The organism is Paenibacillus sp. B01, from assembly GCF_009649995.1.
GTDB lineage: Bacteria > Bacillota > Bacilli > Paenibacillales > Paenibacillaceae > Paenibacillus_O > Paenibacillus_O pasadenensis.
Genome location: NZ_CP045802.1, coordinates 2,433,703 through 2,491,373, shown reverse-complemented (window position 1 = coordinate 2,491,373; position 57,671 = coordinate 2,433,703). Strand labels below are relative to the sequence as shown.

46 protein-coding genes (2 of these 46 only partly in view) are annotated in these 57,671 nt (G+C 65.8%); 10 read left to right on the top strand and 36 right to left on the bottom strand.

The window, feature by feature from the left end; translation table 11 throughout:
- On the top strand, positions 1–380 hold the 3' portion of the coding sequence (locus GE073_RS10630; protein ID WP_028599637.1) for a spore germination protein GerPE. It extends 217 nt beyond the left edge of the window; 380 of the gene's 597 nt are visible here — the last part of the coding sequence; the start codon falls outside the window, past its left edge; it ends in the stop codon at positions 378–380.
- Positions 381–402: 22 nt separating this feature from the next.
- On the top strand, positions 403–519 hold the full coding sequence (locus tag GE073_RS10625) for a sporulation protein YjcZ (RefSeq protein ID WP_084137414.1): 117 nt from the start codon (positions 403–405) through the stop codon (positions 517–519).
- Positions 520–1,077: 558 nt separating this feature from the next.
- On the opposite strand, the gene GE073_RS10620 is transcribed toward GE073_RS10625, so the two are convergent.
- The 12 genes from GE073_RS10620 to GE073_RS10565 form a co-directional block, all read right to left on the bottom strand.
- Positions 1,078–3,036: a glycoside hydrolase family 15 protein gene (locus GE073_RS10620; protein ID WP_153783445.1), complete on the bottom strand. Its 1,959-nt coding sequence runs from the start codon at positions 3,034–3,036 to the stop codon at positions 1,078–1,080.
- Complete coding sequence (glgA, locus tag GE073_RS10615) at positions 3,018–4,481, bottom strand: glycogen synthase GlgA (protein WP_153783444.1); 1,464 nt, start codon at positions 4,479–4,481, stop codon at positions 3,018–3,020. Before glgA ends, GE073_RS10620 begins: the two co-directional genes overlap by 19 nt.
- Before the next feature lie 152 nt (positions 4,482–4,633).
- Positions 4,634–5,746, bottom strand: a complete 1,113-nt coding sequence (gene glgD / locus GE073_RS10610) for a glucose-1-phosphate adenylyltransferase subunit GlgD (protein ID WP_101808998.1) — start codon at positions 5,744–5,746, stop codon at positions 4,634–4,636.
- On the bottom strand, positions 5,743–6,909 hold the full coding sequence (locus tag GE073_RS10605) for a glucose-1-phosphate adenylyltransferase (RefSeq protein WP_153783443.1): 1,167 nt from the start codon (positions 6,907–6,909) through the stop codon (positions 5,743–5,745). Before GE073_RS10605 ends, glgD begins: the two co-directional genes overlap by 4 nt.
- A 17-nt stretch (positions 6,910–6,926) precedes the next feature.
- On the bottom strand, positions 6,927–8,969 hold the full coding sequence (gene glgB, locus GE073_RS10600) for a 1,4-alpha-glucan branching protein GlgB (RefSeq protein WP_153783442.1): 2,043 nt from the start codon (positions 8,967–8,969) through the stop codon (positions 6,927–6,929).
- A gap of 906 nt (positions 8,970–9,875) precedes the next feature.
- Positions 9,876–10,553: a transcriptional regulator gene (locus tag GE073_RS10595; protein WP_153783441.1), complete on the bottom strand. Its 678-nt coding sequence runs from the start codon at positions 10,551–10,553 to the stop codon at positions 9,876–9,878.
- 219 nt (positions 10,554–10,772) lie between these two features.
- Positions 10,773–11,258 (bottom strand): disulfide oxidoreductase, encoded by a 486-nt coding sequence (locus GE073_RS10590; protein ID WP_153783440.1) that lies wholly within the window; start codon positions 11,256–11,258, stop codon positions 10,773–10,775.
- Between the two features lie 114 nt (positions 11,259–11,372).
- Positions 11,373–12,077, bottom strand: a complete 705-nt coding sequence (locus GE073_RS10585) for a DsbA family protein (protein WP_028599630.1) — start codon at positions 12,075–12,077, stop codon at positions 11,373–11,375.
- Positions 12,078–12,242: 165 nt separating this feature from the next.
- The gene (locus GE073_RS10580) at positions 12,243–14,618 is read right to left on the bottom strand and encodes an alpha/beta hydrolase (protein ID WP_153783439.1); all 2,376 of its coding nucleotides are present in this window, start codon (positions 14,616–14,618) and stop codon (positions 12,243–12,245) included.
- Positions 14,619–14,883: 265 nt separating this feature from the next.
- On the bottom strand, positions 14,884–16,386 hold the full coding sequence (locus GE073_RS10575; RefSeq protein WP_153783438.1) for an alpha-glucosidase/alpha-galactosidase: 1,503 nt from the start codon (positions 16,384–16,386) through the stop codon (positions 14,884–14,886).
- A gap of 90 nt (positions 16,387–16,476) precedes the next feature.
- Entirely contained in the window at positions 16,477–17,415 is a 939-nt protein-coding gene (locus tag GE073_RS10570; protein WP_194843346.1) for an AraC family transcriptional regulator, read from the bottom strand.
- On the bottom strand, positions 17,390–17,971 hold the full coding sequence (locus tag GE073_RS10565; protein ID WP_228551426.1) for a GNAT family N-acetyltransferase: 582 nt from the start codon (positions 17,969–17,971) through the stop codon (positions 17,390–17,392). The genes GE073_RS10570 and GE073_RS10565 overlap by 26 nt, the downstream gene beginning before the upstream one ends.
- A 123-nt stretch (positions 17,972–18,094) precedes the next feature.
- Between GE073_RS10565 and GE073_RS10560 the strand changes: the two genes are divergently transcribed.
- Positions 18,095–19,327, top strand: coding sequence for an aminopeptidase (locus GE073_RS10560; RefSeq protein ID WP_153783435.1), 1,233 nt, complete (start codon positions 18,095–18,097; stop codon positions 19,325–19,327).
- A gap of 128 nt (positions 19,328–19,455) precedes the next feature.
- Here the strand turns inward: GE073_RS10560 and GE073_RS10555 are convergent, their stop codons facing one another.
- From GE073_RS10555 to GE073_RS10480, 15 genes are all read right to left on the bottom strand, one after another.
- Positions 19,456–21,414, bottom strand: coding sequence for a PAS domain-containing hybrid sensor histidine kinase/response regulator (locus GE073_RS10555; RefSeq protein WP_153783434.1), 1,959 nt, complete (start codon positions 21,412–21,414; stop codon positions 19,456–19,458).
- 102 nt (positions 21,415–21,516) lie between these two features.
- Positions 21,517–22,377 (bottom strand): C39 family peptidase, encoded by an 861-nt coding sequence (locus GE073_RS10550; protein WP_153783433.1) that lies wholly within the window; start codon positions 22,375–22,377, stop codon positions 21,517–21,519.
- Positions 22,378–22,838: 461 nt separating this feature from the next.
- Positions 22,839–23,285, bottom strand: a complete 447-nt coding sequence (locus tag GE073_RS10545; protein ID WP_153783432.1) for a hypothetical protein — start codon at positions 23,283–23,285, stop codon at positions 22,839–22,841.
- The gene (locus GE073_RS10540) at positions 23,278–24,612 is read right to left on the bottom strand and encodes a discoidin domain-containing protein (RefSeq protein ID WP_153783431.1); all 1,335 of its coding nucleotides are present in this window, start codon (positions 24,610–24,612) and stop codon (positions 23,278–23,280) included. Before GE073_RS10540 ends, GE073_RS10545 begins: the two co-directional genes overlap by 8 nt.
- A gap of 6 nt (positions 24,613–24,618) precedes the next feature.
- On the bottom strand, positions 24,619–25,194 hold the full coding sequence (locus tag GE073_RS10535; protein ID WP_153783430.1) for a putative phage tail protein: 576 nt from the start codon (positions 25,192–25,194) through the stop codon (positions 24,619–24,621).
- Complete coding sequence (locus tag GE073_RS10530) at positions 25,184–26,248, bottom strand: baseplate J/gp47 family protein (RefSeq protein ID WP_153783429.1); 1,065 nt, start codon at positions 26,246–26,248, stop codon at positions 25,184–25,186. The genes GE073_RS10535 and GE073_RS10530 overlap by 11 nt, the downstream gene beginning before the upstream one ends.
- Positions 26,241–26,660, bottom strand: coding sequence for a DUF2634 domain-containing protein (locus GE073_RS10525; protein ID WP_153783428.1), 420 nt, complete (start codon positions 26,658–26,660; stop codon positions 26,241–26,243). The genes GE073_RS10530 and GE073_RS10525 overlap by 8 nt, the downstream gene beginning before the upstream one ends.
- Positions 26,660–27,109, bottom strand: a complete 450-nt coding sequence (locus tag GE073_RS10520; RefSeq protein ID WP_153783427.1) for a DUF2577 domain-containing protein — start codon at positions 27,107–27,109, stop codon at positions 26,660–26,662. Before GE073_RS10520 ends, GE073_RS10525 begins: the two co-directional genes overlap by 1 nt.
- Before the next feature lie 40 nt (positions 27,110–27,149).
- Positions 27,150–28,133, bottom strand: coding sequence for an XkdQ/YqbQ family protein (locus tag GE073_RS10515; RefSeq protein WP_043111536.1), 984 nt, complete (start codon positions 28,131–28,133; stop codon positions 27,150–27,152).
- Positions 28,130–28,762 (bottom strand): LysM peptidoglycan-binding domain-containing protein, encoded by a 633-nt coding sequence (locus tag GE073_RS10510; RefSeq protein WP_028599619.1) that lies wholly within the window; start codon positions 28,760–28,762, stop codon positions 28,130–28,132. Before GE073_RS10510 ends, GE073_RS10515 begins: the two co-directional genes overlap by 4 nt.
- Positions 28,759–30,954 (bottom strand): phage tail tape measure protein, encoded by a 2,196-nt coding sequence (locus tag GE073_RS10505; protein ID WP_028599618.1) that lies wholly within the window; start codon positions 30,952–30,954, stop codon positions 28,759–28,761. The genes GE073_RS10510 and GE073_RS10505 overlap by 4 nt, the downstream gene beginning before the upstream one ends.
- A 215-nt stretch (positions 30,955–31,169) precedes the next feature.
- Complete coding sequence (locus GE073_RS10495) at positions 31,170–31,586, bottom strand: phage tail assembly chaperone (protein WP_052333400.1); 417 nt, start codon at positions 31,584–31,586, stop codon at positions 31,170–31,172.
- Positions 31,587–32,027, bottom strand: coding sequence for a phage tail tube protein (locus tag GE073_RS10490; RefSeq protein ID WP_028599616.1), 441 nt, complete (start codon positions 32,025–32,027; stop codon positions 31,587–31,589).
- 33 nt (positions 32,028–32,060) lie between these two features.
- Entirely contained in the window at positions 32,061–33,128 is a 1,068-nt protein-coding gene (locus GE073_RS10485; RefSeq protein WP_043111535.1) for a phage tail sheath subtilisin-like domain-containing protein, read from the bottom strand.
- A 43-nt stretch (positions 33,129–33,171) separates the two neighbouring features.
- On the bottom strand, positions 33,172–33,498 hold the full coding sequence (locus GE073_RS10480) for a hypothetical protein (protein ID WP_028599614.1): 327 nt from the start codon (positions 33,496–33,498) through the stop codon (positions 33,172–33,174).
- 300 nt (positions 33,499–33,798) lie between these two features.
- Here GE073_RS10480 and GE073_RS10475 point away from each other — a divergent pair, with 300 nt between their 5' ends.
- The gene (locus GE073_RS10475; protein ID WP_028599613.1) at positions 33,799–34,422 is read left to right on the top strand and encodes a response regulator transcription factor; all 624 of its coding nucleotides are present in this window, start codon (positions 33,799–33,801) and stop codon (positions 34,420–34,422) included.
- 34 nt (positions 34,423–34,456) lie between these two features.
- Here GE073_RS10475 and GE073_RS10470 read toward each other — a convergent pair whose 3' ends face one another.
- Positions 34,457–35,929, bottom strand: coding sequence for a sensor histidine kinase (locus GE073_RS10470; RefSeq protein WP_164820099.1), 1,473 nt, complete (start codon positions 35,927–35,929; stop codon positions 34,457–34,459).
- 278 nt (positions 35,930–36,207) lie between these two features.
- Here GE073_RS10470 and GE073_RS10465 point away from each other — a divergent pair, with 278 nt between their 5' ends.
- Positions 36,208–36,603: a NucA/NucB deoxyribonuclease domain-containing protein gene (locus tag GE073_RS10465; RefSeq protein WP_028599611.1), complete on the top strand. Its 396-nt coding sequence runs from the start codon at positions 36,208–36,210 to the stop codon at positions 36,601–36,603.
- Positions 36,604–36,690: 87 nt separating this feature from the next.
- Entirely contained in the window at positions 36,691–37,176 is a 486-nt protein-coding gene (gene comJ / locus GE073_RS10460) for a competence protein ComJ (RefSeq protein WP_153783426.1), read from the top strand.
- A 163-nt stretch (positions 37,177–37,339) separates the two neighbouring features.
- On the opposite strand, the gene GE073_RS10455 is transcribed toward comJ, so the two are convergent.
- Together GE073_RS10455 and GE073_RS10450 are read right to left on the bottom strand one after the other, a co-directional pair.
- Positions 37,340–38,053 (bottom strand): response regulator, encoded by a 714-nt coding sequence (locus tag GE073_RS10455; RefSeq protein ID WP_028599605.1) that lies wholly within the window; start codon positions 38,051–38,053, stop codon positions 37,340–37,342.
- The gene (locus tag GE073_RS10450; protein WP_101808980.1) at positions 38,043–39,581 is read right to left on the bottom strand and encodes an ATP-binding protein; all 1,539 of its coding nucleotides are present in this window, start codon (positions 39,579–39,581) and stop codon (positions 38,043–38,045) included. The genes GE073_RS10455 and GE073_RS10450 overlap by 11 nt, the downstream gene beginning before the upstream one ends.
- A gap of 213 nt (positions 39,582–39,794) precedes the next feature.
- Between GE073_RS10450 and GE073_RS10445 the strand changes: the two genes are divergently transcribed.
- The 3 genes from GE073_RS10445 to GE073_RS10435 all read left to right on the top strand — a co-directional run bounded on the left by GE073_RS10445 (position 39,795) and on the right by GE073_RS10435 (position 41,034).
- Positions 39,795–40,235, top strand: coding sequence for a ribonuclease domain-containing protein (locus GE073_RS10445; protein WP_028599604.1), 441 nt, complete (start codon positions 39,795–39,797; stop codon positions 40,233–40,235).
- Between the two features lie 80 nt (positions 40,236–40,315).
- Entirely contained in the window at positions 40,316–40,591 is a 276-nt protein-coding gene (locus GE073_RS10440; RefSeq protein ID WP_028599603.1) for a barstar family protein, read from the top strand.
- Positions 40,588–41,034, top strand: coding sequence for a ribonuclease domain-containing protein (locus GE073_RS10435; RefSeq protein WP_028599602.1), 447 nt, complete (start codon positions 40,588–40,590; stop codon positions 41,032–41,034). The genes GE073_RS10440 and GE073_RS10435 overlap by 4 nt, the downstream gene beginning before the upstream one ends.
- 86 nt (positions 41,035–41,120) lie before the next feature.
- Here the strand turns inward: GE073_RS10435 and GE073_RS10430 are convergent, their stop codons facing one another.
- Together GE073_RS10430 and GE073_RS10425 are read right to left on the bottom strand one after the other, a co-directional pair.
- Positions 41,121–41,864, bottom strand: a complete 744-nt coding sequence (locus tag GE073_RS10430) for a C40 family peptidase (RefSeq protein ID WP_052333397.1) — start codon at positions 41,862–41,864, stop codon at positions 41,121–41,123.
- Between the two features lie 137 nt (positions 41,865–42,001).
- Positions 42,002–43,117, bottom strand: coding sequence for a glycosyltransferase family 2 protein (locus tag GE073_RS10425; RefSeq protein ID WP_028599601.1), 1,116 nt, complete (start codon positions 43,115–43,117; stop codon positions 42,002–42,004).
- A gap of 1,193 nt (positions 43,118–44,310) precedes the next feature.
- On the opposite strand from GE073_RS10425, the gene GE073_RS10420 reads away from it, so the two are divergent.
- Positions 44,311–49,860: a beta strand repeat-containing protein gene (locus GE073_RS10420; RefSeq protein ID WP_416362103.1), complete on the top strand. Its 5,550-nt coding sequence runs from the start codon at positions 44,311–44,313 to the stop codon at positions 49,858–49,860.
- A 97-nt stretch (positions 49,861–49,957) separates the two neighbouring features.
- Here the strand turns inward: GE073_RS10420 and GE073_RS10415 are convergent, their stop codons facing one another.
- From GE073_RS10415 to kdpB, 4 genes are all read right to left on the bottom strand, one after another.
- Positions 49,958–53,257 carry a DEAD/DEAH box helicase gene (locus GE073_RS10415; protein ID WP_153783425.1) on the bottom strand — a complete coding sequence of 1,100 codons (3,300 nt, stop codon included), beginning with the start codon at positions 53,255–53,257 and terminating at the stop codon, positions 49,958–49,960.
- Positions 53,258–53,337: 80 nt separating this feature from the next.
- Positions 53,338–55,692, bottom strand: a complete 2,355-nt coding sequence (locus tag GE073_RS10410) for a histidine kinase (RefSeq protein ID WP_153783424.1) — start codon at positions 55,690–55,692, stop codon at positions 53,338–53,340.
- A 65-nt stretch (positions 55,693–55,757) separates the two neighbouring features.
- The gene (gene kdpC, locus GE073_RS10405; RefSeq protein ID WP_153783423.1) at positions 55,758–56,327 is read right to left on the bottom strand and encodes a potassium-transporting ATPase subunit KdpC; all 570 of its coding nucleotides are present in this window, start codon (positions 56,325–56,327) and stop codon (positions 55,758–55,760) included.
- 52 nt (positions 56,328–56,379) lie between these two features.
- A protein-coding gene (gene kdpB, locus GE073_RS10400) for a potassium-transporting ATPase subunit KdpB (protein WP_028599597.1) crosses the window boundary here: on the bottom strand, positions 56,380–57,671 show its 3' portion. Its footprint extends 739 nt past the window's final position; only the last 1,292 of its 2,031 coding nucleotides appear in the window; its start codon lies off the right edge, out of view; the stop codon is at positions 56,380–56,382.

Genomic DNA, 57,671 nt, shown 5'->3' with positions numbered 1-57,671 from the left:
AGGAATCCTTGGAGGAAGCGGACGTCCGCACGATCCGCTCCAATCCATGTCCGGCCATCCAGGTCGGCTGCGTCAACGTGATCGCCTACAGCTCCGCATCCGTCCTGCTCGGCGGCAACGCCGTCGAGGTCAATCTCGAGTCGAGGCTGAAGCATTTCCGCCAGTACGCCTATGCCATCACCGCCAGCACGGAGCCTACGCCGGCGGCGACAGAGCTCATCGAGTCGGCGGAGCCGGCCGGCTCCGGAGAGCCGCTCCGCCCGATTCTTTCGGCTGATCCGGGACAGCTGCCGGGGTCCGTCAGCCCGCCCGCCGCATACAGTGAGGATGTGAAGTCCGGCAACCCGCATGGCAGGCCGTTCGCGGACTTCGCTCCATGACATGTAACCGGGAGGAATTGCGATGGGTTATGCGGCAGAAGGCGTCGGAGCCGGCTATGGCGGACTCGGCACGAGCACGGGCGTCATCCTTGTCCTGTTCATCCTGCTCGTCATCATTTCGCGCGCCTTTTTCATCTAAGTCCAGCTCGCAGCAAAAAGAGGGTGTCCCAAAAGCCTTGGCTTAGGGACATCCTCTTCTAAGATGGGTTAAATACTAAAAAATCTTCCTCTGGCATGATGCAGGTATCCCCCCGACATCGGCCAAAAAGGAAGATTTTGTTGTGCATTCAATAGACCACGGACCCGCTTGCCCTGCCCATGGATTTGTCCGAGGACTCCCCGAAACCCGCCTCATTCGTGTCTTGTATGCGGCGGCGGTGGACCGCATGGGCGACAAGATTTTTGCCGAGACAGTGCATGGATAGGATGTACTTGCGAACCGCCTTGGCGATCTTTCGGGAGGAGTAGACGCCGGCCGGTAACCGGACCGACCAAGGCAGAATTATGCCTTGGATTCGGCACGCCGGCCGGTAACCTGGCCATCCAAGGCAGAATTATGCCTTGGTTCCGGCCCACCGGCCGGGAACCGGACCGACCAAGGCAGAAATGTGCCTTGGTTCCGGCTCGCCGGCCGGGAACTGGACCGACCAAGGCAGAAATGTGCCTTGGATTCGGCACGCCAGCCGGTAACCGGATGTCAGGACAGTTCCTTGTACTTGGCCGCGTACTTGCTCACGCTCTGCACGAACGTCGCATGCGACCAGGTGAGCGGCGCGACGGACAGCGGCGTGCCGTCATGCGGATTGAGCTGCTCCGGCAGCACGCCGCTCTCGAGCGCCGTCCGCACGACCCACTCGAGCGTGCGCTTCGGCGCTTCCAGGTCGGCGAGACAGCGCGCCGAGTCGATCTCGAAGTTCGCCACCCACAGCGTGCAGATGATCCACGGGTTGCCCGGCACCCGGTCGATCTCGCCGGACTGCTGGAAGTAGTAGTCGTTCGTATAGCGGGCGATGCCGCCGACGTCGGTGCGTACGGCCAAGCCGTCGCGGATGGCCGTCATCGTGCGCACGACGCGCTCGTCGTCCGCCGGCAGCACGCCGAACTCAAGCACCGCGAACAGGCTGCTCTCAAGCGTCATGTCCTTGACCCAGCCGCCGTCCTTCTGCACGAGCCCGCGCGCGAACCGGCCGCTCGCCTCGTCCCACAGCTGCGTGAGGATGCCGTGCTTGACTTCCTCGGCGGTGCGCTTGTAGTGGTCGCTGCGCTCGTAGTCGCCGAACAGGTCGGTGAAGAACGAAGCGGCCATCAACCCGCCGTATACCGAAGCCGCCGTATACGTCCAGATGCCGTAGCGCTCCTCCCACAAGTCGTAGCTCGGCTTGGGCAGCGAGAGCGAATGCTCCATGTAGCTGCTGAGGAACGCGGCCGACTTGCGGATCAGATTGCTGTACAGCGACTGCGGCAGCTCGATCACCTGATGCCGCTGGAAGTCCCGCCACAGCGCGAACAGCACGAGCGCCGTCTCGTCCTCCTGGATCGGCAGCCGCTTCGCTCCCTGCACCGTATACGGATGCCAGCTGGAGCCGACCGTGCCGTCGGGATTGAACTTGTGGTTCAGGTAGCCGTCCGGCGTCAGCGCCTCCGAGCAGAATTGGAAAAACGGCGCGATGACGCTCTGATAGCCTGCCAGCGACATCGCATCGGCGACGAGCGCGCCGTCGCGAGGCCACATGTAGCTGTAGTGGTCGCGGTTGTACTGCAGGATGTCCGTATCGTTGGCCGCGATGATCGCGCCGCGCTCGTCCGTCTGCGTGCGCACGAGCAGCAGGCTCTGCCGGAACATGCGGGCGACCTCCGGCGGCAGGTCGCCGAGATCCTTTTCGGCACGGCCGAGCCAGTGGTTCCAGTAGACGACGATGCGGCTCAGCAGCTTCTCCGGATGCTGGTCCTGGACGTAGTCGTTGAGCTGCTTGACCTCCTCCAGGCTCTTGCCGATCGACATCCAGTAATAGACCGTCTTCTCGCCGCCGGCCGGCACGACCGTGCGGAAGCTGATCGTGCTGTCGACCGAGCCTTGGGCGATCGCGTTGCCCATCAGCACGCCGTCCTCGGCGTCGCGCCATGTGCCCTCGGCGGAGTGGAACCGCTTGATGCCCGTCGAGTACTGGGACATGCCGCCTTCGTCGGAGAAGCCGTTGAACATGAAGTAGGACGAGCGCTTGTAGTGGAACAGCGTATGGTTGTCGGGATAGTAGGCGGCGGTGTCGCCGACCTCCGTGCCGTCGATCATGAGGTCCTGGTGGAAGAACAGGCGGAATTCCCGTTCCCGATCGGCGTGATTGCGGATGACGACGCGCTTCAAATAGATGCATTCGCGCTGGTGGATGCCGTCGTTCATCTGCAGCTCGACGCCGAGTCCGCCGTGACGAGCCGTGACGTCGGTGACGAGGGAGTCCTCGATATAGCCGAGCTCTCTCGACCACGCCGGATCCTCCAGCCAGCTGAACTGGCCTTCGGTCCAGAGGCCGAGGCGGCAATACTGGCCGCCGACATGGTTGAGCTGTCCGACGTACGGATAGTAGATGTCGCGGATATAGCAGTTTTGATCGAGGTTGAGCAGCATCTTGCCGTTTCCGATTACGAGGTGACGGGCCATGAATCCTTCTCCTTCCGCTCGGGCGCGAGTTGTTCGTACAGGTCGATGTAGGATCGGGCGGAACGGTTCCAGCTATAGTCGTCCCCGGCCCCATTGCGGACGATCGCCTCCCAGGCGGCAGGCTCGCGGTAGAAATGGAGCGCTCGGCGGATCGTGAACAGCATGTCATGCGCGTTGTAGCTCGCGAAGCTGAATCCGTTTCCTCGGCCAGTATATTCGTCGTAAGGCTGGACGGTGTCCTTGAGCCCGCCGGTCTCGCGCACGATCGGCACGCTCCGGTAGCGGAGCGCGAGCAGCTGGCTGAGGCCGCACGGCTCGAACTGCGACGGCATCAGATACAGGTCCGAGCCGGCGTAGATGCGGCGGGCGAGGCCGTCGTTGAAGCCGGTTGCGAGGCTGACCTTGTCGTAGCGGGTGTGGGAGGCCGAGCGGAACATCTCCTCGTACTTCCACTCGCCGGAGCCGAGCACGGCCAGCTGCATGTCCTCCTCCAGCAGCTCGCCGAACACGCCGTCGATCAAGTCGAAGCCCTTCTGCTCTACGAGCCGCGAGACGATGCCGATGACCGGCACGTCCTCGCGCTGGGGCAGCCCGAGCTCCTTTTGGAGCGCGAGCTTGTTCTGGCGCTTGCGCTCCAGCGAGTCCAGGTACGGGACGGCGATCGCCTCGTCGTTCATCGGGTCGAACAGCTCCGTGTCGATGCCGTTGACGATGCCGGCCAGATCGCCCGCCCGCATGCGCAGGATGCCGTCCAGCCCTTCCCCGTAGTACTCCGTCTTGATCTCCTCGGCGTACGTCGGGCTGACCGTCGTCAGCTTGTCCGCGTAGAGCAGGCCGCCCTTCATGCAGTTGGCCGCGCCGTCATGCTCGAGGCCGTCCCAAGCGAAGATCTCCGGCCCCATGCCGATCAGATCCATCATCTCCTGCTTGCCGAACACGCCCTGGTAGCGCAGGTTGTGGATCGTGAACACGGTGCGGACGGACGACAGCCGCTCGTCGGCGAAATAGCGCCGCTTGAGCAGAAACGGGATGAGGCCCGTCTGCCAGTCATGGCAGTGCAGGACGTCCCAGCGGATGTCCATCCTCCGCGCCGCCTCCAGCACGGCGATGCTGAAGAAGACGAACCGCTCCGGATCGTCGCCGTAGCCGTACAGGCCGCCGCGATGGAAGTAGAACTCGTTGTCGATCAGATAATAGACGACGCCGTCCACCTCGCCCTCGAGCAGGCCGCAGTATTGCGTCCTCCAGCCGAGCTGCACCGTGAACTCGTCGATCTTGCGGAAGCGCTGCGCCAGCGTCCACGGAATCGTGTCGTACTTGGGCAGGATGACGCGGGCCTCCGTGCCCGCCTGGCGCAGCGCCTTGGGCAGCGCGCCGGCGACGTCGGCCAGTCCGCCGGTCTTGGCCAGCGGCACCGCTTCCGATGTTGCGAAAAGTACATTCATGAGTAGGGTTCCCTCCAGGTTGGCTCCGCCGTTCCGCTCTGTCTATGTGCGCGGGGGCAGGCCGGAATGTCGGCCGGGCTCATCTAACGGTTAGTATCGGCCGAAGCGCGGCCGGATGTTGGCTTTTTAGGCGCAAATAGAGAAAAAGACCATCAGATGGTCTTTCTCTTGCCCGCCACGAAGGGCAGGCCTGCCGTGCCGCGGATATCGCGATGCGGCTCGACCTGGCTCTCCTTGTCGAGGATGACGCGGTCCAGCTGCGTCCCGTCGCCGATGACGCCGTTCTGCATGACGATGCTGTTGCGGATGACCGCGCCTTTGCCGACATGGACGCCGCGGAACAGCACGCTGTTGATGACCGTGCCCTCGATCTTGCAGCCGTTGGCGATGAGCGAGTTGCCGGTCTTCGCCCCTTCGAGGTAGCGGGTCGGCGGCTCGTCCTTGGTCTTGGTGAAGATCGGGCCCGGCCGGAAGAACAGCTCCCGCCACGCCTCGGGACGGAGCAGGTCCATGCTGGTCCGGTAGTAGGCCTCGACCGTATTGACGACGCCGAGATACCCCTCGTAAAGGTAGCCGAAGATGCGCAGCCGGTCGATCCGGGACAGGATCGCGTGCCGGACGAGATGGTCCTGGCCTTGGGCCAGCGACGTCTGCACCAGATCCATCAGCAGATCCTTTTTCATGACGTAGATCTCCATCGAGTGCACGTCGGAATCCATGTTGCCGAAATGGTCCTGCATGTCCTTGACCCGTCCGCCCTCGCCGAGCTCCACCTTGCGCGTCTTGCCGCCGAGCAGGTCGGCTTGCTTCTTGCAGATGACCGTAATGTCGGCGTTCTGGCTCTCGTGGTAGTCGATGACCGCGTCCAAATCGACGTTGCACACCATATGGCTGCGCGTCACGACGACGTACTCGAGCTTGCAGCGCTGGAAGTAGTCGCGGTGCTGGTAGAAATGATACAGGTCGCCGCGGCTCAGCTCATGGATCTGGTCGGAGGACGGCGGCAGGACGAACAGCCCGCTTTGGCGCGTATGCAGGTCCCACGGACGGCCGGAGCCGAGATGGTCCATGAGCGAGCGGTACTTCGTATGGGCGAACACCGCCACCTTGGAGATGCCGGAGTTGACCATGCTGGAGAGGATGAAGTCGATCAGCCGGTAGCGCGCGCCGAACGGCACGGTCGCCGGGCAGCGGGTCGCGGTCAGGCTTTCGAGCTCGTCGGTCTCGTGGATCAGGTTGACGACGCCCATCGCTTTGTTGATCATGGCTGCTGCACCTCCTGGAGCGAATGATTGCGGCCGATCTTCTCGTCGCTGCCGACGACGCCGATCTCGGTTCCATCCGGAGAGCCGAGCATGACGCCCGGCTCAAGCACGGCGTTCTCGCCGATGATCGTGCGGTATACTTTGCAGCCGGCGCCGATGACGGCTCCCGGCATGATGACCGACTCGGAGATGAGGCTGCCCTCGCCGATCTCGACGCCGCTGAACACCACCGAGCGCGACACCTCGCCCTCGACGACGCAGCCTTCCGTAATCATCGACTCGCGGATCGAGGCGGCCGGGGATACGTAGTGGGCGGGCCGGTTGTGGCGGGTCGAATAGATGCGCCAGTCGCTGTCCCCGAGATCGAGCTGCGGCTCGCAGCCGAGCAGGTCCATATGGGCTTCCCACAGGCTCTCGATCGTGCCGACATCCTTCCAGTAGCCTTTGAACGGGTACATGTGCAGATGGATGTCGTCCTCGAGCATCGCCGGGATGATGTCCTTGCCGAAATCATGCGACGACTTGCGGTCCGCCTCGTCGCGGATCAAGTATTTTTGCAGCACTTTCCAGCTGAAGATGTAGACCCCCATCGAGACGACGTTGCTGACCGGATGCTTGGGCTTCTCCTCGAAGTCGACGATGCGGAAGCCTTCGCCGAGAATCATCGTGCCGAAGCGGCTCGCTTCCTTGATGTCGACCTCGAGACCGGCGACGGTCACGTCCGCGCCGGTCGACTTGTGATGCTCCAGCATTTTTTCGTAGTCCATCTTGTAGATGTGGTCGCCGGAGATGATGAGCACGTACTCCGGCTCGTAGCGGTCGATGAACCCCATGTTCTGATAGATGGCGTTGGCGGTGCCTTTGTACCAGTCGCCGCCTTTGGACTTGACATAGGGCGGGAGCACGGCCATGCCGCCATCGCTGCGGTCAAGGCCCCATGGGCTGCCGATGCCTAAATACCGGTTGAGGACGAGTGGCTGGTACTGGGTCAGGACGCCGACGGTGTCGATGCCCGAGTGCATGCAGTTGCTCAGGGTAAAGTCGATAATCCGGTATTTGCCTCCGAAATGGACGGCCGGCTTGGCCAGATCCTTCGTGAGGACGCCGAGGCGCTTTCCTTCTCCCCCGGCTAGCAGCATGGCGATCATTTCTTTTTGGCCCATGGTCCCAACTCCTCGTGTCAGTGTGTTCCCCTCGGCTGGTGCTCAAGCAGCTGGAAGGACAGCGGGGGCAAGTGCAGGGTAAGGCTGTAGTCGCGGCCATGCATCGGAGCCTTCTGGCTGGAGATGGAGGTCGGAAGCCCGGTCGAGGCTCCGCCGAGCCGGGCGTCGTCGCTGTGCAGGAGCAGCTTGTACCTGCCCTTGTCCGGCACGCCGATCCGGTAGTCCTCGTAGGAGCTGCGGGAGAAGTTGGCGACCGCGACCGCGTAGCCGCCGTCCTTGCTCCTGCGGATGAAGGAGACGACGCTCTGCTCGGCATTGTCGGCGTCGATCCACTCGAAGCCGGCCGGATCGTAGTCCTGCTCCCACAGCTGCGGCAGCTTGCGGTACAAGCCGTTCAGCTTGCGCACGTACTGCTGCATCGACCGGTGGGAGTCGTACTCCAGCACCATCCAGTCCAGCGACTCGCTATCCTTCCATTCGTCGAACTGGCCGAATTCTCCTCCCATGAACAGCAGCTTCTTGCCGGGATGGGCCATCCAGAATCCGTAGAACAGGCGCAGGTTCGCGAACTTCTCCTCGTAGCTGCCGGGCATCTTGTTCAGCAGCGACTTTTTGCCGTGCACGACTTCGTCATGGGACAGCGGCAGGATGAAGTTTTCCGTGTGGTGGTACATCATCGCGAAGGTGAGCCAGTCATGCCGCTGGGACCGCTGCGACGGATCAAGCTGCATGTAGCGGAGCATGTCGTTCATCCAGCCCATGCTCCACTTGAAGTTGAAGCCGAGCCCGCCGTCATGCACCGGCGCCGTGACGCCCGGCTCCGGCGAGCTGTCCTCGGCGATCATGAGCGTGTTCGGGAAATAGCGGAACACCGCCTTGTTCAGCTTCTGGAGAAAAGCGTCCGCTTCCAGGTGGCGCGTGCCGCCGTAGATGTTGCGCGCCTGCAGCTCCGGCGGCTTATCCATCGTCAAGTCGCGCATGCTCGCGACCGCGTCGACGCGCAGGCCGTCGACATGGAACAGGTCCATCCAGTACAGCGCGTTGGAGATGAGGAAGCTCTGCACCTCCGTGCGGCCGTAATCAAAGGCGTTCGTGCCCCAGAGCGGCTTTTCCGCGAGGCTGGGGTCGGCGCTCTCGTAGAGCGGCGTGCCGTCGAACCGGCGCAGTCCCTGCTCGTCTTTGACGAAGTGCGCGGGCACCCAGTCGAGGATGACGCCGATGCCCTTGCGGTGGCAGCGGTCGATGAACTTCATGAGGCTCTTGGCCGGGCCGTAGCGCGCCGTAGGCGCGAAGTAGCCGGTGATCTGATAGCCCCACGACTTGTCGAGCGGATGCTCGGCGAGCGGCATCAGCTCGATATGGGTATAGCCCATGCGGACGACGTAGTCGATGATCTCCCCGCCGATCTCGTCGTAGCTGTAGAACACCTCCGGCGCCTTGATCTTCCAGGTGCCTAGATGCATCTCGTAGACGAGCATCGGCTGGTCGTACGGAGAAGTCGTCCGCTTGCGCCGCTCCCACTCGTCGTCCTTCCACTTGTAGCCGGACAGGTCGGCGACGACCGAGGCGGTGTTCGGGCGCAGCTCGCTCGCGAAGGCGAACGGATCCGCCTTGAGAAGCTTGCGGCCGTCCGCGGTCACGATCTCGTATTTGTAAAGGTCGCCGGCCTTGAGGCCGGGAATGAACAGCGACCAGACGCCGGTCGCGTCGACCGGCTCCATGCGGTGCTGCACGCCGTCCCAGCCGTTGAAATCGCCGGCGACGCCGACCTCGCGGGCGTTCGGCGCCCAGACGGTGAAGCGCACGCCGCGGCGGCGTTCCTCGAGTTTGACATGCGCGCCGAACGTACGATAGGCGAAGTCGTTTTCGCCGCGGTTGAACAGGTACACGTCCTTGAGGAGCGCTTTGTCTTGCTTGGACTTGGCGGATGGCTTCGGCTTAGCGGAAGCTCTCGGCTTGGCGGATGGCTTGGAGTCGGCGGGCTGGTCGATGCTGGCGGGCCGGCCGTCCAGGACGGCCGGATCGGATGGAACGGGCTGCTTGGGCTTGAGTGTAGGCATAGGGGACACCTCCGGATCATTCTCGCTTAAGGCAGGCGGCATTCGGGTGAAAGTAGTTCCATTATAGCAAACCTGCGCCACGCCATGATAGATTACTTGACGCAGATGCGCCGCCGCCTCGTCCCGGAGGCGGACCAGGCGGCCGGACGCCCGCAAAGCCTGCTTGAACGGGATCTGCATGCGCGGTTTTATGTAGGATTGCCGAAAAATGAAAACGCTTTTACGAAGCTCTTGCCCTAAGAATATACCCGCCGCGGGGCCGGGTCAATCAGAGGTGGCGAATTGTCGCATGATTCGGGCGGCAGCATGGCTCGACGGCTTGGATTGACGCGTTGCCGGACGCTTGGCTATCCATCTAACGATACTGACAGACGCTATTCGTGGAAAAGAAGGCTCCAAAAAAATCTAACGATACTGACCGAGCTTATTTTCTTAAACAGCCTCAAAATCGAGGGGAAAAGGGCCAATAGGCTCTGTCAGTATCGTTAGAATTCAAAACTCGCCTCAAACGATGAAATAAGGCTCGCTAGTATCGTTACGTTGAGCGGACCCAAAATTGACGGAAGGCCGCACACACCCAAGCTGCAACCAATGTGCCTGGAACGACTGGCCGCTGCTTTTCACTACGCATCGCTCGTGCTGCCGTCGAACGGGTTAGCGAACAGTCGAGACTCCGATGTGCCTGGAACGATCAGCTGCTGCTTATCCCCCCGCATCGCTCGTGTTGCCGTCGAACGGGATAGCGAACAGTCGAGACTCCGATGTGCCTGGAACGACCGGCCTCCGGGAGGCAGCCGATTCGACAGATTCGTTCTCTGGATGAGTCGCCCTCCCTATGCCGTCGGCCGGGCGAGCCGCATCAGCCGCGCGATGCGGCTGATGCGACAGATACCCGCTCCAGGCGAGTCATCCGTCTGACCCGGGCAGCGGCCTCCAATCCGGGAGCGCATAGGACCGATAGCGCAAATTCCCGCCCACCTGCTTCAATCTCCCCAGCTCGACCAGCCGATGCAGAATCCGTCTTGCATAAGCGGCGCTCACGTTGAGATGGACCGTCAGCTCGGAAGGCGTGAACGGACGAAATACCCGCCTCGCGTACCGGACCGTCTCCGCCTCCAACGCCGTCAGCGAGCCTGCGCTTTCGCCCGCGATGAACTTTCCGACGAAAGAAAGCACCAGCTGCTGGCAGCGCTTCGGCTCCTCGACGATCGACAGATAGGCGACGGGGATGAACAGCCAATCGTCGATGGACAGCATCGAGTACCTCCAGCTGAGGTCCTTGAAGCGCCTTACATCAAGATCTCGAGCATGAGGACCAAAGCCCTGAATCTCGATGCCCCCCTTCGCGCCCCCGCCCGGAAGATAAGCCAGATCGACATATCGGTAGCCGTTCGACGCGTCGCGCACTTCCCATTCTGGATGCAGATGCTTGAAGCTGCGCATGGTCGGGAACCAGATTTGCTTGAGGAAAGCGACCGTGCCGTGGCCCAGCCCTTTCTCCAGAAGCTCTCGGCGGCGCGGATTGGTCTCGTCCTGAATCTCGGCTTGCAGCCATTCGTCATAGGCAGTTTGAAAGTTTGGCATCGTTTCTTCGGCTCCTTTTCTGATTCGAAATGAACGAAAAAAGCCGCTTCAAGCCCTCCCGGATCGGGATGGACTTGAAGCGGCGCGTGCTTCACGACCGCAACTTGCTTTAATGTCTCGCTTCGCGACTTGCTTTAATGAATCTCGGTTCGACTGGGGCAGTCCTGCGAGAGGTACGTCAGTCGGCGAAGGCGACTGCCATGCCTGCTGCGAAGATGCCTAGCGGCGGCGTCCCTTCACATGCAGCAGGATCAGGATGAGGGCGAAGGCGGTCAGCGCCATCAGCGGAATCGTGATGAAGCCGAGCCAGTTCAAGTAATCCTGGTTGCACGGCACGCCGGACTTGCACGGCACGATGCCCGACAGCGACGGGAACCATTGGAGCAGGTTGTGGTAAAAGGAGATCGCGATGCCGATCCAGGCGAGCGGCAGCGCATAAACGCCAATCTGCCGGTCTCCGCGATAAGCCGCGATGCCGAGCAGCACCGCCAGCGGATACATGAAGATGCGCTGGTACCAGCACAAGTCGCATGGCATGTACCCGGCGACCTCGCTCAGGTAAAGGCTGCCCAGCGTCGCTGCGAGCGCGACGACCCAGGCGCAGTAGAAGCGGTAGCGCTCCCACAGTCCTTGCGGCTCGTCCTCGTCAAAGGAGTCCCGCTCGTCATGCTCGGGGAGCTCCCCTTCGGTGTTCTGTTCGGCCATGAGCCGCCACCCTCCCCATCAAAATTTCGGCGCGTCCGCGGACGGCATGCGCTTTTCGCGAAGCCGATTTCAGGCGCGCTCTTCCGCTCCGCGCATTCCATCCGGCTAAGCGGCTTACTTCTTCTCGTCGAGCTTGGCGTCGATCGCCTTCTTGATGTCGTCATAGCCTTTGAACTGGAGCTGCTCGCCGTCCACGAACAGCGAAGGCGTGCCGCCGACCTTGAGCGTCGACTCGGCCAGCCGGCTCTCCTCGGCGACCTTGTCGGAGCCGACGCCGGCGTTGATGTCGCTCAGCAGCTTGTCGAAGTCGATGTCGAGCTTGGCGTCCTTGGCGATCTGCACGAGCCGCTCGGGCGTCGCCCAGACGGTAGTCTCATCGCCTTGGTTCGCATAGATCGCGTCATTGTAGGCCCAGAACTGCTCCGGGTCCTGCAGGTAGACGGAGTGGGCCGCGACGGCCGCCGTCACCGAATCCTGTCCGAGGAAGGCGTAGTTCGCGAAATACAGCGCGGCCTTGCCGTCGTTGATGTAATCCTGGACGAGCAGCGGCTTGACCTGCTCGGAGAACAGCTTGCAGCTCGGGCACTTGTAGTCGCCGAACTCGACGAGCTTGACCTGCGCGTTCTCGTCGCCGAGGCGCGGCATCTCCCCGTAGTTGAAGGCATGGGGCTTGGACGAATTGTTGATGCCCAGAATGATGACGACGGCGATGAACGCGATGGCGATCGTCAGCCAGATGAGCGCTCCGTTGCCCTTCTTCTGCTTGGCTGGAGGCACGTAGACGTTCTTCTTTTTCTTGCTGCTCTTCGATTGGCTCAAGAGGCGTCCTTCCTTTCGGTCATGATGCTCGTAATCTAGCAGCCTGGCCACCCAGGCACTTACTAAAGTATAGCCAGCTCGCGAGAACAGCGTCAAGCGTCGAAATAACGAATTCCGGGGGAGAAATCGACGATCTCGAGTCGCCGGAACGTCGACGCTGCCGGCTCATCGGCCGGCCGTCTCGCCGGCGTACCAGCTTACGTCGTCCAGCATGATGCGCCCCGCCCCGCCGTCCGCCGATCGGAAGCGCAGCTCCAGACGGTCAAGCGAGTCCGTATCGAGAAGCGGCTCGGCCTCGCGGAAGGCCGACAGCGGCAGCCGAATCGTCACCCGCGCCAGCTCGGCCGGGCGGTCGTACTTGCCCTCGCTGGCGAATCCGTCGAGCCAGGCCGGCCGCAGGAAAGGCTCGTCCTCCACCGCCGCGAGCGCATCGGCGACCGCGACTTCGGCCTCGGCGCCATTTCGGTCGCGCAGCACGACCTGGAGCTGCAGCGCTTGAGGCTCGCAGCCGGCTCCCTCGGAGCAGAGCTCGCGTCCAAGGTTGGCCGCCGTGAAGCTAATCCCTCCGCCGCCTGGATCCGGGGGCTGAGGCAGTCCGGTCAGCCTCAGCCAGCTGCCTTCCGAAGCGGCGCTGCTCCCGGCCGCATCCTCATCGCTGCCCGGCCTTTCAGCGGCTGCCCCAAGAGCTCCCCAGGAGACGACGGCGCCTCGACTGCCTTTGGGCGAGCCGTTGCGGTCGAGCAGCGGCTCGGCGCTCAAGCTGGAGCCATCCGCCGCTTCGGCGCGCACGCCGGAGCCCGCTTGCCGGGCATCCTCCTGCTCGAAGTCGGCGACAGGCAGCTCGTCTGCGTCGGCGTACAGCCGGTACGTCCGGACGCCGGAAACGGCTTCCGGACGGCCTGCTTCCGCCTCGCCCGAAACGCCCTGCTCCTCGGGCCACGCCGCAGCCGCATCCGACTCCGGCAGCAGCCAGGCGCGAGCGGCGGCGTCGCCGCCGAGCACCGCGTCCGCGAACGCCCCGACATACGACGCGGCGAGCAGGCGCTGCCGCTCCCCGCTCAGCATGTCCCGCTGGCGCAGCAGCAGCCCTCCCGGCAGCGAGTTGTCCATCGTGCCCCAGTCCGCGTTGAAGCGGCTGTGGTTCGCATCCTCGATATACACGGCCGCCTTGAAGCGGTCCGAGCCCGGGTCGAGCCGCACGCGGCCGTACTGCCTTTCTCCGTAAAAGACGGTCAGATCCGCATCCCGCGAGCCGTGCAGCGTGAGATAGCTCGCATGCTCCAGCACGGCCCGCTGGCCGTCCTCCTCCGTATCCGTCGGAGCGAGCGCGGCGACGCCGAGCACCGAGCGGGCCAGAGCGGCATCGCCGGGGAACCACTTGCCCGCATCCGCCGCCATCGCGGCCGCCTGCCCGCCGCGCGAATGCCCGATCAGCAGCGTCCGGGACGCGTCGAGCTTGCCGGCGAGCGGTCCGTCCGGCTGGCCGGACAGACGCTTCAGCTCCTCGAGATGGCGCAGCAGCAGCCACGCCCGCAGCTTCATGTCGTCGTCCGGGATGCCCGTCCAGGGCGAGAAGTTCAGGAAGTTCTCGTCGACCGAGACGGCGGCGTAGCCTTTGGAGGCGAGCCGCTCGCCGAGGTAGGCGTAGCCTGCATCCGATCGCTGCTGCGCGATATGGTTGCCGTGCACGATGAGCGCGAGCGGGAACGGCCCGTCTCCGTCCGGCAGCCACATCGTGCCGTTCAGCGGAAACCGATCGGGCTCGAAGCCCCAGTACCACGCCTTCAGCCGGCTCCAATCCGTCAGCAGCGCCGAAGCGTCTGCGGACGAGGTACGAATGTCCGCCTCCGCCGCGAACTCCGCCCGCCGCCCGGTGCCGCTGCCGTAGGTCAAGACGGAGTAGGCGTAGGCGCCGGATCGGCCCGGCAAGTCCGGCGCGATCGCGCTCCCCGCAGCGCCCGCGCCGTCCGCATCGTCCGCCGAGCCGCCGAAGCCCGGCGCCGGCAGCGACAGCAGGAGCGGCAGCACGAGCAGCGCTCCGGCGGAACAGAGCAGCGCGGCCAGCGGCTGCGGCCGGCGAAGGCGAAGCCGCGGCAGCGCGGCGGCAAAAGCTACTCCGCCGACGGCGGCGGCAAGCGAGTAAGCGGCCGCGAGCGGCAGCGCCGCCGTCCAGCGCAGCTCCGCGACGAGCAGCGCGCCCGCCGTGCCGGCGGCAAGCGCCAGCGCGCCGCCCGCGAACCGGCGAGGCAGCGGCAGCCTCATCCAGCACAGCAGCCAGGACAGCGCCCAGGCGGCGATGCCAAGCGCGGCCGTGCCGGCCAGCGTCATCGCCATCAGATCATAGGCGGGACCAAAGCCGAGCGGCAGCCCTTGCGCGCAAGCGGCGCACAGGAACGCGGCCCCGATCCAGACGCCCGCCATCGACCGGAGCCAAAAAGCCGTGTCGCGCTGCCCGGGCGCTTCCTGCGGCAGCAACCGCTTGCGCCACGGCTTCCGATTCGGCTGTCCCGCTCTTCCAAGCGGCCCCCACTCGATTGACACGTCTGCTCGCCTCCTGCTTCTCTCGTTGACTCTTCGATTCTACCAGTATAGCAGACCGGGGAGAAAGAGCTTCGCGATCATGAAAGGCAGGCAAAGGCAGCCACCCCGCCAAATGCAGCCGCAGCATGAAAACAAACCGAGGGTGCCCTAAAAGCCTTGGCTTAGGCTTAGGGACACCCTCTCTGAACCGAGCTCTCGGATGTCTGCAGCCCGATCGATTCGGGCTACAGCCATTGAATTACGCCAGACAGCCCCGCTTGCCCATTCATCTCTGCTCCGCGCGCCGCTTGCCCTTGTCAGCTTCCCTGGCATTGGCGTCGGCCTCGTCGCGAGCCGCCTGCATCTGCTCGAGCGTCTTGGTCTGCAGCCTCGCCGCGCCTTCGTACTCGCGCGTCGGGATGAGATTGCCGGCCGCCAGCCGCTCCTTGGCGGCGGCGATCGCCTCGCCGTACTGCGGCAGCCAGCGCTCGCCGGCGACGAGCATCTCGTCGACGAGCTGCCACACCTCGGGCGGATTGCACACCGCGCCGACGAGCGGATCCATCAGGAACGCCTGGCGCAGCAGCTTGTCGTCGCCGCGCACCGCCGCCTCGACGGCCAGCCGCTGCACGTTCACGCTCGCCTGGCAGACGGCGGCCGGACCGAGCGGCAGGTCGCCGACGACCGGCATCGAGATGCCGTTGCGGTCGACGTAGCCCGGCGCCTCGATGATGCAGTCATCCGGCAAATTCGAGATGACGCCGCGATTGACGACGTTGAAGTGGCCGCGGTACACCCGCCCCGTTTCCAGCGATTCGATGATGTAGCCGCCGTGCTCCTGGCTCCGCTCCGACGCCTCGTACCGCAGCGCAGGCTCCTTCATCCACGCCGGGAACTCCGTCTCGAACCAGAGCCGGCCCTCGGTGCAGACGCGCAGATAGCCTCCGGTCTCCCCGTTGATCCAGCTGTTCAGGTCGATCCAGTCCGGGATCTCCTGCGGACGCTTGCGGTACCAGGGCACGTATTCGCTCAGATGGCCGTTCGATTCCGTGCTGTAATAGCCGAAGCGCCGCAGCATGTCGATCCGCACCTTTTCCGTCCGGGCGAAGTCGGGATGGCGCTCGAACGCCTCCAGCAGGTCGCCGGTGCGGTCGACGCCGCCGGTCTTGACGCTGACGTACCAGGTCTGGTGGTTGATGCCCGCGCAGACGATGTCCACCTCGTCCATCTCCAGCCCGAGCGCCTGCGCGATCTGATGGTGGCCGCCCTGCACGCCGTGGCACAGTCCGATCGTCCGCACGCCTCCGTACGCGTTGCACGCCCAGGTGAGCATCGCCATCGGGTTGGCGTAGTTGAGCAGCAGCGCATCCTCGCGGGCGAATTCGCGGATGTCCTTGCAGATGGCGAGCATCTCGGCGATGCCGCGCTGCCCGTACATGATGCCGCCGGCGCAGAGCGTGTCGCCGACGCACTGGTCGATGCCGTAGCGGAGCGGAATCTCCACGTCGGTGCGGAACGCCTCGAGCCCGCCGACCCGGATCGTGTTGAGGATGTATTTCGCGCCCTTCAGCGCCTCGCGCCGGTCCGTCGTCGCCTGGATCCGGATCGCGAGGCCGTTCTCGTCGATGTCGCGCTGGCAGAGGCTGCGCACCCGCTCCAGATTGTCCGGATCGATGTCGGCGAACGCCACCTCGATTCCCGCGAACTCCGGCACCGACAGCAGATCCCGCAGCAGCCCCCTCGTGAAGCCGATGCTGCCCGCGCCGATAAAAGCAACCTTGAATGACATGTCGCTCTCTCCTCCCTCAATCTCTTGATGGCTCTATGCTAGCCGATATCGGGAAGAAAGCGTTATCGCGGAACGAACCGATTGCTGCGGCTATTGTTCGAAATCCGAACCTTGCCCCGGCGAATAAGCGGAGTCCGGACGGCTGTCCGCCGTCACGGATCGCCGGAACTCGGACGGCGTCATGCCCGTCTGGCGGCGGAACCACGCATGGAAGTAGGCGCGGCTGCCGAGGCCGACGTAATCCCACAGGTCGGACACGGGGATCGAGGAATGCCGGAGCAGCTGCCGCGCCTTTTCCAGCCGGATCGCCGACAGGTAGCCGCCGAGCGTGACGCCCTCCGCCTGCCGGAAAATCCGCTGCAAATAGCCCGGATGCAGGCGGACCGCCGCCGCCACCTGCTCCGCCTGCAGCGGCTGGTCGAGCCGCTCGGCCATATAGCGCTTGGCCTGCTCCACGTAGCCGTCCTGCGGACGCTCGGCCGCATGGGCCGTCTCCAGCCGCGACAGCCGCAGCAGCAGCTGGGCGTGCAGCAGCCTCGACATGGCGCTGCCGCCGATTCCGGATTCGTCGAGCTCCAGCACGAGCTGGCGCAGCGTCTGCAGCGCCCGCTCCCGGCTGTCCCGCAGCACGAGGCTGGGCGCCTTCCTCGACAGCCACTCCGCCAGCGGCGCGTCCGCCTCGGCAAGAGCGGCCGCCTCCGCGAGCGGCGCAGCCGCCGCCACGAAGCGGAACTCCACGTTGAGCATCCGGCATTCCTCGCGGACGAGCAGGCGATGCGGCACGTTCGCGTCGAGCAGCACGAGGTCTCCGCGCTTCAGGCGGCTGGCGGCGCTGCCCGGCTCCATCGGCGTCCCCGGCTCGGTCTCGACGAGGCAGCCTCCCTCCATGACGTACATGATCTCGGTCGCGTCGTGGCGGTGGTAGTCCATCGCGTAGCCTTGCCATTTCTTGAAATAATACGCCGTCACCTCCGGCTCGCAGCCGCCTCGGCGCACGGCCGGATCAAACAGGCTGCCTGTCCGGAACATCGGTGCTCGCCCTCCCTCTCGCCCAGTCTCGCGCCAGCAGGCCGTAGACGGCATGGTCGAGGAACATGCCGTCCGCATGCTCCTCCTCCCGCAGCACGCCCTCGAGCGAGAAGCCGAGGCGCAGCGCGACCGCCCGGCTGCGGCGGTTGTCCGTGCGCGCGCGGATCTCGACGCGGTTCAGGTCCAGCGTCCCGTAGGCGAACGAGAGCATCTCGCCGGCCGCCTGCGCCATCAGTCCCCGTCCCTGCCAGGCGCTGCCGAGCCAGTAGCCGAGCGACGCCTTGCGGTGGCGGAAGTCCAGCTCCTGGAAGCTGATCATGCCCGCCGCGGACGCCCCGTCCAGCAGCACGGCCGACATCGCCTTGCCCTCCTTGTAGCGCTTGCACTCGAAGCGTACATAATCCTTCATGTCCGCCGCGGAGCGGATCTGTCCGACCCAGGGCAGCCATGTCTCCAGCTCGCGCCGATCCTTTTCCAGCGTCCGGTACAGCGCCTTCGCGTCGGCAGGAGCGAGCACCCGCAGCTCGCAGCCGCCTTCCAGCCGGCGATGGAACATCGCCTTCGCCTCCCTGCCCGAAAGCGGGCTCGTTTTTTCCATCATAGCACGCGATTGTCTTTTTTCGAACGGGATCGTGTACAATAGGACTGCATGACGATACGCGAATGGAGGCTGAACCACTTGAGCAAATTGCAGCAGCAAATCGAACGCTACGCCGATCTCATCATCCGGGTCGGAGTTCGCATCCAGCCCGGACAGAAGCTCGCCATCAACGCGACGCTCGACTCGGCCGACCTGGTGCGCGGACTCGTCCGCAAGGCATATGAGGCAGGAGCCTACTCCGTCAAAGTAAACTGGTCCGACGATACGATCGCCCGCACCCGCTATGAGCTCGCTCCGGACGAGGCTTTCCTCGAGGAGCCCAAATGGTACGCCGGCGAAATGACCGAGCTCGGCGAGCAGGGCGGAGCCGCCATCAGCGTCGTCTCCTCCGACCCCGACCTGCTGAAGGGCATCGACAAGCAGCGGATCGTCAACCACCAGAAGACGTACGGCAAAGCGATGGCGGCCTACCGCCAGATGACGCAGTCCGACAAGTTCAGCTGGTGCGTCGTCGCCGCTCCGTCCAAGGCATGGGCGGCCAAGGTATTCCCCGGCTCTACCGAGGAAGAGCAGTACATAAGCCTTTGGAACTCGATCCTCAAAGCCGTCCGCTGCGATCTCGACGATCCGGTGGCGGCGTGGGAGGAGCATATCGCGAGCCTGAACTCCCGCTCCGAGCATCTGAACGCGCGCAAGTACAAAAAGCTCCATTACACCGCGCCGGGAACCGATCTGATGATCGAGCTGCCGGAGGGCCATCTGTGGGTGGCGGCGGACAGCGTCAACGAGGCCGGCATCCCGTTCGTCGCCAACCTGCCGACCGAGGAAGTGTTCACCGCCGCCAAGGCGGACGGCGTGAACGGCTACGTCTCGAGCACCAAGCCGCTCAGCTACGGCGGCACCATCATCGACAACTTCAAGCTGACGTTCGAGAACGGCAGCGTCGTCAAGGCCGAGGCCGAGCGCGGCCTGGAGACGCTCGAAGGGCTGCTTGAGATGGATGCCGGCGCCCGCCGCATCGGCGAAGTGGCGCTCGTGCCGTTCGACTCCCCGATCTCCCGCTCGAACATCCTGTACTACAATACGCTGTTCGACGAGAACGCCTCGAACCATCTGGCGCTCGGCAGCGCATACGCCTTCAACATCGAGGGCGGCAAAGGGCTTTCCCAGGAAGAGCTCGCCGCCCGCGGCCTGAACACGAGCATCACGCATGTCGACTTCATGATCGGCTCCGCCGACATGAACATCGACGGCATCGCCGAGGACGGCAGCGTAGAGCCGATCTTCCGCGCCGGCAACTGGGCGTTCTAAGCCAGGCATCTGCGAGCGCGCCAGCGGATCTGAACAGGCGTCGCCGCATGCAAAAACCCGGGAACAAACGGACCTCGCTCCGTTCGTTCCCGGGTTTTTTATGATTGCGGACGCTTGCGCCTCGCGGCTCAGCCTCGCTGCCGCGCCTTGGCCGAGCTGCGATAGGCGTCGATGGCCTCCTCCAGCTTGTCGCGCCGGATCGGCTTGCTGAGATAGTCGTCCATGCCTGCCGCGAGGCAGGCTTCCCGGTCGCCGCGCAGCGCGTTCGCCGTCACGGCGACGACATACGGCGGGCGCGCGAGCCCCATCGCCCGGATCTCGTCCATCGTCTCGAAGCCGCCGAGCACCGGCATCAGAATATCGAGCAGCAGCAGATCGTAAGGCTCCGGCTCTTGCAGCGCCTCCAGCACCTCGGCGCCGTTCGCGACGACGCGGACGGAATGGCCCGACTTTTCGAGCATCTTGCGGATGACGAGCTGATTGATCTCGTTGTCCTCCGCGACCAGCACGCGCAGCGGACCGTCCGGCTCGGGCGCGGCCATCGCCGCATCCGGCAGGGCGTGCGGCGGCTGATCCCGGGCGGCCTTCGCGGCGAAGCGGAAGCGAGAGCCCTGGCCCGGCTCCGACTCGACCTCGATCGTGCCGCCCATCAGCTCCACCAGCCGGCGGGAGATGGCAAGGCCGAGACCGCTTCCCTCCTCCGTACGAGTCATATAGGTGCCGATGCGGCGGAACGGATGGAACAGCTGCTGCTGCTCCGTCTCCGTAATGCCGATGCCGGTATCGGATACCTCGCATTCGATGAGCCTGGAGCCGCGATCCTCGCCGCCCGCCGAAAAGACCGCCCGTATCTGCCCGCGCTCGGTGAACTTGACGGCATTGCCGATCAGGTTGAGCAGCACCTTGCCGAGCTTTTCGCGATCCCCGAGCAGCTCCGCCGGCACGTCCGCGGCGATCGCTGTTTCAAGCTTGAGCCCTTTTTGGACGACGATCGGCATCTGGATCGCGACGATCTCGTCGAGCAGCTCGGCAAGCCGGAACGGACGCTCCTCCGCCGCCTCGGCGCCGGCCGACTCCAGCCGCGTGTAGTCGAGCGTGTCGTTGACGATATGAAGCAGCGCATGGCTGCTCTTGCGGATCAGCTCGATATAGCGCCGGGCCTCTTCTTCGAGCGGCGTGTCGAGCACCATGCGCGTCAGCCCGAGGATGCCGTTCATCGGATTGCGGATCTCGTGGCTCATCATCGTCAGGAATTCGTTTTTGGCCCGGTTCGTCGCCTCGGCGGCTTCCTTTTCGATGAGCAGCTTCTTCTGCTCGCTCATGTCCTTGGCGATCAGGTAATAGCCCTTGATCGTCCCGTTGATGATGATCGGAGCGATCGAGGCGAGGATCTCCGTCACGCGTCCGCTGCGATGCCGCATGCCGCTGAGCTGCCGCTCGGCTTCCGTGTCCTGGCTCGCCTGGCGAAGGATCGGCCCGATCTCCTCGACGAGCAGATACGGCGAGAAGTCCTTGCCCGCGAGCTCCTCCACCGGCATGCCGAGCAGCCGGCCGGCCTCCTGGTTGTAGTTGATCACTCGCCCCTGCAGATCGAGGGAAATGACCGCGTCGTGATTGTATTTCTTGAGCGAGGTATACCGCTCGACCGATTCCTGCAGCTGAAGCTCGAACCGCTTGCGCTCGGAAACGTCCTCGAGGCTGAGCAGATACCCTCCGCCCGCGCCTTCCTCTCCATCGAGCGCGTAGCCGATGATGCGGAACATGCGGCGCTCGCCGCTTTGGAGCGTCATCTCCTCCTCGCAATCGATCGGCTCCAGCTGACGAATGCGGGCCAGCTCCGCCCTGCAGAGGCTGTCCGCCGGAAAGCAGAGCCTCGCGAGCGCGTCGGCTCCGAGGCCCGTCAGCTCCTGCTCCGTGCAGGCGAAGGTGCGGAGAAAGGCCGGATTGACCGTCATGATGCTCAAGCCGGAATCGAAAAGAAGGAGGGGAACGGGGCTGAGGCTGATGACCGAGGCCAGCATGGCCCGGCTGGGCTGGGCTGGCGTCCGCCCCCCCGCTCCGCTTCGCTGCGCTGCGTTATTTTCCATGATTTGATGTCCACTCCCGGTCCGTCGGTTTGATCTCCCCCTATATTAACCGTATCGGCCGGCTCTCGCACCTCATCTGAAAAAAAAGGCAGGCAAGCCCCCTCAGCCGGCCGGACCGGCCGCCAAGAGCCAGAACTGCTTGGCCTCCTGCCGCAGCAGCGCTTCCGGCGCCGTCACCCGGCCGTCGTCGGGCACGCCCTCGTCGACCGCGCCGCGATACAGCCGGTTGTCCGGATTGGGATCGAAGACGAGGAAGCCCGGCTCCCCTGCCGCCGTCCGCGCCGGCTCGGCCAGCAGGATGAAATGCCCCGCCGACGTGAATCGGCCCGGCTTCATCGAGGCGATGGCCACATCGCCGCGCTGCAGCGCCGCGCGCGCCTCGTCGATGGAGCCCGTCGCTTTGCAGGCGAGGCCGTACTCGCGGCTTGCCGCCGGAAAGAAGCTCCAGGACGTGCCGGAAGCGCGCGTCCGGTGCCCGCCCTTGACGGAAAAGGCCGCCAGCTCCGTCGGCAGCGGCCTGGCTTGCGTCAGGCTCGCGACGGCCATCGCCATGCAGGTCGGACCGCAGCCGGAGCTGCCGATCGTTTCCTTCCCCCCGATCGTGTACGGCACATTTCGCCAGCGCGGGTCCTCCTGGCTGTAATAGATCCGTTCGCGCGAGACGCGCTCCTCGCGGACGGCCGTGGAAGCGAACAGCGCCTCCCAGGTCTGGCGTCCGACGACGCCGGCCGCGCTGCCCGCATTGCCGAGCCGGCTCCGCGTCTTGAAGCGGTTCACCGCATGCAGCGTATTCCGGCCGAAGCAGCCGTCCGCCTTCAGCGGCGCCCCGTCCGCGCCCGAGTAGCCGAGCGCGGACAGCCGCTCTTGGACGAGCCGCACCGCCGCGTTCGGCGCGGCAGCGCTCGCCGCCGACAGCGGTCCCCGGAATTCCGGCGTCGAGCCCGACGCCGTCGCTCCGCTCATGACGACGCTCTCCGCCGCCGGCGGCCGGCGGCGGGATCGAGCCGAGGCTCACGTATGGAATGGCGGCAGGCTCGACGATCCCGCCCGCTTCGGCAGAATCGGCCAGCTCCTGCAGCCGATCCAGCAGCAGCTGCTGGCCGAGCAGCACGTCCTGCAGCATCTCGCAGACGAGCTGCAGCGACGGCTCGAATGGCGTCTGCCCGGTTCGCGCGAGCGTCCTTTCAGCCAGCTCCTCGCTCATCAGCCTCGCGGCGCGGGCCGCGACCTCGAAGCTCGCCGCGACCGGCAGCGAGTCCGCTGCCGGCAGGCGCATCAGATCCCAGTTCTCCGCGCCGGAGCTGCGGATTTCCAGCAGCCCTCCGCCCAGCTCGCCCGCTGCCGCGCCTCCTGCTTGGCGGCCGTTGATGCCCGGCGTCTCGCCCGCTGCCGCCGCGCCCTCTTTGCGGAGCTTGCGCTTCGTGTCATCGCTCACCGGGCTTCACCGCCTTAACGAATAGTTCCGCGTTGCGATCGAGCCCCTGCGTCGCGATCCGCAGCACGCCGGGCTCGCGGCTCGTCACCGTGAACGTCGCGGTGCCGCCGCTGACCTGCACCGGCTGCGTCTGGCCCTGCACCGACACCGGCACGACGCCGCTGAAGCTCTCGTCCAGCCGCGACATCCAATCTCCGACAAGCAGCATGACCCGGATCGGATCCGCGCCGTCCGCGACCAGCTCTCCCTTGTCGGCCGTCAGCAGCGCCGCTGTGCCCGACAGGACGCCGTCCGCATAGCGGGCGAACAGCAGGCCCGGCTGTCCGTACTGCTCCTCCGTCAACGGCACGAGCGAGCTGTGCTCGAACGGCTCCGGATATTCGCAGCGCCCGACGACCCGTCCGTCCGCCGCGATTTGCGCGTAATAGCTAGGCAAATTCGATCACCTCCCAGGAAATGTGGAAGTCCCTTCCTAAGGCGAGCTGGGAAGAGAACAGATAAATTCGGTCATTGAACAGTTGAGCGAATACCCCCGATGAAAAGGACGTGTCATTCTTATGCGTATATAGCGACGAAGTCACCTGCAGGAAGCTTTTCGAGCTGTCGACGCCCGGAAGCGGCACTTCAATGGATATATTGGGGTAGCCGATTGCCGTCGTCCCCCTCAGCACTCGCTTGATTCCCACGCCTTTCCACCCCGTTCCGTCGTTGTACTGCAGCTTGCCGCCCGCGGCGGAAAAATGGATGCCGTCCACCTTGTCGGCGTTGGCTGCGCTCGTGGCATTGCCCGCCCCCGCCGCGTAATCGGCCGTCAGCGCGCGCTGGGCGAGCGTGTTGCTGCCCGCCAGCCGCGAGGTGATCGCGAAGTTGAAATGGACGAGGCCGACTCCGTTGCGCTGCGCGAGCACGAGCCGGTTCCGATGGTCGTAAGGACGTCCGTTTTCCAAATAGACGCCCTTCTGAGCCGCGATCTCGCCTGCCGTCCCAAGCGGCAGATCGATATAAAGATAATCCCACGCGCCGAGCGTGAACGTGCCCCGCGACACCCGGATGTAGCTGCCCGAGGCCGGATTCATGACGATGAGCGTGCCGTCGAGCGTCACCTTGCCCGCCCCGTCGTCGACGATGCCGCCCTCGCTCATGACGACGAGTCCTTGCAGCCGCGCATTTAGCCCCCAGCCGCGCTCGTCGTCGAGCGGGTCGAGATCCCGGTTGCCGTGGCTCGAGCTGAACACGCTCAGGCAGGAGACGGAAGCGGAGCCGTCGGCGGCAGCGGCCGCCTTGACCGTCAGCCGGACATAGCGGCAATCGGCGTTCGCCGAGAACGGCAGGTACGACAGCGGCGAATAGGCCGGCTTGCCGGCATGATCGTAGGTCTTGACCCAGTCGGTCCCGTTCGGACTCGCCTCGACGATGAAGTCCTTCGGCAGCGAGGCGGCGCTCTGGACCGGCCATCCGCCAAAGCTGATCCCTTCCAGCTTGGCGCAAGGCAGGCCGAGATCGACCGTCAGCGACAGCGGATAAACGGAGCCGGCAGGCAGCGCCCAGCGGCCTCCCTCTCCGGCCGCCGCGGAAGACCACGGAGCGGTCGGCAGGCCGATCAGCACGCCGCCCGTCGCGGCGGCGCGTTTGTTTTTGGCGACGTTGGCCGAGCTCGTCTTGACGACGAACCGGTCCAGCGCTTCGATATTTTCATTTTGAGCCGCTCTGCGGACGATGTCCGAGGGCTCGAATGTCTTGAGTCCGCTAGGCAGCTGCGCCATGACGGATCACTTCCCTTCCACAGGATTCCACACCTCAAGCGCGTCCCAGCTGAAGCCGAGCCGCTCCAGCGCGTTCCAGTCCAGTCCGGCCGCGTCCAGCTCTTCCCATCGCAGATAGGTGAACTGGAACTCCAGCAGCAGATGGGCCGGCAAAATCTCGCGCACCGCCGACTTCACGTCCGCCAGGTTCGGCGGCACGCCGCGCTTGCCGATGAACGTGACGACGACCTTCCAGTCGCCGAACTTCTCCTCGACCGAGATCTCGCCGTTCTCGAACGAATCGACGACGCTGCGGATGACGGCGAGCGTCACCGTGCCGGCTCCGCGCAGCCGCGACTTGATCAGCGAGCGCCGCTGGTCGAGCGGCTTGCTGCCGCTTGCGGTGATGCCGCAGGCCTCTTCCCAGCGGGACAAGCCCCATGTCGCCGTCTCGAGGAAAAACTGGCGGAACGCCTCGTCCAGCTGGCCGGAGGCGAACGCCAGCTCCGCCGCCTCGCGCTCGATGATCGCGATCGCGGCGAGCGCATCTTCGTAATACTTGGGCAGCATGCCCATCATCTGCTCCGCCAGGCTATACGTCATACTCGATCTCGACCTTTCCCGCGACCGGCACCATGTCCGCCTCGAGCGCGATGTCGGCGCTGCCGCCGTTCATCGCCAGGCTGACGTAATCGTCGACCTCGTCGATGCCGATCAGGATACCGGCGATGCGGTTGAACGGCACGCGGTCCTTCTTAAAGGCGAGGCCGGCCAGATAGGCGGCCAGCCGCCGCCGGAACTCGGCGACGATCGGCTCGAGCTCCACGCCCGGCACGAAGCGCAGCTGCGCCGCGACGTCGATCTCGATTCCTTTCGCCGGAGCGACCGTCACCTTGGCCCCGATCGGCCTGCGCGCCTCGATCGCTGCCCGCGCCAGATCGACCTTGTCCGGCTTGGCCGGCGTTCCGTCTGGGCCGAGCAGCGACAGCTTGACCGTGCCGCCCCCTTGCCACACCTCGAACACCTTGACGTCGCCGATGCCTTCCACCTCCAGCGCCCACTGGCGGTAATGGCCGGCGTTGCCGCTCGTGGCTGGCGTGCGGACGCGGTCATAGTACCGCTGCAGCAGCGACGCGTCGCTCTCTTCATCCGCCCCGCCGGCGAACGCCTTCGGATTGCTGACGGCGACGATGCCGGCCAGATCGCCCAGCACGCGGCTGATCGAGCCCGGCTGCACGTTGCCGGCCGCGCCCGGCTCCGAGGAGACCGCGCGGACGAGGATCTGCTTGCCTTCCCCGATGGTCGCCGCCTCGCGGGTCGCGAACGAGACCGTCCCGTCCGGCAGCGAGGCGATCGTTCCCTCGCGGATGCGGGTGCCCGCGGCTCCGGCGAACAGCAGCTCGCCGGAGCTTTTCGTGCCGGGCTTGCGCGCCAGTCCCATCTCGGCGGCGCGCAGATCGAGATACGGACCCGGCTGCTGCGGTCCGGCGAACCCCCAGTCCAGCGTCTGGCCGAGCCGAATGTAGAGCTGGGCCAGCTCGATCGCCGCCGGCGACAGCATGTCGTGGACGACCGACCCCGGCCGGCGGTCGAGCTCCGGCGGCACGGCCGCCAGCATCCGCTCCAGAATCGCTTGCTTCGTATGCTGCTCAAACAAGCAGCGTCACCTCCTGCTGCAATAATCCGTCCTTGTGGACGACCGCGAAGCGGGCGCTCAGCCGGTCTCCCTGGCTGTCCAGGGCAAAATCCACCACGTCCAGCACCCGGTCGTCCGCGAGCAGCGCTTCCCGGATGACGCGCGGAACCTCGCTGCGCATCAGCTCCGGCGTCAAGTCCTCGCCGATCAGGCGCTCGAGCTCGGAGCCGTAGCTCCAGTCGCAGGCGAGATAGCGGAAGCGCGCCGTCCGCAGCGCCTTCTCGACCGCCTGACGCAGCGCCTCCTCCCCGTCGATCAGCCGGTTCTCGAGCTGTCCGCCAGCGAAGTCGAGCGCGTACGTCCGGGACGGACGCGGCGCCGGCGGCGCGGCGGATGCGGCCGAGCTTCGCGGCTTCAGCGGCGACAGCGCCATCAGTACGTCACCGCCCGATCGAGGACGAGGTACAGCTGGCCCTGCTGCACGCCGGCGACGATGACGCGCTCGCCCGGCTTGAGCTCGTCGATGTAGGTGAGCTCGGCGTCCGAAAGCGCGAAGTCGCCCGCTTGCATCTCCAATTTCTGCGTCGTAATCGTAAGCGTCCCTCCCGATGTCACCAGCGTTGCCGAGGAGGGCGACAAGCCCGCGCTTGCGCTCATGACTTTCTCCGCGTCCACCTTTACCTTGCGCATGTGGCTCGTCAGCCTCTCGGCGACGACGAGATCGTCCTTCTCCAGCACCAGCTCCGTATGGTCGAGCCGGATCTTCAGCTCGGGAGGCTCCGCGACGACGGTGCCGAGCTCGATCGTCGTATCCGCGTTCCAGCCGATGCTCCGCATGAGCTGCACGAGCTGGCTCGCGCCCGAACCTTCTGCTCTGTCCATGCTGCTTCCCTCCTGTCCGTTGTACGGCGCGTCTTCATCCTCAGTCCGCTTCCTCCATCGCTGTCAGCGTCAGCGCCATGCGATGCGCGCCGCCCTCGTACGAATGCTCGTCGGCGGTGATCGCATACCGGCCGACGATGCCGCTCAGCCGCTCCTCGACCTTGACGACCGCGCCCGAGACCGCTTCCTCGATGCCGAGCGCCTCGATTCTGGCCTCGTCGGCAAACGTCGCCAGCTGCCGCAGCAGCTCGTCGGCCTGCTGCTGCATCATCGAGCGGCTCATCGCCGCGCTCGGCTTGACGAAATGCTGCATGACGCCGAACCGCTCCGCGAGCTCGGCGCTGCGGACGACGACGGCCTGCTCCGTGCGCTGCGGGTCGAGGCCCATCACCTTCACCTGCGTCTTCATCTCCTCCATCGACTGCGAGCAGGACGCCGACAGCAAATTCCGCCCCGCCTCGATGCGCCACGGCACGAGCTGCGCGCTGCGCTCCCGCAGCTCGACCCGGCCTTCCCGCGAGCCAAGCTCGAACCGGCGTCCGTTCTGCTCTTCCGTCATCTCGAGCGCCTTCGTCATCATCTCGTACAGCGTCTTGTCGCGCTGGATCAGCTTCGGAATGACGAAGCCGGTCGAGGCGAGCTCGCCGACAGGCACGCCGAACTCGCCGCACAGCTGGCGGATGATGCCGTCCGCGGTCATGCGGCGGAACAGACGCGAGTCCTTCGTTTTGGTCAGGTAGATGTTCTCGTCGTACGCCGTCGCCGACATGCGGCCGCCGGAGTCGATCGAGTCCGCGAACACGACGCCGCGAAAAAGCTCCGCGCCCGACTCGCCCGCGAGCCGCAGCTCGCCGCCCTTGTCGATCTCAGCCAGCCGGCTGCGGCCGTCGGCCGTGTTGACCAGCTCGACGACGAGCTTGCGCGCCGCCTGCTTGACATCGCCCGACCAGCGGATCGACATGCACATCGCGCTCAGATCCAGCTCCTCGCCGCCGCGCCGCACATGCGTCAGCGTCCAGCTCATGCCGGCACCGCCAGCTTGAGCCCGACCTTCAGCCGGTTCGGATCCTTGCCGATGGCGGCCTGGTTGGCCGCATGCAGCTCCCGCCAGCGGTCGCCGTCGCCCCAGATCCGCTGGGCGATCTTCCACAGGCTGTCGCCGGCGACGACGACATAGAACGCCGGCGGCGTGGGCGAGCCGTCCTTGCGCTCCTGCTCTGCGGCCGGCTCCGCCTGCACCGGGCGGTACTGCTTGAGCGCGAGCTCATAATAGAGGTCGCCGGGGCTGCCGGCCCGCTCCTCGTAGGAGAACGAGCGGATCGTCGTCGGCACGCCCTCGACCGTCGTGCCCGTGATGTCGAACGTCACCGGCTTGCGGGCCCGCATCCAGCCCTCCACGAGCTGGACGCAGCTCCAGGGCGGCTCGAACTCCATATGCTCGCAGTAGCCAGGATGATAGTCGCGGGGGAAAAAGGAGGAGATCGCAAACTCGCTGAGGCCCGCTTCGCCGAATACGGTACGCTCGCCGAGCGCCACGACCGAGAGGTCCTGGTAGCCCTGCGACAGCTTCACCGACAGGACGGCCGGATTGACCGGCAGCCGCAGCCGCTTGCCTCCGCCGTCCGGCGTCAGCCAAAATTGCATGCCGCTCATCCCATCAGCCCTCCCGCGGCGCGGATTTCACGCGCGAGCGCGCGGGCGATGCCGTCGATGTCGCTTTCCTGGCGGACGTGGAACGTATTGCCCGTCACCGTCACCGCCAGCCCGGCGGCTCCTCCTCCGGACAGCTCGCGGTTCTCCTGCGCGCTCAGCACGCGCTCGCCCTTGTGCAGGCGCGCGACCATGCCGTCGTACGGCACGTAGCCGAGGCCATGGTAATGGCCGGGCAGGGCGGCCGCGCCGGCAGGTCCGGCGGCCGCCACCGTGACGGTCGCGTCCTCCCCGAGGCCGAGGAAGCCTTTGACCTTGTTCCACTTTTCCAGAATGCCGCCGACAAAGTCGTTGAAATACTTCTTGATGTCATCGAAATGATACTTGAACAGATAGGCCAGTCCTGCGACCGCCGCTCCGACGAGCAGCACGGGAGCGAGGATCGCCAGGATCGGCGCCGCCACCGCCCAGGCGGCCGCGGCCGAAGCGAGCAGCGACGGCGCGAAGACGCCGATGAGAATCCCGGCCATGACAGCCGCCGAGATGCCGAGAATATCCGCGTTGCGCGCGAACACCTCCATGACGGTGACGATGCCTTCGCCAAGCGGCAGCAGCGCCTCGCCGAGCGGCGCCAGCGCGATCGTGACCCGGTTCTGCAGCGCGCCCCAGCCGTCGCCGAAGCTTTGCAGCTGCTGCGACTGCGCCGAGATGCTGCCGCTCGCCTCGCTCATCGAGCCGAGCATGCCTTTGAAGCCGTCGGTGCTGCCGCGCAGCGCCAGCGCCAGGTCGATGCCGGCCTCTTGGCCGAATACGCCGATCGCCAGTTTGGCCGCTTCGGCGATCGACTCCGCTTGCCGGATCTGCGAGGCGATGATTTCGAAGCCTCCCTCCGGCAGCTGCATCGTTCCGCCTTCCACTTTTTTCAGCACATCCTGGATCGGATTGATGCCTGCCTTTTGCCACTTGGCCATCAGCGCCGTCGAGGCATCGAGTCCGAGCTCCATCTCCTGGAACGAGCCGGCCGAATCGCTCACGCCCTTCATCAGGGCGGCCATATCGGTCTTTCCGGCCCGGCTCGCGGCGAAAAACCTGTCGAGCGTCCCTGAGCTGTCGCCAAGCTTGACGTCCCAACTGTTCATGATGCCGGCCAGCGACTCCGCCATGGCGGCGCTGTCCCCTCCTGTCAGCCGAGACGCGTCCAGCAGCGTCTTGGACGTCTTCTCCAGTCCGGCGCCCGTGAGCGGCAAGCTGCCGCGCAGCGTGCCCATCGCCTTGGCGACTTCGTCCAGGTTTTGCGGCACTTGCGATCCGACCTTGCGGAAAGACTCCAGCAGCTCCCCCATCTGCTCGCCAGGCACTCCGGCGGACGCCCGCAGGATCGAAGAAGCCTTGCCGAATGTTTCGGCCGCCTCCAGCGATTTCGTTCCGACCGCGACAATCGCGCCTCCGGCCATCGCTGCCGCCGCCGCTCCATGCTCCTTGACCAAACCCTTGTGCTGCTCGTACACGCCCCTCCCCTTCTCGCGAAGCCCTTGAGCATACGACTTGACCGCCGTCACGCCGCGATTTTTGTAGCCCGCCCAGCGCTCGCGCATCGGCCGGCTATGCTCGGCCAAATACGCTCTTGCCGGAGCCGCCGCCTGCGAGACAGCGTCCTTCGCCTTGCCCCATCCTTCCCGGACCGGCTTCGTCGAGTCCATCCATTTCTGGCCTGCCCAGCTCCTGGCTCTGCCTCCCAGCGCCTTCGCGCCTCCCCACCCCGACTTCATCATGCCGGTCAGCGGAGCGATCGACCTTTCCTTGAACGCGAAGCGGATGCCTCCCTTGACGATGCTTTTCGACGCCCTCGCCGAGGCATTGCCGACCGCCTTCGCGGCATTGCCGACCGCCTTCGCCGATGCGCTTCCCGCGGCTCTCACGACATTGCCGGCGGCATTTGCGGCTTTGGCCGTGCCTGCCGCGGCTTCCCTTCCGAGCGCCTTGATCTGATCGCCCGCATCCTTCCGGACTTTTCTCATCTGTTCGAGGAAATCCTTGGCCTGCTTCTGCTTCTCTGCTATGCTCCGCCCGGCCGCTCCCAACGGGTCCAACTTGGACAGCTGCTCCATCTGACGGCGAATCTTATCCATCAGCCGCGAGAACTGCTCCAGCGCGGCGTTCTGGGACGGTCCGGGCGCAGCGCCTCCTGTGCTCATATCCGCCCGCGCCTCCTTTCGATCGACCGAATCCTACCTGCGGGCGGCCGCCCGCTCGCTCGCCTTCCGCGCCTTCTCCTCTTCCTCCAGCTGCAGCATCATCGAGGCGTACATGAAGCGCTTGAAGCGCTCCTCCTTGTTGTACACCTCGTCCGGCGCGATGCCGTGGCGCTGGAAGATCAGATGGAGCAGGAAGGGCTCGCCGCCCGCCCGGATCAGTTTTTTACTTCTTCCTCGTCGCTGTCGAAGCCGCTGATCTCCAATATCTCGGAGGAAAGCCTCGCGATCTCGCCCGCCAGCAGCAGCCCCATGATCGCGTCGGCCGGAGTGCCGTATTTTTCCGTCAGCTCGCGCGCGGTCCAGTCCGGCACGACGCATGACTTTTGGATGACGAGGGCGCCGAACTGCTCCTCGTCGAGGATTTTCTCCCGCTTGCTGCCTTTGCCCGCGAAGTGCGTGCACTGCTCCTGGATGCGGCTGATCGTCTTGCCGTCGAGCGCCTGGATCGTGAAGTCCACGCCCAACCTCTTCATCGGGATGTCCTTCTGCGGCCTCGTGTCGGCGCTCAGCAGCGCGTGCAGGACGGCCGTCTGGCGGTTGTCGCTCATGAACGTCTCACCTCCGTTATTCATCTAGGCTTCTTCCGCGGCGAGCTTGTCGAGCAGCTCGTAGCCGGTGAAGCTGAACGGCAGCTCCTCCTCGACGAGCGACCCGACCTCGTAGTGCAGCAGCGGGATCTTGTCGAACGTCACGCCCTTCAAGCGGACGCGGTAAGCGCCGTACGACTCGGGATCCTCCAGCTTGAGGATCAGCTCCGTGATGAAGCTGCCCTTCTTGTCGTCGGCGATCGAGCCGATCAGCTCCACGAACTCGGACGTCACCTTGTAGCCGCTGATCGTGCCGGTGCCGCTCAGTCCGGTCACCTTGTGGGCGGTCCAGCGCGTTCCGGCGCGCTTCACTTCTTCCTTGGAGATCTCCACGTTCGCTTCCGCGGACTTGATGTTCGTCAGCCACTTGCTGTCATGGTACACGTAGCCGTAAGCGCCGTTGATGACGCGTGTCGGATCCAGCATTCGATCTCATGCCTCCTCTTGGGTTCGGTTGCCTCAGACCTCGATGGTCAGGAAAATGCGTTCCATGCTGTCGATCTCCGTGTAGGCGATGCGCAGGTAGACGTTGTCGCCCTCGGACTTGCGCTCCGGATCGAGTCCGGCCTCGATGTCCGTCAGCACGCTGGCCAGCTCCAGCCGCTCAAGGTACGCCTTCACGGCGGAGATGAGCGCCGCCTGGCCGTCGGCGTTGTTGTCGAGCTTGCCGATGTAGCTGTCCGCCGCCGTTTTTGGAATGTCCGTCGCGACCGCCTGCCGCGCCCGGATCGTGCGGATCTTGGCTCCGCTCGTCACGAGCCCCTGCTCGACCTTGACCTTCTCTCCGTCATGGACGAGCGCGAGCGAGCCTTTTTCGAGCGCGGCCGCGATCTCGCTGTTCTTGAGCCGCCGCAGCGCGTCGGTCGCGGACACCTGGGCGTACGTGATCGACTTGTTGATGCCGGTGCCGGCGATCAGACCGGCGACATACGGCGCGTATTCGCCCGAGGAGTAGGACTTGCCGCCCGCCTCCGCGCCGGTGATCAGATTGACCGCGTAGTCGTCCTTCAGCTTGACGCTGCGGGCATTGCCGAGCGCCGGGTCCTTGTCCTCGTCCCTCGTGCCGCCGAATACGGCGAGGAAGTGCTTGCCGTCCTTGCGGCTGCTTTTGATCCACGCCAGCGTCAGATCGACCTCCGACGCCTCCACCTCGGCCGGATAGACAAAGACGTTGAACGGCCTCGCCTCCAGCTGGTCGCGCATCGAGAGGAAGCTTTTCGCCCGGGACGCCTTGAGCGCGTCGCCCTCGCCCGTCGGCGGCGTCATCGTGTACACGAGAACCTCGCGCGCCCCTCCTTGCAGGACGAGCAGCACCGGAGCCGCATCCGCCTCGCCGAACAGCTCGACCGCCTCGGCCGGCTTTTCGATCGTGTAGAACTTCTCCTTTGCCGCCGTGCCGTATTTCAGCAGCGGCAGCGCCACCGTGCCGCGCGCTCCTCCCTTGATTACAGCTGCCGCCGCGTTCACGAAATTGATGTACAGTCCCGGACGCGCCGGCAGGCTCGTCGTATCCCATGTACCGCCCATGTTCGTCGCCACCTTTTCCTTCGATTTGCTTGTTCGGTGCTGCTCAGCCTTCCCGGCTGTCGTTCAGATGAAGCTTCTTCATTTTCGGAGCTGCCGGCAGCTCCAGCCGCTCGCGCACGGTGCCCTGCAGCTGGCAGCTGCAGCGATGCAGGCCGCCTTCGAGCCGCTCCGACTGTCCGAGCCTCGCCAAGGCCAGCCCGCGCACGACGGTCGCTTCCTCACCGGACGCCGGCCTCGGCGAGGCGATCAGCGCCTCGAGCGCCAGCACCGCCTCCCCGGCGCTCGAGCGGTAGCAGGCGACGGCATAGCTGCGCTCCGCCGCGACGGCATGCGCCATGTCGAGCCGCCGCTCTTCCGCCAGCAGCGCCACCGTCCAGTCTCCGTGAGCCGGCTCGGCCGGAGGCTCGTGCCGGCTGATCGCCGCATTCGGCTCAAGCCCCTTGATCCAGGCGCAGATGGCCTCGATGTCCGCCGTGATCGTGATCGCTCTCTCCTCCTTTCGGGCACAACCTGGATTATAGGAGCGCCGAGGGGGGACGGGGGAGGATGAACTTTTATCACCCGGCCTCGGAACGGATGTTCAGCGGGGGGATGATGGAAGTTCGCCCTGTTCAGCTGAGGCGGGACTTGATATACTCCATGAAAAACAGGCTCGGAGGAGGCGGTCCGCATGCGCCGCATACGCGTCATGCTGGTGGAGGACGATCCGTTCTGGCAGGAAAACATCAGCTCCGATCTGGCCGCCGAAGCGGATATCGAGGTCGCCGCCGTCTGCGGAAGCAAAGAAGAAGCCCTGCAAGCGGCAGCGCTTGACAGGGCTCTGGACGTGGTGCTGATGGACATCAATCTGTCGGGCAACAAGCTCGACGGACTGGAGGCGGTGCAGGAGCTGTGGCCGATCGTCGGCGAGCGCGACGTCAAGGTCATCATGCTGACGTCGCTCAAGGAAAGCTCGATCATCCTGAAATCGCTGCAGCTCGGAGCGGTGAACTATATGACCAAGCAGAGCTGCAAGGATATCGTCCGCGCGATCCGGGAAGCCGCCGCGGGCGCCGCGCAGATCCACGCGGACGCAGCCGGCGCGATGCGGGCCGAGCTGCAGCTGATGGAGCTGACGCCGACCGAGCGCGAGGTGTACGAGCTGCGTCGGGCGGGGCTGAGCCGGCAGCAGATTTCCGACCGGCTGTACAAGTCCGCCCATACGATCAAGTCCCAGATCAAAAGCATCCGCAGCAAGCTGCTGCCGTTCCGGCTCCATCAGCCCTCGCGCGCGGCGGACGACGAGCATGATTGAGCCCGCGCATGCCGGCTGGCGCAGGCTTGCGGCGTCAGCCCTCGCTTGCGGCGGACGGCGAGGAGGCATGCCGCGCCTGCTCCGCGGCGGCGAGCGGCGGCCTCGCGCGGAATCGGGATGCCGGCAGCTGCAGCTGCACGATCGTCCCGCTGCCCGGCTCGACAGGCGGAAAGACGATCGCTCCGCCGTGCTTCTGGGCGACCTGCGCGCAATAGGACAGGCCCAGCCCGTGGTTGGACGCGTTTCTTTTGGTCGTGTAGAACGGCTCCATGATGCGCGGCGCATGCTCGGGATCGATGCCCGCGCCGTCGTCGCGCACCTCGACGATGAACCGCTTGCGCGTCGAAAAGGCGCGCACCGAGATGGTCCCTTCCTTGCCCTTCGCCGCATCGGCGGCATTTTGCAGCAGGTTCGACACCGTCTCCAGCAGATGCATCCGATCGCCTCTCAGCTCCCCGTCCTCCACGCTCGACTCGAGCCTCGTCCCGCGACCTGCCAGCTGAGGCCGCATCGGCCCGAGCGCGCCCTCCAGCATTTCCCGCACATCGACGGCGGCTTCGCGCAGGACGATCTCGTCCGACTTTTCACGGATGCTCTCCACCATGGAGAGCAGATGCGAGGTGACGCCGCCGATCTGCCGCAGCGATTCCTTCGACCGCTCCGCCTCCCCGTTTTCCAGCTGTCCGGCCGCCTTTTCCGTCAAGTAGTCGATTTTTTGAATCTCGTTCTTGATCGAGTGGTTCAGGATCGACACGCCCATCGTGATCGCGCGCAGCGAGTAGCTGCGGCGCTCGCGCTCGATGCGCAGCTTGATGCCGAGGAAGCCGTTGCGGATGAGCTGGTACAGGATGGCCCCGACGAGGCTGAAAATCATGATGACGTTCAGCTGCCACAGGTTGTTGCTTTCCAGGCGGAAATCCCACATGCGGAGCTCCAGCCGCTTCATGCCGAGGAAGTCGGTCACGTACGCCCAGACGACCGCCGCGGAGAACAGCCAGGCGACGCGTTTCTTGTTGCTCAGGCTGTACATGCTGCCGTCCCGCCAGTAGGCGAGGAAGAAGAAAAACACGGCCGCAGCGAGATAGAAGCCGACAAGCAGGCGCTGCTCCTCGAAGGCGAAGACGTTCCACGGCTCCCGCTCGAGATGGCGCAGCAGGTTCAGGACGGCGGGCAGCAGCAGCGCGGACGCAAGCAGGTGACGCGCGCGGCGGGACTCGATGCCGCCCATCCAGAGCGCGCCGAGCGAGGTGATCGCGGGAAAAAGGTACAGATAGACGGTCATCATGAAGACGCTCGCCTGATAGAGGATCGTCTCGACGTCCGGCGTCAGCCAGCCGAGCGGCTGGAGGCGCGGAAGGATCGTCAGATGGATGGAGAAGGCGCAGCTGGACATGCCGCCGCTCAGCATCGTCAGCGCGATCCAGAAATTGCGGCGGAAGTTGAAGGCAAGGAACGTCAGTCCCAGCGTCCATAGCGACAGGAACATGAACAGATACAGGATCGTCAAGCTAGCGTCCTCCATTGCTGGCCAAAAAGCCCGATTCCTTTCGCTCCGATTATACGGCAGCGCGCCGCCAGCAGGGATGGGCCTAAAGTCATAGGCACGGACAGCGGCGGTTTTTACACAATGTTAAATGTACAATCCGGCCTTTGCCCTCTATACTCTTGAGCGAACGTTCAGGCGCGGTTAAACCGATGTTCAGTCCTCAGCCGCCGCGGATGATTCCAATTCGACTGGGAGGGATTTTTATGTGGAAACGCAAGCTTGGCTGGGGACTTGTCGCGATGCTCGCCTTTATGGCGGCGCTGTTTCCGGGCGCTTCCGTCCGGACCGAGGCGGCAGCCGGCTATGACGCCGTCATTTATTTTCCGTTCGACCGCTACCCGCTGACCGGCGATCATATCCGCGACGCGATCGCGGACGGGCATTCGGCGATCTGCACGATCGATCGGGCCGGCGCGGACGCGAACCGCAAGGAGTCGCTCAAGGGCATCCCGACCAAAAGCGGCTACGACCGCGACGAATGGCCGATGGCGATGTGCGACGAAGGCGGTGCAGGCGCGGACGTGCGCTACGTGCCGTCCTCCGACAACCGCGGCGCAGGGGCATGGGTCGGCAACCAGCTTTCCTCGTACGCGAACGGCAAGCGGATCAAGTTTGTCATGTCCTACGGCAGCTGACGAGCCTTCTCCGCGTCCGGCGGATCGGCTATACTGAAGCTACCCGATTCCGGCGCATTCAACCGGTTGAAAAAGGAGTGATGCCGCATGACCCGATTGGGCACCACCGAGCTGCTCGTATCCTACTCTCAGCTCGCGGCGTACAACCGCAGCGAGGAGCATCCTTATTCCGACTGGACGGACGAGCATGTCGGCCAAGGCTTTGCCTGGCGCGAGGGCAGCGTCTCGTTCGGCACGCTCGGCGATGTCCGCAGCCTCGTCGAGCTGGAGCTTGACGAGAGGCTGCCCGAGCCGGCAGCCGACGCGGTCCGCGTCATCGTCGTGCCGTTCCGCGCGGACGGCAGCGGCATCGCGGTCAGCAGCATCCTGTCGGGGACGCTGGCGGCCGAGCTGCCCGCCGGCTTGTACGAGCTTCAGTTCGAAGCGTTCGAGCCGGCGGGCGGCGGCGATGGCCCCGGCCGCTATCGGCTCGCCTTCGCCCCGGCGGAGTCGCCGGCGGCTCGCATCGTCCGGCAGGACGAGGAGCTCGACCCGCCTGCCGAGCTGGTCCTGGCCGCGGAGGCGGCCGTTTGAACATGAGCCTGGCCGCATCCGTGCATGCACGGATGCGGCCAGGCTTTTTTTCGACGGTCCGGTCGTTCGATGTCCCCGTCTAGATCCGCTTGGCACCGAACCGAAAAGGCGCATCGCGTGCAGCCGTCAGCTGCTTTGCGATGCGCCTTTGCGCTCCCTGGCCTCAGCTCTCTCGCTCGCCCGTCAGGAAACGGTAGCCGATGCCCGGCTCGGTCGCGATATAGAGCGGATCGGCCGCGTTGTCCTCGAGCTTCTTGCGCAGATGGCCGACATAGACGCGCAGATAATGGCCTTCCGACTCGACATGGCCCGGTCCCCATACTTGCCGGAGCAGCTGCTTCTGCGTCATCACCTTGCCCGCGTGCTGCGCGAGCGCCTTGAGCAGATCGTACTCGGTCGGCGTCAGCTTCACCCGCTCCCCCGACAGCTCCACGATCCGCTGCGCCAAGTCGACCGTCAGCCGCCCGAACCGCAGCACCGGCTCGGCCGCCGGGCCGCCCGCCGCATGGCGGAGGGCGACGCGGATGCGCGCGACGAGCTCCCCCGTGCCGAACGGCTTGGTCACATAATCGTCCGCCCCGCTGTCGAGCGCCTCGATCTTGTCCTCCTCGCCGTCCTTGGCCGTCAGCACGATGACCGGCATCGGCGACCACTCGCGCAGCCGCTTCAGCACGTCCAGTCCCGGACCGTCCGGCAGGCCGAGATCGAGCAGCACGAGGTCGGGATGCCCGGCCGCTGCCTGCAGCAGGCCGTCCTCGCCCGTGACGCTCTCCTGCACCTCGTAGCCATGCGCCTGCAGCGTCATCCGCAGCAGCTTGCGGATTTGCGGCTCGTCCTCGATGAGCAGGATGCGCGCTCCGCCCGCCTTATTCGTCATGCTCTCCGCCTCCTGTCTGGTCCGTTGCAGCCGCCGGCAGCTCGACGGTCATGACGGCGCCGATGCCGCCGTCCCCGGGTCCGGCGGCGATCGAGCCGCCATGAAGCTCGGCGACCGCCTTGGCGATGGACAGGCCGAGTCCCGTCCCGGTCACCGACGCTGCATTGCCGCTGCGATAAAATTTCTGGAAAATCCGCTCCCGGTCCGCCTCCGGAATGCCGATGCCCTCGTCGCGGACGGCGATCCGCACGAAGCCCTCCCGCTCCTCGGCGGCGATGACGATCCGGCTGCCGTCCGGCGAATATTTGACCGCATTGCCGATCAAATTGACGAGCATCTGCTCCAGCAGCACCGGATCTCCCCGCAGCAGAGGGGCGGGATCGCCGAGCCGCAGCTCGACCGCCCGTTCGCCCCGAGCCTCCTTCAGCTGGCGAAGCGCCGCGCCGACCAGCTCGTCGGTGCCGACCCAATCCCGCCTCAGCCGCAGCAGGCCGCTCTCCAGCCGGACCATGCCGAGCAAATTGGCCACCAGCCGGTTCATGCGCAAAGCCCCTCCGCGGATCGAGACGAGCAGCTCGCGCCGCTCCTCCTCGCCGAACAGCGCCCCCGATTCCAGCAGGGCGCTGCTCGAGCCGATCATCTCCGCGAGCGGCGTCCTCAGCTCATGCGAGACGGAGTCGAGCAGCGCGGCCCGCAGCCGCTCCGACTCGGCCGTCACCTGCGCCAGCCTCGCCTCCTCGCCCCTGCGGATACGGGCCAAAGCGCCCGCCGCCAGGCCGGCCATCGCCTCGCAGCGGGTGCGGTCCGCCGGCCACGCCCCTGCCTGCTGCGGGTCGCCCCGCAGCAGCAGCACGCCGAGAGACTCTTCCTCGGCCGTCAGCGGGAGCAGCAGCGTCGCTCCGTCCAGGATGCGGATGCTGCCCGCGTCCCCGGCCTCCTGCCGGGCGACGCTCTCGACGATCCGCCGCATGCGCTCCTCTTCCACATCTGGCGCAGCCGCCGGGTCGGCGCCGTAGCGGACGAGACGTCCGTCTTTTCCCGGCAAATAAAAGACCGTCTCCTCCCCGGTCAGGCTGCCGATGCCCGCCCGGAACGTCCGCACGAGCGACTCGACATCCGCTACGTCGCTCATGCTCCGGCTGATGTCATACAGGATCGCGGTCTGCCGCTGCTGCGTGACCGCCTGCCGCACCTGCCGCTTCAGCCGTCCGGCCAGCTCCGACGTGAGCAGCGCCACGGCCAGATAGACGGCGAACGAGACCAGATAGCGCAGGTCCGCCACCGTGAAGCTGAGCACCGGCGGCACGAAGAAGAAGTCGAACGCCAATATGCCCGCTCCCGCTGCGGCGACGGCCGGACCGCGTCCGCCGTAGACCGCTCCGATCAGAATCGGAAACAAATAGATCAGCGCCGCGTTGACCGGATCCATGCCCAGCTCGGGCACCCGCATGAGCGCGGTCAGGGCGGCCGTGCCCGCCACTACCGCCGCATAGGGCAGCCAGCTCGGCTGTGCGGCTGCTTCCGCCATGCTCCGTCACCCTTTCCAACCGATATCGTCCCATTATACCGCACCGAGCCGCCCCAAGCCCGGCGCGCAGCCGTAAAAATAATATAAAGAATGCGGATTTTTTCCGACAATCTGTCCGGCTCGCGCTTTACAAAATGTATAGCCCTCTTTCTTCCAATCGTTGGTATAATCGGAGCGAATTCCAATCCATTCGATGTCAGGAGGCATGAAGTCATGAAATCCGTCGTCCGTCTCATCGCCAGCATCTCTCTTGTTCTCGCGCTCGTCCTCGGCAGCTCGCCGCAGCTCGGGCTGCAAGCCGTTCCGTCCGCCGCCGCCGCGGTGTCCGGGCCTACGGACTTTGCCGGCATCATCAGCTACCTGAAGGCGAACGGCAAGCTGCCCCCGAACTTCCTGACGAAAAGCCAGGCGACGAGCCGCGGCTGGGTATCGAGCCAGTGCAATCTGGCGACCGTCGCTCCGGGCTACAGCATCGGCGGCGATACGTTCCAGAACCGCGAGGGCAAGCTCCCGGCCAAAAGCGGACGGACGTGGAAGGAAGCGGACGCCTACTACAGCTCCGGATGCCGCAACGCTTCCCGCGTCCTCTATTCAAATGACGGCCTGTACTACACGACGAGCGATCATTACGTCACCTTCACGAAGTGGAACTGAGATGGTAGACTAGAAGCGGAGAGGGACTTGCCGGAAACGGCAAGTCCCTTGCCATGCAGGCTGGAAAAGGGGGTCTCGACATGAGAGAGCTGCTGCTGGACGGAAGCAAGCTGCAGGCATGGAACGACATTCACGATTGGTTTGCGGAGCAGTTCGGCTTTCCGGAGCATTACGGCCGCAACCTCGACGCTCTCTACGATTGCCTCGGCGACTATGCCGCGCCGCCGCTCCGCTTGCGGTGGCTGCGCTTCGAGGAAAGCCGGGTTCGTCTCGGCGAGGATGCCGCGCGCGCGCTCCTGCAGCTGCTGCAGGACGTCGAGTCGGAGCTGGACGGCTTCGAGGTGAGCGTCGAATGAAGCTCCGCTTGTTCCGCGCAGGCTGCCTGCTGCTGCTCGCTGTCCTTTTGGCCGCGGGCTGCGCCCTGCGGACGGAGGACGCAGCCCGCGGCGGCTCCGGAGCAGACGGCGCGGACAACAGCTTCGCTACGATCATCGGCCATCTTCGGGAGCATGGCGAGCTGCCGGAGCATTTCCTGACCAAGGCCGAGGCCCGGAAGCGCGGCTGGAACGCCAAGTCCTGCAATCTCGCCGACGTGCTGCCCGGAGCGAGCATCGGCGGCGACCGCTTCCAGAACCGCGAGGGGCTGCTGCCGGCCAAGTCCGGCCGGATCTGGCGGGAAGCGGATGCCGAGTACGAGTCGGGCTGCCGCAACGCGAAGCGGGTCGTCTATTCCAACGACGGCCTCTATTACGTCACCGAGGACCATTACAAGTCGTTCCGGGAATGGACGGCTCCTTGATCGCAGAATGAAAAAAAGCAGCTCCCGAGCGGCCGTCTTCCGGCCGTGCGAGGAGCTGCTTTTTTGCATGCGCCGCTTGTTGTTGCTCAGATCACGCTGCGCGAGGAGACGTAACGGTCCTTCCACCAGCCGCTCGTCAGGCTGTGGATCGCCACCCCGTCCGCCGAAGGCGTGTTGTGGATGAACTGTCCGTTGCCCATGTAGATGCCGACGTGATTGATGACGCCGTTGTTTGAGCCGACCGTATCGAAGAAGATCAGGTCGCCCTTCTGCAGATTGGCCCGGCTGACGGCCTGGCCTTGGCTCTTCTGCACGCTCGTGCCCCACTTCAGGCTGACGCCGGCTTGTCCGTAGACGAACTGCGTGAACGACGAGCAGTCGAAAATGAGCCGGGATTCGTTGCGGACGCCGTAGCCGTAGCTGACTCGTCCGATATAGCTCTGCGCGATCGAGACGACTTGGTCGCGCTTGGAGGAGACGCCTGGGGACGTCGTGCCGCCGGTCGAGCCGCTCGGTCCCGAGTAGGTCGAATATTGGCTGGAGGAGGAAATATAGCCGCTCTCGCCTCGCGGCGTCAGCACATGCAGCCAGTAGGCGTTCGCCTGGCCGACGACGTGGACCTGCTCTCCTTTTTTCAGCATGCGGATCTTGTCCGATCCGGCGCTGGCCTGAACCCTCATGTTGACGCCATATGTAATCTTGGTCTCGTAGGATGCCGCCGCCGAAACGGTGCTCGAGGCGGGAATCCAGGCCCCGCCTACGGCTCCAAAAGCGATTGCCGCGCTCAGCGCCACCTTGATCTTGTTTCGGCTTGCCCAACTATTGTTCATTCTGGATGCTTCCTCCTTGGGTGCAAGTTGTACCCTGAGCATACCAGAAATGAATCGCCCTATATTTTTCCACAAAGAGCGGAAAACCAAGGACGGCTTGGCTCGGCCGCCCTTTGTTAGAAATAAATGAGAAAGCTCTAACCTTTCATTTCCTCTATTTCCTCTCCTGCCTCCCCGTCGCCTGCCAGACCGTGCGTCTGCCGGAAGTAGGCCCGATTGTGCAGCATGCTCGGATGATCCGGAAATAGGCGCAGCGCAGCTTCGTTATGCTCATGCGCCTTGGCGTACAGCCCCATCCGGTCATAGCAGAGGCATAGCTGAAGATGCGGATACCAGGTGCCGGCCGTACGATCGGACAAGCCCATCGTCGACGGCCAATCCGCCTTCAGCGCCTGCTCGTACCAATAGGCCGCGATGCCGTAGCTGCCGCTGTCGAACAAGGCGTTGCCGATGGCACAGCAGCCTTCCGGCCGCGGCTTGTCGTAAGCAAGCGCGCGCAAGGCGGACTGCAGCCGCAGCTCCGGCTGCCCGAGCGCTTCGTAGCACGCCGCGAGCTTCATGCAAGCCTGCAGATTGTCCTCCACCCAGCCTTCGCCGGTCCGCAGCATCGTCTCGTAATGGATCGCCGCTTCGTCATGGATGCCGTGATCCTTGAGCTCGTTGGCGTAGTAATAGAGATCGCGCACCGAAAACGCCTCTCCCCGCTCCCGCCGCTGCCGGTAGATGCGCAGGTTGCGGTCGGTATAGGCTTTGTCCTTGCCGTGCTGCACCGCCGCATCGGCGTCCAGATGAGGTCCCGAGGCGTCCAGATACTCATGCACCGCCCCGATCCAGCGGAAGCCGCGATCCCTGCGCACGATGCGGTTGCGGCGCAGGCTCGACAGCGGCTCCCCATCCGCCCCGCGGCTGAGCACGTACGGCATCGTCACCCGCCAGATCGAAGGGTCCAGCGTCCGCTTCAGCTCCAGCAGGCGCTCGGCGTCCTGCGGCTCGACGTAGTCGTCGGCGTCCAGCCAGAGGATGTAGTCCATCTTGGCATGAGAAAAGGAGAAGTTGCGCGCGGCGGCAAAATCGTCGATCCACTCGAACGGCTCCACTCTCGCTCCGAACGAGGCCGCGATCTCTGCGGTGCGGTCCTCGGAGCCCGTATCCGCGATGACGATCTCGTCCACGACTTCCCGGACGGAGGACAGCGCCCGTGCCAGCACCGCCTCCTCGTTCTTGACAATCATGCACAGGCTGATCGTGATCACAGCTCATCCCTCCTGTCTCCACCGTATTCGCATTCTCCGCTCTCCATGCCTAGCGCGGCTTCACCTCCCGGCCTCGTGCCGCATATACAGGCAACATCGAAGGACCGACCGCTCTCGAGCGCTCGGCAGCTAGAAAGGAGCGGCGGAGAGTGGCCCCTTCAAGGCGCGGCAAGAAACGATTCAAATCCCGCCCATCGTTGCGCAGGCTGCTTCGGTGCGCTGCTACGCTGGCGGATAAGCGCTGGTCGGGAAAAGAGCTGGCGCGAAAGCTGGAGCGGCTTATCGAGGCGGAGGGCCGGAAGGCATGCGCGAAGCCCAAGCGACGCAAGGCGACTCGGCCGAGCGGCGGCATGAAGCCTTGCCAGAGGAAGCGGCGGCGGCCGAAGGCTCCCTGCCGGCCTTGTGATGCCGGAAAAATCAAGGCGCTGGTGAATGAAGAGCTTGGCCTGATCGTGCCTTTGCTGCCTCCGGGCAGCACCGGGGCGACGGGGGCGACTGGTGTTGCAGGAGCGACGGGCCCTACTGGGGCGACAGGTACAACTGGTTTGAGCGGAGCCACGGGTGCGACCGGCGCTACGGGCCCGACTGGGGCGACTGGCGTTACTGGTGCGAGCGGAGTTACTGGCGTCACTGGGGCGACAGGTTCTAGCGGTGCGACTGGGGCGACAGGTTCTAGCGGAGCTACTGGGACTACTGGAGCGACTGGTTTGACCGGGGCGACTGGAGACACGGGCGCAACAGGTCCTACCGGGGCGACCGGCTTTACAGGCGATACTGGTGCTACTGGCGTGTCTGGTACGACTGGAGCGACTGGGGCCACGGGTGCGACTGGCATCACAGGTGCGACAGGCTTCGCTGGAGACACGGGCGCGACTGGCTCTAGCGGTGCGACCGGGGCTGCTGGCGCAACCGGGGCGACTGGAGACACGGGCTTGACCGGGGTGACTGGTTTTACGGGGACCACGGGTGCAACCGGGGCGACCGGCGCTACGGGTCCGAGCGGAGTCGCAGGGGTGACTGGCTTCACTGGCGCGACTGGCGTTACGGGTGCGAGCGGAGTTACTGGCGTCACTGGGGCGACCGGTTCTACCGGGGCCACGGGAGACACTGGCTCGACAGGAGCAACTGGATTTACGGGGACGACTGGCGCTACGGGTGCGACAGGTGCAACTGGGGCCACGGGTGCGACTGGAATCACGGGTTCGACTGGCTTCGCTGGAGACACAGGCGCGACAGGTTCTAGCGGTGCGACCGGGGCAGCCGGCGCGACCGGGGCGACCGGCTTTACTGGCGCAACTGGTATTACAGGTGCGACTGGCCTCCCTGGCGATACTGGCGCTACGGGTGCGACCGGGGTGACTGGAATCACGGGGGCGACAGGTGCGACCGGAATCACTGGCGACACTGGCGCTACGGGTTCTAGCGGGGCGACTGGAATCACGGGTGCGACAGGTGCGATAGGTGCGACCGGGGCCACTGGCGACACGGGCGTGACCGGAATAACCGGCTTTACCGGGACAACGGGTGCAACTGGGTCGACCGGCGCTACGGGTTCTAGCGGCGCTACTGGATCCTCAGGTGTGACAGGTTCGACCGGCGCAACCGGAGACACGGGCATGACCGGGGCGACTGGGTTTACTGGGGCAACTGGGGCGACCGGAGCCATTGGCCTTACGGGCGCGACGGGCTTAACAGGGACGACGGGCGCTACTGGTGCGACCGGCTTTACAGGTGCAACGGGTTCAACCGGGGCCACTGGAATCACGGGTGCGACTGGTTCGACAGGAGCCACGGGAGACACGGGCGCGACTGGTTCTAGCGGAGCTACTGGAACCACAGGCGCGACTGGTTCGACAGGTGCGACCGGGGCCACGGGCGTGACCGGAGCCACGGGCCTTACCGGGACAACTGGCGCGACCGGCTTTACTGGCGACACGGGTCCAACCGGGGCCACGGGTGCGACGGGCTTCACTGGAGACACGGGCGCGACAGGTTTTAGTGGAGCTACTGGGACTACTGGAGCGACTGGTTCGACCGGGGCTACTGGCGACACTGGTGCGACCGGGGCTACTGGCTTAACAGGGACGACAGGCGCTACTGGGGCAACGGGCGTAACCGGAGTAACCGGTTTTACAGGCGCGACGGGAGCCACCGGCGCTACGAGTCCAACCGGGGCCACTGGAGCGACGGGCTTTACAGGTGCGACGGGCTTCACTGGAGACACTGGAGCGACCGGGATAACTGGCCTTACGGGGACGACGGGTGCTACTGGCTTTACTGGCGCGACGGGCGCGACGGGTTCTAGCGGAGCTACTGGAAACACGGGTGTGACAGGTTCGACCGGGGCAACTGGCGACACGGGCGTGACCGGGGCAACTGGCGACACTGGCTCGACAGGAGCAACTGGCTTTAACGGGACGACGGGCGCTACTGGTGCGACTGGTTCTAGCGGTGCGACCGGGGCTGCTGGCGCAACTGGGGCGACCGGCTTTACAGGCGCAACAGGTCCTACCGGGGCGACAGGTGCAACTGGTTTTACAGGTGCAACGGGCTTCACTGGAGACACAGGCGCGACTGGTTCTAGCGGAGCTACTGGCTCCACGGGGGCGACAGGTCCAGCCGGGGCCACTGGGACGACGGGCTTTACGGGTGCAACCGGGGTGACTGGCCTTACAGGGACGACTGGTGCAACTGGGGCGACAGGCGCAATTGGCTTTACAGGCGTGACGGGCTCCACTGGAGATACTGGAGCGACGGGCTCTAGCGGAGCAACTGGCTCCACGGGGGCGACAGGTGCAACCGGGGCCACGGGCGACACGGGTTCGACAGGTTCGATCGGGGCGACCGGCTTTACAGGCGCAACAGGTCCTACCGGGGCCACGGGTGCAACTGGTATTACAGGTGCAACGGGCTTTACGGGCGACACAGGCGCGACAGGTTCTAGCGGAGCGACTGGCTCCACGGGGGCGACAGGTCCAGCCGGGGCAACTGGCGACACGGGCGTGACCGGGGCAACGGGCTTAACAGGGACGACGGGCGCTACTGGTGCGACCGGCTTTACAGGCGATACTGGTGCGACTGGCATGACTGGGGCCACTGGCGTAACCGGTTTTACAGGCGCGACGGGAGCGACCGGCGCTACAAGTCCAACCGGGGCCACGGGAACGACGGGCATTACAGGTGCGACGGGCTTCACTGGCGAGACTGGAGCGACGGGTTCTAGCGGAGCTACTGGCTCCACGGGGGCAACAGGTTCGACCGGGCCCACGGGCGACACGGGTTCGACAGGAGTAACTGGCCTTACAGGGACGACGGGCGCTACAGGCGAGACAGGTTCTAACGGTGCGACCGGGGCTGCTGGCGCAACCGGCGCGACAGGTGCAACTGGTTTTACAGGTGCGACCGGATTCACTGGAGACACTGGCGCGACTGGAACCACGGGGGCGACTGGTCCAACCGGGGCAACTGGCGTGACCGGGGTGACGGGCTTTACAGGGACGACGGGCGCTACTGGAGACACTGGAGCGACCGGGCTAACTGGATTTACGGGGGTGACTGGCTTCACTGGCGCTACGGGTTCCAGCGGCGCTACGGGCACCACGGGGGCGACTGGTTCAACCGGGGCGACTGGCGTAAACGGAGTGACTGGATTAACGGGGACGACTGGTGCAACCGGAGCGACTGGCTCTACGGGTGTAACGGGCTTCACTGGTGAGACTGGCGCTACGGGTTCCAGCGGTGCTACTGGGATCACGGGGGCGACTGGTTTAAACGGCGCGACTGGAGACACTGGCGCAACCGGAGTAACTGGCCTTACAGGAACGACTGGTGTAACAGGTGCGACCGGCTTTACAGGTGCAACGGGCTTCACTGGAGACACTGGCGTGACCGGGGCCACGGGCGACACGGGCGCGACGGGTTCTAGCGGCGCTACTGGAACCACAGGTGCGACAGGTCCAACCGGGGCTACTGGCTTTACGGGCGCGACGGGCTCTAGCGGAACCACTGGAACCACAGGTGTAACAGGTGCGACCGGGGCTAGTGGCACCACAGGTGCGACTGGTTCGCCTGGGGCCACTGGCTTTACGGGCGCGACCGGCTTCACTGGCGAGACGGGCGCGACGGGTTCTAGTGGAGCTACTGGAACCACGGGGGCGACCGGAACGACCGGGCCTACTGGCGACACGGGCGTGACCGGGGCGACTGGTGACATGGGGACGACTGGTGCAACCGGAGCGACTGGCTCTACGGGCGACACGGGCGCGACGGGTTCTAGCGGTGCTACTGGAACCACGGGGGCGACTGGAATGACCGGGCCTACTGGCGACACGGGCGTGACCGGGGCGACGGGCTTAACGGGGACGACTGGGGCGACCGGAGCTACTGGTGCTACTGGTGCGACGGGCTTCACTGGCGCGACAGGTTCTAGCGGCGCTACTGGCACCACAGGTACGACAGGTCCTGCCGGGGCAACTGGCGACACTGGCGCGACTGGAGTAACTGGCCTTACAGGTACGACTGGCGCTACTGGCGCGACAGGCCCTACCGGGGCCACTGGTGCAACTGGAATTACAGGTACGACTGGAATCACGGGTGTGACAGGTGCGACCGGAGCGACTGGCTTTACGGGCGCGACCGGCTTCACTGGTGATACTGGCGCGACGGGCTCCAGCGGTGTCACTGGCGACACTGGGGCGACAGGTTCGACCGGGGCATCTGGCGTGACCGGAGTGACTGGCTTTACGGGGACGACTGGTCCAACTGGGGCGACTGGAATCACAGGCGCTACTGGCGTTACGGGTTTGAGCGGAGTCACTGGCGACACTGGGGCGACAGGTGCGACCGGGGCATCTGGCGTGACCGGAGTGACTGGCTTTACGGGGACGACTGGTCCAACTGGGGAGACCGGAGCGACTGGCTTTACGGGAGCGACGGGTTCTAGCGGAGCTACTGGCATCACGGGTGTGACAGGTTCGACCGGGGCAACTGGAGACACGGGCGTAACCGGGGTAACTGGCCTTACCGGGACAACTGGTGCAACTGGCGCGACCGGAGCGACGGGCTCTACGGGCGCGACGGGTTCTAGCGGCGCTACTGGCACCACGGGTGCGACCGGAACGACCGGGCCTACTGGCGAGACTGGCGTGACTGGCGTGACTGGCGTGACCGGGACGACTGGCGCTACTGGTGCGACGGGCTTTACGGGCACGACGGGGACGACCGGGGTAACTGGCCTTACTGGGACGACTGGTGTGACCGGCGCTACTGGCTCTACAGGAACAACTGGCACTACTGGTGTGACGGGGGCGACGGGATTCACAGGCGCAACAGGCGCGACGGGACCAACAGGAGCTACAGGCGTTACTGGCGAGATTGGCGCAACGGGCCTTACTGGTGTGACGGGCTTCACAGGCGCAACGGGGACGACCGGAGCGACCGGTCCGACCGGAACGACCGGAACGACCGGAACGACCGGAGCAACTGGAGTTTCTGGCGCTACTGGTGTGACCGGCGCTACTGGTGTGACCGGCGCTACTGGTACAACTGGCGTGACGGGGACGACGGGTCCTAGCGGGGCGACCGGCTTTACGGGCGCCACAGGAACGACAGGCCCGACTGGTGCGACCGGAGCCACCGGCATATCTGGAGAGACCGGATCTACAGGCGTGACGGGGACGACCGGCGCTACTGGCGTGACCGGAACGACCGGGGTTTCTGGAATAACTGGAGCTACAGGCGCTACTGGTACGACCGGCTTTACGGGCACGACGGGGACGACCGGCGCCACTGGGGCAACCGGGGTTACTGGAGCCTCTGGCACCACCGGAGTTACGGGTGCGACTGGATTTACAGGCGCGACGGGGACGACCGGGACCACCGGCGCAACGGGTCCCAGCGGAGCTACTGGGGCTACTGGGGCTACTGGGGCTACTGGGGCTACTGGGGCTACTGGGGTTACTGGGGTTACTGGGGTTACTGGAGTTACTGGGTCCACTGGCACGACGGGCGTGACCGGGGCAACAGGCCCAATCGGCACTACGGGGACGACCGGCGCTACGGGCGTTACAGGAGCGACCGGATCCACTGGAGCCACAAGCGCCACCGGCGCGACTGGACCTACCGGCCCGACAGGTCCGACCGGAGCAACAGGTGCGACTGGCTTCACCGGAGCGAGCGGAATCACGGGCGCGACGGGCGTGACCGGATTCACTGGCCCGACGGGCGCGACCGGAATCACGGGCGCGACGGGACCTAACTTCCTCTCGAACGGCTTCTCCGCCACGCGAACGCCGAGCACGTCGTCGAGCAGCACGCAGCTGACGGGCTGGAGCACCGCGTCGCCGTTCTACCCCGGCACCGGATTCGACCCGACGGGCGGCAACTATACGGTGCCCGTGACCGGACGCTACTCCATCGAGGCGACGATCAGCTACTCGACGACCGCGTCGCTCAGCGTCTCTCTCGGCTCCAGCGTGACGCCGGCTTTCGTCATCCAGCGCACGTCGCCGGTCTCGACGGTTCTCGTCACGGGATTGTTCCCGGTTCTCGACGTCAACATCGCCCTCCTGCTGACGCTGCGGGCGATCCTCGGCTCCGCGACGATCACGATGGCCGGCGAATACCAGCTCAATGCCGGCGACGTCATCGGCATCTACTATGTCGCCAACGGCCTCACGGTCAACCTCAACCTCGGCGGTGCCTCCGCCAACGTCTCCACCTGGGCGATCCATCAGATGGCTTGATTTCCGATGAGGACGGCCGCCGATGCGCAAAAGATAAAGACCCGAGACGATGCAGAGCCGGCTCTGCCTCATCTCGGGTCCTTGCATTTTCAAAAGATTAGATCCGTCCGCCCGCACGCGGCACGACGCTGATCAGCTCCAGCAGCTCTCGATCCGAGAGCGCCTCGGCTCCCTCCTCCGCGCCTGCGGGCCGGACGAGCTCCTCCATCATCCGCAGCTTGCGGCTCTGCAGCTCATGCATCTTCTGCTCGATCGTGCCGCGCGCCGCAAGGCGGATGACCTGCACGACCCGCTGCTGCCCGATCCGATGCGCGCGGTCCATCGCCTGCTGCTCGACCGCAGGATTCCACCACAGGTCGTACAGGATGACCGTATCCGCGCCGGTCAGGTTCAGTCCGGTGCCGCCCGCCTTCAGCGACAGCAGGAAGACGTCGCGCTCGCCTTCGTTGAAGCGGCGGCACAGCTCCACCCGCTCCCGGCTCGGCGTCGAGCCGTCGAGCTGGAAGCAGTCCAGCCCTTCCTTTTCCAGACGACGCCGGATGAGCGCGAGCATGGACGTGAACTGCGAGAAGATGAGCGGCCGCCGGCCCGCCTCAAGCGCGTCGCGGACGAGCGAGGCGAGCTGCTCGAGCTTGGCGGAGCCGCCTTCGTAGCCTTCGACGAACAGCGCCGGGTGGTCGCAGATCTGCCGCAGCCGCGTGATGCCGGCGAGGATGCGGATCCGGTTCTGCTCCAGCTCGTCCTTGTCGATATGCCGCAGCGTTTCCTGCTGCAGCTGCACCAGGTAGGCGGCGTACAGCTTCTTCTGCTCCGGCAGCAGCTCGGCGCTGTGCAGCGTCTCGATCTTGTCCGGCAGCTCGCGGATGACGTCCCGCTTGAGCCGGCGCAGCAGGAACGGCCGCGTCCTCGCCGCCAGCTCCTCGCGCGGCATCTCCTCGAATTGACGCTTGGAGCCGAGCAGCCTTGGAAAGACCGCGTGGAAAATCGACCACAGGTCCGCGGCGTGATTTTCCACCGGCGTGCCCGTCATGGCGAAGCGGTACTCCGCCGTCAGCGCCGACACGGCGCGGGCCGTCTGCGTCGATTCGTTCTTGATCGTCTGCGCCTCGTCGAGCAGCAGCGCCGCAAACGGCTGAGCCCCGTAGCTCTCGGCGTCCAGCCGCAGCAGCGGATACGAGGCGATCACGACGTCCGCCTCGCCGGTGCCGGCCGCCGCGAGCTTGCGGAGCCGCTCCTTCTTGGCCCCGTCGGCCACGACCGCCCTCAGCCCGGGAGCGAAGCGCTCCAGCTCGGCCGCCCAGTTGTAGACGAGCGAGGACGGGCAGACGACAAGCGCCGGCCGGCCCGTCCGCCGGATCTCCTCCCGGATCGACAGGAGGAACGCGATCGCCTGCACCGTCTTACCGAGTCCCATCTCGTCCGCCAGAATGCCGCCGAAGCGGTAGCGCGCCAGCGCCTTCAGCCAGCGGTAGCCGGCCTTCTGGTAGTCGCGCAGCACGCCATTCAAGCCTTCCGGGATCAAGTCCGCGCTGCGCTCCGGATGGCGCAGCTCCTGCAGCAGCCGCTCCGCCTCCGCGCTCGTCTCCATGAGCGGGCTGCCGGCCAGCTCCTCCAGCAGCGAGACGCCGGCAGCGGCCGGAGCCCGGTAGCCGTAGGCGGTCCGCTCGGCGTACGCAAAGCCGGTCTCGTTGATATAGCGGACCAGCTGCTGATACGCCTCCGACCGGAGCGGCAGCAGCGCGCCGCTGCGCAGCCGGTGGTACGGCCGCTTCTCCTCGAGCGACTGCAGCACGGCGCGGATCTCCGACTCGGGAATTCCATTCATCTCGAAGCGGAACTCCAGCCAGTCGGTGCGCTCGTCCGGCTGCGCCCGGATGTGCGGCGGCGGATCGGGATGCAGCCGCGTCTTGACCGCCGTCGTGGCATACACCTGGACCAAGCGCTCGAGCCGGGGCAGAATCTCGTACAAAAAGGCGAACTCCTCTTCCTCGCTCGACAGGCTGCAGCCTTGCTCGGTCAGCGTCATGCGGCCTTCCTTCATCAGGTCCAGGATGTCGGCTTCCTTTTCCCGGTCGCGCACGAGGATGCGGCCATGGGCGGGCTCGTCCCCTTCGCGCAGCGGCTCGATCGCGATGTCGCCGTAGCGGAATTCCAGATCCGCGACGAGCCGGTCCTTCACCCGGTCGAGATACAGCCTCGCCTTGAGCGGCGGACGATCGAGCCGCTGCGCCATCTGCGGGCTCACGCTCACCTCCGCCATCCGTCCGAGGCCGGGCAGCACATGCCGCGCCAGCTCCTCCAGCTGCGGCCGGGAGAGCGAGAGCCGTCCTTCCGGCAGCGGCCGAAACAGCTCCTGCAGCGCCGTCAGCCTGCCGCAGCCCTCGTGCCCGAGCGCGATGAGCCGGCCATGCCCCAGCGCGGCGCCGTACGCGGGCAGAGCCAGCAGCGCATCGAGGCCGCTGGCCGTCAGCACGCCTCCGCCATCGCTCGCCGTCTCCAGCCCGAAGCGCAGCCCCGTCGACTCGCTCCGGTCGAGCCGGAACGGGGCGGGCCGGTCGCCGCCGTGCAGCCGGGCTTCGGAGCAGGCCTCCGCGAGCCGGACGATCTCGTCCCAGTCGCCGGGCGGGATGTCGAGCCGGTCCTCCCGCTCTCCCGGCTGGCCGGAGCCGTCCGCCCGCAGCAGCGCCTCGGTCGAGGCGATCCGCGCCAGCCCGCGCAGCAGCGCCGCCGAAGCCGTCTCGAACCGATGCCTATCCGGATCGTACGCCTCCGCTGAGGTGATCGTCGCCTTGCGGCTCTCCATGATCCGGCGCAGGAAGCTGCGCAGCCGGTAGATCGGCTTCCAGCCGTCCGCCAGCCGCACCGACAGGCCGACGCACAGCAGCGGCTCGCCTCTTCTCGCGCGCGGCTCGAAGTCGAACCGCAGCTCCAGCCGCTCGCGGGCATCGAACAGCGCCGGCCGCGACAAGCCGCTGCCGGGACGCGGCTGCCGCTGGAACGCCTGCTTCAGGCTGTCCAGCGCGCGCTCGGTCGCCGTCCGCTCCCCGCCGCCGGGGCCGGGCCCCGCTGCCGCCGACGACGACGGCTTGGCCGGCGCACCTGCGCCTTCGCCGCGGCGCAGCGCATAGAGCACGGCCGCGACATGCTTGCATGACTGGCCGTAGGAGCCGATGTCCAGGCAAAAGCTGCAGGACGCTTCGGGGAGGCTCCCTGGCTTCACTCGCAGCTCCACATGCGCGACAGGCTTGCCGAGCACCTCCGCCCGGATCACGTCCGAGCCGGCACTGCCGCTGCGGATGGCGACAAGCCCGCGCTCGGCGAGCTGCCTGCCCTTGCGGCTGGACAGCTTGCCGCAGCTGCGCTCGATTTCCGCCTCGTTCCATGCGGGCTTGTGCATGGCTCCCCCTCCTCTCTCTTGCCGCTCCCTGCGGCAAGTCCACCTCCGATCGTATCATAGTCGGCCGTCCGACAGGTAGCTTACGTCGTCTCCTCTTCGGCGAACGCCTTGGCCAGCTTCCCCGAATCCGCCTCGTAATCGGCGACGACGAGCACGTCGAGACGGCGCGCCTCCCGCAGCACGCTGCGGACGAGACGGTTGGCGCAAAACGGCCTCCAGCTGCGCCCGGCGGGCTGGCCGACGATAATCTGCGTCGCCTTCTTCTCCGCGGCCCAGCCGAGCAGCGCGGCGGCAGCCGGCTGCCGCTGCTCCCGGCGCAGCAGCCGGAAGCTGCCGCCGAGCCGCTCCGCCAGCTGCCGCAGCTGCTCCAGCCGGCCCTCGAGCTCCGGCGCGAGCGGTCCGCGGCCATGCACATAGACGACATGCCAGGCCGCCTTCAGCCGGTAGGCGATCCGAAAGCCGCGGCGGATGAGCCGCTCGGCGCTCGGACTGGCCGTGACGGCGACGAAGATGACCTCCTCCCTCCGCCACGGACCGCGCAGCGACCCGCGGCGGTCCCATGACTCCAGCCGCTCGTCGACATCGTCGGCCAGCTCCCGCAGCGCGAGCTCGCGCAGCGCGATCAGATTGCCGAGCTTGAAAAACTGCCCGAGCGCCGCCTCGACCTTCTCCGGAGCGTAGATTTTGCCCGCCTTCATCCGCGCCTGCAGCGACTTCGGCGAGACGTCGACGAGCTGCACCTCGTCGGCGAGGCGCAGGATCCGGTCCGGCACCGTCTCGCGCACGACGACGCCGGCGATCTGCTCGACCGCGTCGCCTAGGCTCTCCAGATGCTGCACGTTCATCGTCGAGATGACCGAGATGCCGGCGTCGAGCAGCCGGATCACGTCCTCCCAGCGCTTGCGGCGCTCGCTGCCGGGGATGTTCGTATGGGCCAGCTCGTCGACGAGCGCGACCTCCGGCCGCCGCTGCAGGATGGCGTCGACGTCCATCTCCTCCAGCAGCGTCCCCCGGTACTGCGCCTGGCTACGAGGCACGATCTCGAGCGCGCCGACCTGCGCCTGCGTATCCTCCCGGCCATGCGTCTCGAGCAGGCCGATGACGACGTCGACGCCCTTCTGCAGCAGCTCGCCTCCCTCCCGCAGCATCGCGTACGTCTTGCCGACGCCCGGAGCCGCCCCGATGTACAGCTTGAAGCTGCCCCGCCGCAGCTGCCCGATCTCCGCCTTGAGCTCCTGATCCGTCAGCCGCCGGTAGCGGCTGCGCGGCTCGCGCTCCGGGCTGCGGGCGGGCAGGATGCGCTCTCCGGTCCAATCGGAGCGGTCGGCGACGAACAGCAGGTCGATGTTGCGCGTCATCGTCAGCAGGCGGTTCGCGATCGAGCCTCGGCGCCATTCCTGCCACGGCGTCTGGCGCGAGTGGCCGAGCACGATCCGGGTCGCCTTGCGCTGCAGCGCGAAATGGAGCAGCTGCCGCGGCAGGCGGCGGCGCGAGCGGAACGTACGCTCCTCGAACGAAGCGCCGACCTTGCGGGCGAGCAGGCGGATGGAGCGGCGGAACGCCTCCTCCTCCACGCGCAACGCCCGTCCTGACGGGACGAAGGCGACGACGTCCATCTCGCCGCCGAGCCGCTTGGCGACCTGCTGGCCGCGCCGCACGAGGATCGATCCGTTCCAGTGGTACTGGACGGCGACGAGCACGCGCTCGGCGATGCCGGACGGACCGGCGAGCCCGAGCTCCTCGCGATGCTTTTCGAGCGTGCCGTTCACGCCCTCCGCCATCGTGCGCAGCGCAAGCTCGCGCAGCCGCCCGAGCGTCCCGCGCTCCAGCCAGCGCGGCGGCAGCGATGGATTCGCCCCTTCGGCCGCGCGTTCCAGCAGCGTATCCGGCGTGACGTCGATCAGCCTCATCTCGTCGGCCAGCTCCAGCGCCCGAGCCGGCACGAGATGGTCGATGCGCAGCCCGATCCAGCTGCGCGCAAGCGCGGCCGCTCCTTCGAGCTCGTAAATGTTGACGGTCGTGACGACGCTGATGCCGCGGGCCAGCAGCAGCTCGATATCCTCCAGCCGGGATTCCCGAGGCGCGTCCGGCCGATTGCGATGAGCCAGATCGTCCACGAGGACGACCTCGGGATTGCGCTCCAGCAGCAGCTCGACATCGAGATCGACGGCTTCGCCGCGGCTCCAGGCGACGCCCGCCACCGTCTCCAGCGGCGGCTGCGCGGCCGGAGCGGAGGCCGCCTCGCCGCTCTCCTCCACCGGCGGCGACACGACGGCGTCGACGCCCTGGCGGAGCAGCTCTTCTCCTTCGCGCAGCATATGGTACGTCTTGCCGGAGCCCGCGACCGCTCCGACCAGGATGTTCAGCCTCCCGCGCTTCAGCTTGAGGATGGAGGCCAGAATTTCTTCCGGCGACTTTCGTTTGAACGGCTCCATGAGCGCTTCCCTCCATGAACGGGCAAAGCCCCGCTCTCCAGAACGGAGAAGCGGGGATTCGCGCCTTACTTGGACGCCGCTTCGCGCAGCGCCAGATTGAGCTCCAGCACGTTCACCGTCGGCTCGCCGAACAGCCCGAGCCGGCGAGGCGCCGTATGCCGCTCCACCAGCTGCTCGAGCTCGGCCTGCGGGATGCCGGTCTCCGCGCTGACGCGCGGAATTTGCACGCGCGCGCCTTGCGGGCTGATGTCCGGATCGAGGCCCGAGCCGGAGTTCGTGACGAGGTCAAGCGGCACCTCGCTCAGCGGCACGTCCGGATTGGCGGCCTGCCAGTCGAGCGCCGACTGCCGCGCCCGCTCCAGCAGGTCCGGATTCGACGGAGCGTAGTTCGGCGTGCCCGAGCCGTCCGCGGCGTAGCCGATGCTCGACAGCCGCCCGTGGAACCAGCGCGGCTCCGTGAACGTCTGGCCGATGAGCTCCGAGCCGACGATGCGGCCGTCCTCCTCGATCAGGCTGCCGCTGGCCCGATGGGGCATCAGCGTCTGGGCGATGCCGGTCGCCGCCAGATTGTAGACGACGCCGCAAAGCAGCATGAGGACGAGGCTGATGCGGAGACTGCTGGCGAATAGCTGCATGGTCGGTTCATCCTTTCGAGGTTCGATTGTTCCGTCGATCGCCCGCATCCGCTTATACCATCCACATGACGGCAAGGTCGATCAGCTTGATGCCCGCGAACGGCACGATGACGCCGCCGAGGCCGTAGACGAGCAGATTGCGCCTCAGCAGCGCGGCGGAGCCCTGCGGCTTGTAGGCGACGCCCTTCATCGCGAGCGGGATGAGCAGCGGGATGACGATCGCGTTGAAGATGAGCGCGGACAGGATCGCCGACATCGGCGAGTCGAGCCGCATGATGTTGAGGACGTCCATCTGCGGGATCGCCGCCATGAACATCGCCGGGATGATCGCGAAATACTTGGCGACGTCGTTCGCGATGCTGAACGTAGTCAGCGCGCCGCGCGTCATAAGCAGTTGCTTGCCGATCGCTACGACCTCGATGATCTTGGACGGATCGGAGTCGAGGTCGACCATGTTCGCCGCCTCCTTGGCCGCCGTCGTGCCGCTGTTCATGGCGATGCCGACATCCGCCTGCGCCAGCGCCGGCGCGTCGTTCGTGCCGTCCCCGGTCATGGCGACGAGCTTGCCCTGAGCCTGCTCGCGCTTGATGACCGCGATCTTGTCCTCCGGACGGCTCTCGGCGATGAAGTCGTCGACGCCGGCCTCCCGGGCGATCGTCTGCGCGGTCAGCGGATTGTCGCCGGTGCACATGATCGTGCGGATGCCCATCTGGCGCATCTGCTCGAAGCGCTCCTTCATGCCCGGCTTGACCGTATCCTTCAGGTAAATGAGGCCGACGATCTTCTCGTCCACCGCGACCGCGAGCGGCGTGCCGCCCGCCGAGGCGATACGGTCGCTTTTCGCGTCCAGATCGCTCGGAACGTCGCCGCCCTTCTGCCTGGCCCACGTCTTGACCGCGTCGACCGAGCCCTTGCGCACGCATCGTCCATCTGCGAGATCGAGGCCGCTCATCCGCGTCTCGGCGCGGAACTCGATCCACTCCCCGCCCTCGGCCAGCGCCGGGTCCGCCGACAGCCCCATCTTGCGGGCCAGCTCGACGACCGAGCGGCCTTCCGGCGTCTCGTCCTTGACGGAGCCGGCGAGCGCCCACTCGGCGACGGCCGTCTCGCTCCAGCCGCCGACGGAGACGAACTCGCTCGCCATCCGGTTGCCGTACGTGATCGTGCCCGTCTTGTCGAGGATGATCGTGTTGATGTCGCCGGCCGCCTCGACCGCCTTGCCCGACATCGCGATGACGTTGAACTGCGTCACGCGGTCCATGCCGGCGATGCCGATCGCCGACAGCAGGCCGCCGATCGTCGTCGGGATGAGGCAGACGAGCAGGGCGATCAGCACCGGCACCT

Bases quoted from the DNA above. Each gene is read 5' to 3' on its own strand.
- GE073_RS10625 (WP_084137414.1), top strand. From the start codon at position 403: ATGGGTTATGCGGCAGAAGGCGTCGGAGCCGGCTATGGCGGACTCGGC.
- GE073_RS10620 (WP_153783445.1), bottom strand. From the start codon at position 3,036: ATGGCCCGTCACCTCGTAATCGGAAACGGCAAGATGCTGCTCAACCTC.
- glgA (WP_153783444.1), bottom strand. From the start codon at position 4,481: ATGAATGTACTTTTCGCAACATCGGAAGCGGTGCCGCTGGCCAAGACC.
- glgD (WP_101808998.1), bottom strand. From the start codon at position 5,746: ATGATCAACAAAGCGATGGGCGTCGTCAACCTGATCCACGAGACCGAC.
- GE073_RS10605 (WP_153783443.1), bottom strand. From the start codon at position 6,909: ATGGGCCAAAAAGAAATGATCGCCATGCTGCTAGCCGGGGGAGAAGGA.
- glgB (WP_153783442.1), bottom strand. From the start codon at position 8,969: ATGCCTACACTCAAGCCCAAGCAGCCCGTTCCATCCGATCCGGCCGTC.
- GE073_RS10595 (WP_153783441.1), bottom strand. From the start codon at position 10,553: ATGCCAAACTTTCAAACTGCCTATGACGAATGGCTGCAAGCCGAGATT.
- GE073_RS10590 (WP_153783440.1), bottom strand. From the start codon at position 11,258: ATGGCCGAACAGAACACCGAAGGGGAGCTCCCCGAGCATGACGAGCGG.
- GE073_RS10575 (WP_153783438.1), bottom strand. From the start codon at position 16,386: ATGTCATTCAAGGTTGCTTTTATCGGCGCGGGCAGCATCGGCTTCACG.
- GE073_RS10570 (WP_194843346.1), bottom strand. From the start codon at position 17,415: ATGTTCCGGACAGGCAGCCTGTTTGATCCGGCCGTGCGCCGAGGCGGC.
- GE073_RS10565 (WP_228551426.1), bottom strand. From the start codon at position 17,971: ATGTTCCATCGCCGGCTGGAAGGCGGCTGCGAGCTGCGGGTGCTCGCT.
- GE073_RS10555 (WP_153783434.1), bottom strand. From the start codon at position 21,414: ATGGAAAATAACGCAGCGCAGCGAAGCGGAGCGGGGGGGCGGACGCCA.
- GE073_RS10550 (WP_153783433.1), bottom strand. From the start codon at position 22,377: ATGAGCGGAGCGACGGCGTCGGGCTCGACGCCGGAATTCCGGGGACCG.
- GE073_RS10540 (WP_153783431.1), bottom strand. From the start codon at position 24,612: ATGGCGCAGCTGCCTAGCGGACTCAAGACATTCGAGCCCTCGGACATC.
- GE073_RS10535 (WP_153783430.1), bottom strand. From the start codon at position 25,194: ATGACGTATAGCCTGGCGGAGCAGATGATGGGCATGCTGCCCAAGTAT.
- GE073_RS10525 (WP_153783428.1), bottom strand. From the start codon at position 26,660: ATGGCGCTGTCGCCGCTGAAGCCGCGAAGCTCGGCCGCATCCGCCGCG.
- GE073_RS10520 (WP_153783427.1), bottom strand. From the start codon at position 27,109: ATGGACAGAGCAGAAGGTTCGGGCGCGAGCCAGCTCGTGCAGCTCATG.
- GE073_RS10515 (WP_043111536.1), bottom strand. From the start codon at position 28,133: ATGAGCTGGACGCTGACGCATGTGCGGCGCGGCGGCGAGGAGCTGGAT.
- GE073_RS10510 (WP_028599619.1), bottom strand. From the start codon at position 28,762: ATGAGCGGCATGCAATTTTGGCTGACGCCGGACGGCGGAGGCAAGCGG.
- GE073_RS10505 (WP_028599618.1), bottom strand. From the start codon at position 30,954: ATGAGCACAGGAGGCGCTGCGCCCGGACCGTCCCAGAACGCCGCGCTG.
- GE073_RS10495 (WP_052333400.1), bottom strand. From the start codon at position 31,586: ATGAATAACGGAGGTGAGACGTTCATGAGCGACAACCGCCAGACGGCC.
- GE073_RS10490 (WP_028599616.1), bottom strand. From the start codon at position 32,027: ATGCTGGATCCGACACGCGTCATCAACGGCGCTTACGGCTACGTGTAC.
- GE073_RS10485 (WP_043111535.1), bottom strand. From the start codon at position 33,128: ATGGGCGGTACATGGGATACGACGAGCCTGCCGGCGCGTCCGGGACTG.
- GE073_RS10475 (WP_028599613.1), top strand. From the start codon at position 33,799: ATGCGCCGCATACGCGTCATGCTGGTGGAGGACGATCCGTTCTGGCAG.
- GE073_RS10465 (WP_028599611.1), top strand. From the start codon at position 36,208: ATGCTCGCCTTTATGGCGGCGCTGTTTCCGGGCGCTTCCGTCCGGACC.
- comJ (WP_153783426.1), top strand. From the start codon at position 36,691: ATGACCCGATTGGGCACCACCGAGCTGCTCGTATCCTACTCTCAGCTC.
- GE073_RS10455 (WP_028599605.1), bottom strand. From the start codon at position 38,053: ATGACGAATAAGGCGGGCGGAGCGCGCATCCTGCTCATCGAGGACGAG.
- GE073_RS10450 (WP_101808980.1), bottom strand. From the start codon at position 39,581: ATGGCGGAAGCAGCCGCACAGCCGAGCTGGCTGCCCTATGCGGCGGTA.
- GE073_RS10445 (WP_028599604.1), top strand. From the start codon at position 39,795: ATGAAATCCGTCGTCCGTCTCATCGCCAGCATCTCTCTTGTTCTCGCG.
- GE073_RS10440 (WP_028599603.1), top strand. From the start codon at position 40,316: ATGAGAGAGCTGCTGCTGGACGGAAGCAAGCTGCAGGCATGGAACGAC.
- GE073_RS10435 (WP_028599602.1), top strand. From the start codon at position 40,588: ATGAAGCTCCGCTTGTTCCGCGCAGGCTGCCTGCTGCTGCTCGCTGTC.
- GE073_RS10430 (WP_052333397.1), bottom strand. From the start codon at position 41,864: ATGAACAATAGTTGGGCAAGCCGAAACAAGATCAAGGTGGCGCTGAGC.
- GE073_RS10415 (WP_153783425.1), bottom strand. From the start codon at position 53,257: ATGCACAAGCCCGCATGGAACGAGGCGGAAATCGAGCGCAGCTGCGGC.
- GE073_RS10410 (WP_153783424.1), bottom strand. From the start codon at position 55,692: ATGGAGCCGTTCAAACGAAAGTCGCCGGAAGAAATTCTGGCCTCCATC.
- kdpC (WP_153783423.1), bottom strand. From the start codon at position 56,327: ATGCAGCTATTCGCCAGCAGTCTCCGCATCAGCCTCGTCCTCATGCTG.